The sequence below is a fragment of the Rufibacter roseus genome (assembly GCF_001647285.1).
Classification (GTDB): Bacteria; Bacteroidota; Bacteroidia; order Cytophagales; family Hymenobacteraceae; genus Nibribacter; species Nibribacter roseus.
Map to the genome: position 1 here is coordinate 1 of NZ_LRML01000018.1, position 57,671 is coordinate 57,671.

Consider the following 57,671-nt stretch of genomic DNA (forward strand, 5'->3'; position numbering starts at 1 on the left):
CTCGTTTTAGCTGTTTTCAAAAAACAGGCCTAAAACGAGGGGCTTCTGCTTAAATATACTTACTGTCTGGTGGAGTCTGGGCGCACAACCACATTTTTAGTTGTCTGAGAATTTGAGTTGTTCTCCTCTCCACGAGTTCTTGAGTTCCCAACGTTAGTCTGGGTTTTTTCAATGACATCTGCGTTAGAAGTGTCATTTTCCTGTGGATTCACAATGCCGTACTGGTTGTCAGTTTGTGAGGCATCTTCCGTTTCAACCCCCACCGTACCGGTTTTTTCGGGCTGGCAGGCGTAAAAGCTGGCGGAACCAGCTAATAGCAACATGGCCAATAACTTTTTCATAGTATATGTCTGCTTTAAGGTCTATCGTTCTATCTTAACTGTCAATTGCAGAAAAAAGTTATCGAAGGCCCATCAGCCATAACTCTATCTTTTAAATGGAGGCGGTAAAACTGAGGCAAAGCCTATGGGCATTTCTCCTTTCCTTTAAGGGAAAAACTGATTTGTTGGCATGTATGAAAAATACCTAGCTTTACCGTTGGAAGATAGTGCGGTGTAGGGAAAGGCTTTAAATTGGCTCATTCCGTTTTTCTTCCGTTTGCTTAATTGCCTTTCGTTTGTTCATGATACTATTACGCTCTACTGTAGCCGCTTGGCTTTTAATTATTTTGCTGGGTGCAGCGGCTTTCGCGCAAGCCCCCAAGAAACCTAACGCCGCAGAAATACGGCTGGAGTTGGAAAAGCTGAATGTGCTGGGCAGCGTGCTGTACATGGCAGCCCACCCCGACGATGAGAATACCCGCCTCATTGCTTATCTGGCTAACGAGCGCAAATACCGAACCGGCTATTTATCCTTGACCCGCGGAGACGGTGGGCAGAACTTAATTGGTTCTGAGATAAGAGAAGAGTTGGGTATCATTAGAACACAGGAGTTGTTGCAGGCTCGCCGCATTGACGGGGGCGAGCAGTTTTTCTCTAGAGCCAACGACTTCGGCTTTTCAAAGAACCCTGCTGAAACGTTCACCATCTGGAACCGAGAGCAGGTGTTGGCCGATGCTGTTTGGGTTATCCGGAAGTTCCGCCCAGATGTTATAATCACGCGTTTTTCGCCGGAGCCAAGCGGTACCCACGGGCACCACACCGCCTCTGCCATGATTGCCATGGAGGCCTTTGAAGCCGCTGCAGATCCTAAGCGTTTCCCAGAGCAGCTGAAGGCAGTAGAGCCCTGGCAGGTCAAGAGACTGTATTGGAATACCTCTTCCTTTTTCTACGGCCCTGGTCAAAAGTTTGAAACCTCTGATAAGTTAACCCTTGATGCCGGTGTCTATAACCCGCTGCTAGGAAAATCATACAATGAAATTTCAGCTGAGAGCCGCAGCATGCACAAAAGCCAAGGCTTTGGTAGCAGCAGCAGCCGTGGCGAAGCCATTGAGTATTTCGAATATCTGAAAGGAGACGCCGCCAAAAAAGATATCATGGAAGGCGTGAACACCTCCTGGAGCCGTGTGAAAGGGGGCGAAGCTGTGGCTAAATTAGTGCAGGAAGCTTTGAAGAAATATAATGCCACTAATCCGGCGCAGGTGGTGCCTCTTTTGCTGCAAGCCCATACAGCTATTGCCAAGTTGCCCGCTTCTTCTTGGAAGGAAGTAAAGCAACAAGAGGTAAAAGACTTGATCAGAGCGTGTCTGGGGCTGTATCTAGAAGCCTCAGCCCGTGATTTCTCTGCTACACCAGGGCAAGAAATTCAATTGCTGTTAGAAGCAGTGAATAGATCTACGGTGCCTGTTTCGCTTACCAAAGTAGAATACATTTTCAACCAGCAAGATTCGGTTTTACAGCAAAAGCTTGAACTGAACCAACCTTTGTTGCTGCGTACGGAGCAGCAGATCTCAGGGTCTACTCCTTATTCTCAACCCTACTGGCTGCGTATGCCGGGTTCTACCGGAATGTTCAGGGTAGACGACCAGCACTTAGTTGGGCTGGCTGAAAACCCAGCGGCGGCACAGGTGCGGTTTCACCTGACAATCATGGGGCAGCCGCTATCTTACACGCTGCCCGTGGTCTATAAAAGCACTGATCCGGTGGAGGGGGAAAAGTACCGTCCGTTTGAAATCACGCCACCAATTTTCGTGAACCTAACCGAGCAGGTGTATATTTTTCCTGATGGTCAGCCTAAGCCGGTAATGGTGCGGGTAAGGGCCGGAAAGGAAAATCTGGCGGGCGCTGTGACGCTAAGATTACCAACCGGATGGCGCTCGGAGCCGGCGCAGGCCAATTTCCAGTTAAATAGAAAAGGAGAGGAGCAGAGCATTACTTTTCAGGTGTATCCCAGCAGTGGCCAAACAGAAAGCTTTATTACTGCGGCGGCAACCGTGCAGGGCCGTACCTATACGCAAAGTTTAAAAACGATAGAGCACCCACACATACCGGCGCAGACTTTGTTCCCAGAAGCGGAGGCTAAGGCGGTCAGGCTGAACATACAGCGCAAAGGCCAGCGTATTGGCTACGTGATGGGCGCCGGTGATGAAATTCCGGCCAGTCTGGAACAGCTCGGTTACCACGTGGAACTGCTGAGGGTAGAAGATCTCACGGCTCATTCTTTACAGAAGTATGATGCCGTGGTCATGGGAGTGAGGGCGTATAATACCCTTGACCGTTTGAAGTTTCAGCAGCCCCAGCTTCTGGAGTATGTGAAAAATGGCGGTACGCTGGTGGTGCAGTACAATGTAAGCCGAGGTTTGGTCACTACAGAAATTGGGCCTTACCCACTGGAGCTATCAAATGAGAGAGTTACGGTAGAAGATGCGCCCGTTCGTTTCTTAAGGCCTACTCATCCTGTGCTGAATTACCCGAACAAAATCACTGAAGCAGACTTCAAAGGTTGGGTGCAGGAGCGCGGACTATACTTCCCGAATAAATGGGCACCAGAGTACGAAGCCGTTATTGCCTCTAACGACCCTGGTGAAAGCTCAAAAGAAGGAGGTTTGCTAGTAGCCAAATTTGGCAAAGGTCATTTCGTGTACACCGGTTATTCGTTCTTCAGAGAATTGCCAGCCGGGGTGCCGGGTGCTTACCGGCTATTTGTGAACCTGCTTTCGTTAGGGAAGTAACGTTTTGGCGCTGTTTTTCAGAAAACAGGGCTAAAACAGGAGTCATCGAAGCATACATACTTTGTTTTTGCCATTTCGCTTCTTTTTGGCGCTCATCCAGATTAATATTAACTTCCTCAATATAATAGGAAGAACATGCTTGAGAACAGGGATGATAGATTTTGAAAATATGCAGAAGAATGGTGAAAGGTAGTTCTCAAAAAAATAGAACGGCTAGTCCATTTATATGACTTACAACAATTAACAATCACCACCAACAATCAAAAAGATGACCAAAGGAGATATAGACCCGCCGCCGTTCTTTAAGAAATGGAGTTCTATGTACTGGTTGGTGCTGGCTGTGCTGGCAGTGCTGATTGTGGTGTTCTACCTAATAACTGTATCCTATAGATGAGTCAACTGGACTGGGCGGTACTGATAGGCACCATCGCGTTTATTGTGCTGTATGGCGTCTGGAAAACGCGAAAAACCCGCAACATGTCGGGCTATCTGAAAGCGGATAACACCGAACGTTGGTGGATGATGGGCCTCGCCATCATGGCCACGCAGGCCAGTGCCATTACCTTTCTGTCTACCCCGGGGCAGGCCTTTGAAGACGGCATGCGCTTCATTCAGTTTTACTTTGGTTTACCACTGGCCATGGTGGTGCTTTCTGCCACGGCTATTCCCATCTATTACCGTCTGAAAGTCTACACCGCTTATGAATACCTAGAGAGCAGGTTTGATTTGAAAACCCGATCCTTGGCGGCTATGTTGTTTCTCTTGCAGCGAGGGCTTTCTACGGGGATTACCATATATGCTCCGGCTATCATTCTATCCGCCATTCTAGGTTGGAATTTAACAGGCACCATTCTTTTTATTGGGGTGGTGGTGATTTTTTACACCGTTGTGGGCGGCGCCAAAGCAGTAAGTCAGACTCAGCGTTTGCAAATGGCGGTCATGCTGGGGGGTATGCTAGTGGCGGCAGTGGTGGTGGTGCGGCTGCTGCCTGAACAGGTGAGCTTTCCGGATGCCATGGTAGTCGCCGGTAAATTAGGGAAGCTGAATTTGGTAGATCTGAGCTTCAACCCCAATGACCGCTACAATTTATGGTCGGGTTTGATTGGCGGATTCTTTTTGGCGCTTTCTTACTTCGGTACTGACCAAAGCCAGGTAGGTCGTTATCTGGGTGGGGAAACCATTGCCCAAAGCCGCTTAGGCTTACTCATGAATGGTCTGGTGAAGGTGCCCATGCAGTTCCTGATTCTGATGGTGGGGGTGCTGGTGTTTGTGTTTTACCAGTTTCATCAGCCTCCGCTGTACTTTAACCAACAACAGGCGGCCAAAGTGATGGCTTCTGAGGCAGCTCCAGCTTGGCGCCAGTTAGAGCAAGAGAGCACTACCGCATTTGAGCAAAAAAGAGCTGCGGCCTTGGCTATGATTCAGGGCTACAAAGCCGGAGATGACGCAGCTGTAGAAACCGCCGCCCAACAGGCGCAGCAGGCGGAAGTAGTAAGAAAAGAGGCAAGGCTACAGGCGCAGGAGCTGGTGAAAAGCCAGAACAATGGCGTAAATTTAAAAGACACTGACTATGTGTTCCTGACCTTCGTGACGCAACAGCTGCCAACCGGTTTAGTGGGTTTGCTGTTGGCAGTGGTGCTTTGTGCGGCCATGGGCAGTACGGCCTCTGCATTTAACTCGTTGGCTTCTACCACCGTAGTAGACGTGTACAAGCGGTCACTAAGACCCAATGCGTCAGATAACCATTATGTACAGGCCTCCAGGTGGTTTACCGTTGGCTGGGGGGCAGTCTCCATTTTATTTGCCTTGTTTGCCCAGCAGTTGGAGAACCTGATTCAAGCCGTAAATATTCTGGGGTCCTTGTTCTATGGCACCATCTTAGGTGTATTTATAGCGGCATTCTATTTCAAAACCCTAAAGGGAAATGCTGTTTTCTGGGCCGCTGTCTTAACGCAGGCTATTATATTCTTGCTCTACTATTTCACACCCATAGCCTACCTCTGGTACAATCTTATAGGTTGCGCTTTGGTGGTTGGCCTTGGGTATTTGCTCCAGCCCTTACTGCCGCCAAATAATACTTCTGCGGCCTTAACGGATTAGACTCGTGCATCGTCTTTTATGATTGTGCTTGAGTTTTGCTCCGTACTCTTTGGTGCGTGGAAACTAGGCAAGCCTTTGGCAAGTCATTCACACTCAAATGATCAGACTGTAGTATTATTTCTAATTCAGTACTCATAAAAAAACAGGAGCCTCTCAAAAATTGAGAGGCTCCTGTTTTTAAGCTGTTTTCCTGAAAACAGGGCTAAAACGACTTACTTCTTGCCTTTTATTTCAGCCAACAGTTTTTCGTTAAGAGCAACATAGTCAGCATTGTTTTCTTTCTTGGCCAGCTCAATTGATTTCTGGGCAGTAGCGGCCGCGCCTTTGTAATCTTTGGCTTTTGCCTGCATTTTAGCCTGTTGGTGCAGCGTCCAGAACTTAGGGTCTTGCTCGTTCGCCTTTTTGATCCAGGTCAAGGCTTGTTTCATGTCTTTGCCATTATCTGCGTAATAGTTGGCAGCGGCGGCATATAAGGCTGGGGTTACGTTTGTGCCATTGATTACTTTTTCTGTAATCTGAGCCATAACTCTGCTGTCTACATCTGAAGTGATGGTGATAGGCACCAAGGTATTTTCCCACATGATTTGTAAGGTACCGCTGTTGTTCGTCAGGTCGCTAAACGCAATAGTAAAGGTTTCTACTTTGTCATCTAGTTTCTTAGCGTTCACTTTAAAGCGTACCAAGTCTTCAGATTGATTGAAGTCTTTGCCGCCGTCTCCCCAGTGCTTCGTATTCTTGTGTAATACCACGGTCCACTCTTTTTCTGCAGGTATGGTATACAGTGCATACTGACCAGCTGGTACCTTATTTCCTTCAATGGTTACCTCTTCGTTGAAAGTTATTTTAGTTGAAGCGTTGGCGCCTGTTCTCCATAATTTTCCGTAGGGTACCAAGTCACCAAAGATCTTACGGCCTTTTGTGCCAGGTCTGGAATAGTCTACTGAAACTTCGGCTAATCCAATAGCTTGTTTAATAGAAGCTGCCGGACTTGCCGCTGGCATTTTAATCTGAGCCTGAGTTGCCGTGCCGATAAAGAAAAGGGCAAATACAAGGGCGAAAGCTCCCTTTGCTAGCATCGTTTTTTTCATAATTCTTTTATTGAGTTATTTCTTTTTTCAAGGTGTAATATTAATAAAAAACCCTTATAGTATAATCCCTCTTTTATTCCTATCAAATTAAATATGAAGAAGAAATTCTACTGTTTTGAATTATTTTAATAACCTTATTTTACTGTTTTACGTATGGCGCCCTTTTGGTTCTATATTAGCATAAAGCTTACTCCTGAATTTTAATATTTTTAATAGTTTTTTAGTATAAAAGCAATGAATGTTTGTTAATTAAATATTTGAAAATCAGATAAATATAAATATATTTTAATTGTAGGTAAAAAAGTGGTTACCAAAAGTATAGTTAGTAATAAATAGCAAAGTTGAATATATGCGAATTATGATTTAAATTAGTTGTTTGTTCTTTCTATCATTCACTTTTTAACAAACCAATGAAGAAAATTTTACTAATGTTCTCCATGTTGCTAAGCGTGCTGAGTTTCAGTGCGATGGCGCAAAGTAGAACTGTCTCTGGGAGGGTTACCTCTGCTGCTGACGGTAGTCCCCTGCCTGGGGTAAGCGTGGTGGTGAAAGGTACTACTGCGGGTGCCAGCACTGACGTGAATGGCCGTTATGAATTATCGGTTAATGGAAACCAGACTTTGGTGTTTAGCTACCTAGGGTACAATACCAGAGAAGTGGCCGCAGGTGCTAACACTACCCTTGATGTTCAATTACAGGAATCTACCAGATCATTAGGTGAAGTAGTTGTAGTAGGGTATGGAACTCAAGAGCGCCGTGAATTAACTGGGGCTACAGCTCAGGTTAAGGCCGCTGCCATTGAAGATTTACCGGTTGCCGGTGTTGACCAGGCATTGCAAGGTCGTGCTGCTGGGGTGCAAATTTCTCAGAACTCAGGTACTCCTGGCGGTGGCGTAACGGTGCGGGTGCGTGGTGCCAGCTCACTAAACGCAAACAACCAGCCACTCTACGTAATTGACGGTGTGCCTATGACCACTGGTGACTTCACCCAGCTGGATTATGGCGGACAGTCAGTAAACGCCTTGTCAGACTTGAGCCCTACAGACATTGAGTCAATTGATATCTTGAAAGATGCCTCTGCCGCTGCTATTTATGGTTCACGTGCTTCTAATGGCGTGGTGTTGATTACGACCAAACGCGGTAAGGCCAACAAAACCACTATTAACTTGAACGCTTATACTGGTGTTCAGAACATGTGGAAGAAGCCAGGCTACCTGAACGCTGACCAATACCTCGAGATTCAGCGTGAAGCCTTTATCAACGATGGATATTTCGGCCCGGATGATCTGACCACTCCTGCTGAATTCTTAGACTGGTATTATGGTGGTGTTGATTTTGAGCCAGCCAATACCGATTGGATCGGTGAAATTACCAGAGAAAATGCCAGAATCAGCAACTATGAATTGTCTGCCAGTGGTGGTGACTTAAAAACACGTTATTATGTATCTGGTAACATGTTCGACCAGGAAGGTATCATCATTGGTAGCAGCTACAAGCGCTATACTGGCCGCCTAAACTTAGACCATACCTACTCAGATAAGCTTACTTTCTCAACTGGTGTACAGTTAAGCCGCTCTGAAAATAATCGTATAGTTAGTGATAACACCATCATCGGTCCGTTTGCCAACTCCTTGGCTGCTTCTCCGCTGTGGCCTGTTTATTATGAAGAAGGTGGCTACACGTTCCCTAACTACTACTACACTAACCCAGTGGCCGAGGGTAGGGAAAATGACAACCAGAGCGTTAACCTGAGAGCTCTAGGTAATATTTCTGCCCGCTACACAATTATTCCTAACTTGAATTTAGGACTTAAAGCAGGTGTTGACTACCTGAACATTGGTGAACGCAGCTATACCGGTGATAACTTCCCGGGCAGTGTGGCCGCCGCTACGCAAGGTTCTGCCACTAAATCTTCTATCACTGTTTCTAAAAGATTGTTAGAGGCAACATTAGATTACCGCTGGAACTTTAGTGAAAACAGCAGCTTGAGTTTATTGGCAGGTACTTCTACCGAGCAGAATGACCGTGATGTTACCTGGGTGACCGGTGAAGGTTTCCCAAGTGAGCGCTTCCGTTACATTGGTAGCGCCACCCGCGTAAACGCCGGTTCCAACACCTACACCCCTTGGGCGCTGCTTTCCTATTTCGGACGTGCTAACCTCAATATAGCAGATAGATACTTGGTGGGGGTTAACTTCCGGGCAGATGGTTCTACCCGTTTTGGGGAGAACAACCGCTTCGGTTACTTCCCATCTATCTCAGCCGGTTGGAGAGTTTTAGAAGAAAGCTTTATGCCAGAAATTGGAGCGTTAAGCGAACTGAAATTACGCGCCAGCTACGGTATAACCGGTAACGCCGAATTTGGAGATTTCAGATACCTTACTTTGTTCTCTGCCGCTAACTACGCTGCCAACCCAGGTATTGCCTACAACCAGTTAGGTAACCCTAACCTGAAATGGGAAGAAACAAACCAGCTGAACGTAGGTGTTGATTTAGGTTTGTTCAATAACAGATTGAACATAGCCGCTGATTACTACATCAAGAAGACAGAAGACCTGTTGTTCACCCGTCCAATCCCTACCCAAAACGGTTTGTCTGCTTATTCTGATAACGTTGGTAGCATTGAGAACAAAGGCTTTGAGTTAGCCATCAATACGGTGAACCTTGCGGCTACTGACCGTAATGGCTTTAACTGGACAACGGACTTCAATATCTCTTTCAACCGTAACAAGGTGACAGAGCTTTACGAAGGACAGGATATTTTCTACGGTTTTGGTGCCAACTCTTTGGTTTTGCGTGAAGGCCAGCCAATTGGTACCTTCTATGGTTTCAAGACTAATGGTATCTACGCCACTACCGAAGAGGCAGATGCCTCTGGCTTTGAAGATGTACAGGCCGGTGATGTGCGTTTTGTTGACGTGAACGGTGATGGAGCCATCACTGACAGCGATTTAACCATCATTGGTAATGCTCAGCCAGACTATGTAGGTGGCTTAACCAATAATTTTTCATACAAAGGGTTTGACCTGAACGTATTCCTTCAGTTCTCTGTAGGTAACGAGATTGCCAACCCAGCCATGCAGTACCAGCAGCACTTAGGTGCTTGGGATGATAACATGCGTGACTTGGTGTTAAACCGTTGGAGAGAAGAAGGTGACATCACCAACACTCCGCGCGCTACCTATGAGGATGTAAACAGAAACAACCGAAGCAACCAAGACCGTTTTGTGTACGATGGTTCTTATGCCCGTATCAAAAACCTAAGCCTGGGCTACACGCTGCCTACGTCTCTGATTTCTCGTGCTAAACTGCGCACCTTAAGGTTCTATGTGCAGGCTCAGAACTTAGTAACCTGGACCGATTATCCAGGATTTGACCCTGAGGCGAACTTTGCTGGAACTTCCAACACCACGCTGGGGGTTGACTTTTACACCTTCCCACAATCCAGAACCTTTACCTTCGGTGTTAACATAGGTTTATAATTTAGCAATCATGAAAAAACAGTTTTATATATTATTTCTAAGTGCGGGTTTGAGCGTCTTCTCAAGTTGTAGTGATGTGTTAGATGTAGAGCCTACCACTTCTATTGAGTTTGAGGGAGCTATTACTGACGCCCGCTCAGCAGACCGTGCGTTGCAGGGTGTGTACAGTGCCTTTCAGGTGGAAGACTACTACGGTTTGTCTTACTTGTACTACCAGGGTCTTTACGCTGATAACATTACCTTTGTGGGTACATTCACCACCCACCTTGAAGTAGCAGACCGCAGAATAAATCCTACAAACCTGCAGATAGCCAATACCTGGGCTGCCATTTACAGCGCCATTGGTCGTGCTAACGTGGTCATTCAGGCGGTAGAAGGTTTAGAGACAATAGACGGTGATGAGAAAAACCGCATTATTGGTGAGGCCAAATTCTTACGCGCCCTGGCTTACTTTGATTTGGTAAAAGTTTTTGGTGGAGTGCCTATTGTTACTACCCCTACCTTAGTAGCTTCTGAAATCAACTATGGTGAGAGAAAGTCAGTGGATGAGGTGTACAGCCAGATTGTTGGTGACTTACAAGATGCAGAGACCAGATTAACTGGTTTTGGTGATGTAAACTACCCATTCGGTGCTTCTGAGTATGCCGCTTCTGCTTTACTAGCGCGTGTATATTTACAACGTGGTATGAATGCAGAGGCTCGTAGCAAAGCAAATGATGTCATCACTAACGGACCATATGAACTGGCACCGAACTATGCCGATATCTTTACCGGAACCGGTATGTCTGCCCCAACAAATGAGTCAATATTTGAATTGGCGTTCAACCGCGATGATCCGAATGCCTTGGCCACTTCCTCTAACCCATCTACCCCGGGTCAGAAGTTCTATGTTTCAACGAACCTCTATAACGTGTTTGAAGCCTCGGGGGCGCAAGGTGATGAGCGTTTTGCCGCCAGTGTACAAATGCAAGGCACCCGCCGCCGCATTGTTAAGTACAGTGATGTAGTGCAGAGTGCAGATAACGTACCGGTTATTCGTTTAGCGGAAATGTACCTCATCAGAGCGGAAGCAAACGCCAGATTAGGTAACGCTAATTTGCCAGCCAGCCTTCAGGTAATTTCTGATATCAACGCAATCAGAGAAAGAGCAGGCTTGAATCGGATAGTAGTAGGAACTATGACCAATGCGCAGGCTTTAGCTGAAATTCTGCAGCAGCGTAGGTTAGAATTTGCGTTCGAAGGGCTGCGTTTCATGGACCTGAAGCGTTACAATGCTACCTGTCAGGCGCCTTTGAACTTCTGCGCTCCAGACAATAATTTCCGTAACTTATGGCCAATTCCGTACCAGCAGTTTGTCACAAACCCAACGCTAGGTATGCAGAACACAGGCTACAACTAAGATCATAACTACTTTACATTGAAAAAGGGAAGGCAATTTGCCTTCCCTTTTTGTTTTTGTAGATAATCAGAAGCTGTAGGAAAAGTAAAAGCGAACTATCTATACACCATCAATATCAAAGTTTACTCCTCCTCCAGCACAGTCAATTCAGCAAAGTCTTTCACCATACGAGAGGCATCACTTGTCCTGACGGGCTACCAGAACATAACCCCACGCTCTCTGTATGGCTGAGTTTGGCTGTATAGCATAAGGCTGCTCTTGTATGAGGTCTTGCAGGTGGGCAAGCCGTTCAGAGGTGAGCGGATGGGTGCTTAGCAGTGCAGGGGTTTGTGCTTCAGCTGTAGAGGAGGCTTGCAACCGCTGAAATAACTGTTGCATTCCATTAGGGTCTAATTTATTTTCCTGTAAAACCTGAAAACCAGCGGTGTCGGCTTCTTTTTCTAGTGACCTGCTGTACCTTAAAGACTCCAGTTTGTCTGCGTTTTCCAGAACAACTGCTGCCAATCCACTTACATCGTTGAAAAGCAAAGTCACCAAAAGGTAAGTAGACATACTACGGGCAAGGCCTCTGAGGGAATGCCTGTTCTGGGCGTGAGCAAACTCATGGCCCAGCAAAGCGGCCAATTCTGCAGGCGATTGCAGTGAATCTAAAAGCCCAGTATAAATCACCATGTGTCCGCCCGGGAGAGCAAAGGCATTGACTGATTCTTTACGAACCACCGTTACCTGCAAAGGGTAGTTTGATTGTAGCTCTAGTTGCTGCAAAAACTGATTTACGGCTACACTGCTAGCTGAATCTATGTCTTCGTCAGACAACAGCTGCGCATACAGTTTTTCACCAATTTTTACTTCTGCCTGCGGAGGCAGCTGGTCAATAAGCCAATCTGAGAGCAGGGGTAAAAGTAAAAAATAAGCTGCCACCAAACCACCAAGCATCAATAAAACCAGAAAGTACAGTGATCCTTTTTGTGATTTGGGGGCTGGTAAGGCATTACGGTGGAAAACTGCGTCAGGGTAGGTGGCCTTGATTAAATCGGCAAAAGTTGGAGAAACTACTTCCAGCGTTTGAGTGGGCGTAGAACCAAATGAAAGAATGGTTTGGTCACCTTTCCGGAATGCATGGGGGTGTATTTGGTGGGCAGGCCAAAAGTAAACGGTATGTTTATCTATTTGTATCTGCAAGCCTTCCGGCTCTACTAAAACTTTAACTACTTGTTCACTAGCGTCAGGTGCATTCTTATAGTTGCCTGTAAAAGAAGGTAGGTTCTCGTGCATCTTTCCAAAGTTAGCAGGTGAGACTTTTGCTAATAAAAAATATCCTGCTGTTTTGAAGCTAATTTCTGAAAAACAGCCTCAAAACAACAGGATGTTCAATTTCAATTCTTCACGCAACAGCTATTGAACCAAAAGTTAGGGCAGCAGAAGAGAACTGTCTCCGTAGCTCAAAAAGCGGTAGTTGTTGGCCACGGCATGTTTGTAGACCTTCTGCCAGCTGGAACCAATCATGGCAGAAACCAAGAGCAGTAGCGTACTCTGAGGCTGGTGAAAATTGGTGACAATTCCATTGCAAAGTCTGAATTTATAGCCAGGGGCAATGAGAATGCGCGTGTTTGCCTGCAGGTGCGATATCCGGTGGCGGTCCATGTGCTGAAGCACGCTTTCTAACGACTCTTGCGCAGACAGATTGGTTTTGACATCATAGGGAAACCACTGGGGCACATGCTGTTCTTCCTCGTCCTGCGGCAGCAGCCCCAATGATAATCCTGCTCCAAGCCAGTAAAGGCTTTCCAGGGTGCGCATGGAGGTAGTGCCAACTGGTATGATAGGGTGCTGTAGGCGGTGCAAAAGCTGCTCTACAAATGCACGGCTCACCGACATTTGCTCCCCGTGCATGTAGTGATACTCCATCAGCTCTGCTTTTACAGGTTTAAAGGTGCCGGCGCCCACGTGCAGCGTTACAAAAGCCTGCTGATGTCCTTGTTTTTGCAATTGCTCCAGCACCTGCGGGGTAAAGTGCAAACCAGCAGTGGGGGCAGCCACTGCACCTTGCTCAGAAGCATACACGGTTTGGTAACGTTCCTGATCCTCAGGCTGGGCATCACGGTTCATGTACGGGGGCAATGGCAGCAGACCTACCAATTCAAGTACCTCCGCAAATGTTTTATGGCCGGGGCTCCACGTGAAATGAATGGCAAAGCCTTCTTCAGCCGGAGCCAAGCGCTCTGCCCATAAAGTGCCGTCTTGCGGTTGGGAGCCCAAGGGTAATTCTAACCGTCCTTCGCGCCAGCGCTTGTTGTTGCCTACCAAGCACTTCCAAACCACAGACTGGGTTTGTTGCATGGCTCCCTGTAGTTCCCGTACGGGCTCTAAAGGCTCAAGGCAGAAGAGCTCAATGGTGCCACCGGTAGGCTTCTGAAACCGGAGCCTGGCCTGCACTACTTTGGTGTCATTGAACACCAACAGAGACTGCGGGGGCAGCACCGAAGGTAAATCTTTAAACTGATGGTCCGCAATGCGGCCGTTCTTGTAAAGCAGTAGCCGCGACTGATCACGTGCTTCTAGCGGATATTGGGCAATCAGCTCATCCGGTAAGTCGTAGGTGAAGTCTGAAATGGCTATTTGCCGTGGGTTGTGGTTTGTCATGTAGGTTTAAAACGAAAGAAAAGCAAAGGTAGAAATCAGAAATAAGCCAATACTACCTGCTTCTCAGATATTTAATTGATACAGGCTCAGGTAATCGGTTTTTCGCCTATTTCTTCTTGTTCCAGGTCGCTTAACTCCAGTTCCAGTGCTTTAACAGATATCTGAATTTCCCACAGTGAAAGCACCATAGACACCATGAGCAGCACAAGCGCCAGACCAAAAATGATTTTACCGGCTGTTTGCCACCCCTGATATAAGGTGAACATGCAAAAGGCGCAGCAAAACATACTGGCAATGCCAAAGGCCTGCATGTTCCGGATAAGGTTTAGCCGGATGCGTAGGTTTTGAATTTGCCCAAAAATGAGGTGGTTGTGCGTAGATTTGTAAATGTTCTTTAAGTTCCGAATTAGACTGGCCAAAGCCATGAAACGGTTCGTGAAGGCAAGCAACAGCAGAGAAAGAGCAGGGAATAAAAGGGCAGGGGTGTTGATTGTGATATCCATAAGCCGGGCAGCGAAAAAGGGCTTGGCGCTAGAGATTACTCTTCTGAGTCTTCATCTTGCGAAGGAAATTCAAGGTTTTGTGCCAGTTCAAAGCCGCTGGCTATAATACTGTCCGCCTCTTCTTTAGAGGAAGCGCCTAAGGTAGACTCAAACAAAGCCAGTACTTCTTCTGCCTCAGTGTTCACGTACAAGTCAGTATACAGCTCTTCAAAGAGAAAACTTTTCTTTTGAATAGTGGCATCAATTTCTGCTACGTTTTGAGCAGCAAGAGCATCTTCCAATAAATCACGAACCATAGCGCTGTCTTCATCACCGCCCAAATCAGTGAGGAGTTGCATGAGGGAGATACCTATCCCCAGACGTAACCGCTCAAATCTGAAACTCACTTCCTCCTGACTTTTACGACCTGGTCTGGCTTCTGTGAGGGCTTTCTCCAGGTCTTTGTACAAAGGAGTTATTTTTTGAAGAACAGTGTCTTGCTCGGCAACAAATGCCTGCTGTATAAAGCCTTGATAAGTAGATGCACTCATGTATAAGGTATTAGGCGTGTGTATAAGCTCGGGTAATTGTAGAATACGAACTTAAGCGCTGCAAGGTACGCAGCATCTCAAGATAGAAAAAGAGCAACAGTGTTTTTAGCTTGTTTTTGCAAAAACAGGTAAAAAAACAGGCCTAGCGCACTTAGTGAGAATGAGCTAGGCCTGTAAGAATGTTTTGGCTGCCAATACTGGTTTTATCTTGCCGATGCCCCACTGATGATTTGCCCAAAGAACAAGCTGTTCAGGAAGAGCTTGTTGGTGCCGTACCAGAACGCCCGGAAGTTAGGGTTGTCTACAATGCCAATGACTCTGCCACTGCCAATAGCGGATACTCCAATGGCTGCCGAGCTTTTCAGGTTGGCGTAGTTATGATTACTAATGTAACCAGCCTGTAACGGATCTGCCGTGTACATTAACGGATTGGCATACGGGTTCTGGCTCCGCTCCAGAAACAAAGTAGAGTTACGGAAGATGGGCAGCTGCGATTTGGTGTAGCCGTACCCCAGCGGGTGGCTAAGGTCCAGTCTGGTGTCAAAGATGGCTCCGCCAATCTGCTGCGCTCCACGTGCGTTTTCAAGATCTGCATACAATCCCTGAACAGTTTTTGCACCTGTGCCAGTGGTGGTTCTGAAGTTGAATTCACCTAAATTATTACTGGCTAGCCATCTTAAAGAGTTGCCAGTGGCTACTAGGGTGCCGCCGCCTTGAACCCAACTCCGTAATTTCTCTCTGCCAGAAGTGCTGATGTCGTTGAAAGAGCCATCGGGCAGAATGATGGTGTTGTAGCGGCTAAGGTTGGCGCGGTTAAGTCTGTCTTGGGTCAGCAAAGTAACCTGCATGCCAAAACGGTCGTCCAGCAAATGCCAGATTTCGCCGGCATCTAAATAACTTACTCCACCCTCTACCACCATGACCACTTTCGGCTGCTTCAGATTCAACATGGTTGGGCTGCCCAAAGAAACACCTTCGCTGTTAAGACCGGTGCTAAGGCTATAAATGGTAATTCCGTTGCTTTGAGCAATGTTTTGCAAGTGGGTGTACAAGGAATCTGGGGGAAGTGATTGGCCAGTTACCGGAATTAGAATGGAGCCGTAATCGAAAGATTGACCATTAACCGTACTGAAGCGGTTTGTAGCCACTCTTGTTTGAATGCCTAACTCCTGCAGTTGGTACAGGGCCCGAGGTGCATAATAGCCATGCCACTCAAAAGCGTATGCATAGTGGTTTTGCCCTCCTTCAAGAGTGCCAGTGGGCTTTACAATTTGATCAAGACGTGGTCCGGCGTCTTTCGTGTTTTTAAGGGTGGCACAGTCTAGGTTAAACGCCAGCGGAAAGGTCCAGGCAGAAATATCATAAAAGAGGCTGTCCTGAAACTTGGTTCTCTTTTCAAACATGGCCTCAATGAGGCGGTACTGTGGTTGGGCCAGAGGCACAATGTAGGCGTTCTCTGGCGTATAAGTCATGTTGCCCACCGTAATATTTTGTTTTGGTCGATGCAGCTGAATCTGGTGCTGCTGCATGATCTCCGCTAAATGATAAGCACGCATGGCGTCTTTCTCTGTTCCGAATATATAGGCCGCCGCCCCAGCCTTGGCGCCTTCCTTCACCGATTGCTGATAGAACGTTCTCTGGTGCTCCAGCATTTCCTGCCGCATGTTCTGCACAGCCTCTAAAGAAGAAAGGGTAGTAGTGAATTGGTTCCGGATGGTAAACGGGAAGGTAAGTACACCGTTCACGCTTTCCTGCGCGTGCCCTCTTGAACTAGCCTGCTCAAAAAGAATACCAACTGCCCCGTTCACATCTGGATAGGTAGAGCCTTTGCCGTAGTAAAAATCATCGTAGCTTTCTTCTGTGTAATAAAAAGAACCAATCTTGTCTAGCGCTTTAGCGTGGTAGGTGCTAATTTTTTTAGTGATTTCAAACGCCTTCGCCGGAGAAAGTGGGTGGTTGCGGCTAGGTATGCCCGGCTGGAAAAAGAAGGTGGAGTTGGTGCCCATCTCGTGGTGGTCGGTGAGCAGGTTAGGCTTCCACTCGTGGAACTTAGCAAGTCTACCCCTTGACTCGGGGTGCTGTAGCGGTAGCCAGTCGCGGTTCAGGTCAAACCAGTAATGGTTGGTGCGGCCGCCAGGCCAGGTTTCAGAGAATTCCCGGTTATTAGGGTCAGTCACCAAATTCTTGCCTCGGTTCGAATTTACCCAGGTAGAAAATCTATGTAAGCCATCTGGATTGATGCTGGGGTCTACCAGAATCACCGTTTCCCGCAGCAGTCTCTCTATTTCGGGACCTTGGGCTGCGGCTAAATGATACACGGCCAGCAAAGATGCGTTTGAGCCACTCGGTTCATTGCCATGCACGCTATAGCCCATCCAGATAACGGCGGGCATGTTGCTGATGTCTAATTTACCTGACACATTTGGATCTGTGAGTTGCTGGTGCTTTTGTTTGATGCCTTCTATCTGCCGGTGGTTATCTGGGCTACTGATGGTGAGCAGCAGCAAGGGGCGGTTTTCATGGGTGCGGGCGTACTCTACCAGGGTAATGCGGTCAGATGCGGCATCCATGGCCTTCATATAACTCACCAGTTGGTCATGCGATACGTGCCAGTCACCTATCTCATATCCTAGCAGTTCCTTGGGCGTGGGTATGCTTTCGTTGTAGGTAACGTGGGCGGGCAGGTAATATGACAAAGATGTTTGGGCAAGGCTCATATAGGTTGGTAAACCCAAAAGAAAACAGAGTAGAAATAAACGCATAGGGTGTGGTTAGAGGGCACTGATACAGAAGCTACTTAGTTGCAATATGTCCTTTATTTACCCTTTTTGCAAGCTGGTTTCCCCTGCTGCTTAATGGCAACATAGTCAGTTACTTTTATCTGATTTATTACTTATCTTACTAAGAAAAACCGGAGGCAGAATACCCATCTCTACTACTTCACATGGCAAAGGTCAGGTCATTATTCTGGGGGATATTCATTTGCAGTAGCCTGGTAATAGCTACTGCCGCCGGACAATCTTTGCGGGTAGAGTCAGGGGCGTTTCAATTTCCTAATGGCAAGAACCGAGTTCGTGTTCCGTTTAAATTCATCCATAACCTGGTGATCATACCAGTTCAAATAAATAATTCAAAACCATTCCATTTTGTATTAGATACTGGGGTAGACCGCACGCTGTTGGTAGAAGTAGGTTTGTATGATTCAATTGCGCTGCATGATGTGGAATACCTATACCTGAGAGGCCTAGGTAAAGGTGCGGGCATAGAGGCTATACTCTCAAACGGAAACACTTTGAAGGTGGCAGGGGTAGAGGCGCGGCAGCAACAGTTATTGGTACTAGAGCAGAATATTTTCAATATATCGGCAAAGGTGGGTATGGAAGTGAACGGTATAATTGGGTACCCTCTGTTCAAAGAGTTTGTGGTGGAAATAGATTATGCCAACAAGATGCTGAGTCTATACAAACCGGGCTTTTACCCAATGAAAAGAGCTCAAAAAGCAGTGAAAGTACCCCTTACAATTGAAGATAAGAAGCCTTACCTGAAGGCCAGAGCAGTTGCGGAAGATGGCAAGGCAACAGACGTGAAATTGATAGTAGACAGTGGCATGAGCTCTACCATGCTGCTATACCCTACTACCTTGCCACCGTCTTTTGTTCCTCATAAAACCATTGAGTCTTTTTTAGGGAATGGTCTGAACGGAGAGATTCATGGTGAGATTGGTAGAATAAAAGCAATCAGCATTGGGGGCTTTGAATTAGAAAATCCAACGGCTTCTTTCCCTGATTCGCTTTCGGTGAGGCATGCGTTAACACTGAACAACCGCAACGGAAACCTGGGAGCGGACATTTTACACCGGTTTAGGGTGGTGTTTGATTATGCCAATTCTCAAATGCTGTTAACTCCTAACTACTATTTTAAAAAGCCCTTTTACTTTAACCTTTCAGGTATGGAAGTAATGTGTCCACTTCCGGGGCACAACTTTTATGCAATTGCGAATGTGTTTCCAGATTCACCGGCAGATAAGGCCGGTTTAAAAAAAGGAGACAATATTGTAAGTATCAACGGGGAAAAGTGTTTTGAAAAATCTTTTACCGAAGTGTTGGACGCCTTAAAGAGCAGACCCGGCCGTAAAATCAAATTGAAAATAACCCGTGATTTAAAAGTTATTGAAACCATTCTGCATTTGGAAGATGTGATTTAATATTACTCTGTTTAAGCAGCGGAGCCTGTTTTGGGGCTGTTTTTACGAAAACAGCCCCAAAACAGGCTCCGCCTAGTATTTCAGTAGGTTATTCTATTTTGAGTTTTTAGGATTAATAAACTCATATACCGCAGAGAAGTCTTGCTCCGATAAGCCTGCAGTTTTGGCCATGGCGAAGAGTTCTTTTGCCGCCTGAAGCGCCGGTAAAGCAACTTCTTTTTCATAAGCCGTTACACTGGCCAGATGCAGGTCTTTGTGCATCCACTCCAGCGGGAATTCAGGGGAGAAGTCGCGGGTGAGCAGCTTTTGTTCTTTCACTTTCAGGAATGGGGCACCACCGGGGCTGTTCATTAGGGTCTGGCACAGCGTTTCTTCTGAAATCCCCAAAGAGGTACCCAAACGTAGGGCTTCGGCAAACGCCACCATTACCTGGCCAAATAACATGTTGTTTACCATTTTCATGCTGGCACCTTGCCCGTGCGGTCCCACGTGATTTACTGCTTTACCCATGGCATCTAAAAAAGGACGTACTTCATCTACGTCTTTTGCTTCGCCGCCAATTAAAAAGATGAGTTCACCGTTTTGGGCAGGCTTAAGAGAGCCAGAAACAGGGGCGTCTAAAAAGCGATGCCCCATTTTAAGGGCCACCTGCGCCATGCGTTGACTAAACGAAGGATTTACGGTACTGCAATCTACCCATAGCGAGTTGCCGGGCAGTTCTTTCAAAAAACCATCTCGCCCAAGAGCCACTTCTTCCACAGCCTCAGGGGTAGAGAGCATGGTAAAGACTACCCGGCACTGTTTTCCAACTTCTTCAGGTGAGTTGGCTAACGTAGCTCCTCCTTTTACTAATTCTTCCGCCTTTTCCTTGGTGCGGTTGTACACCACTAAATCAAAACCTGCCTTTTGCAAGTTGGCTGCCATACGGCTGCCCATTATTCCTAAACCTATGAATCCTGCTTTCATGTTGCTGTTTTAAGTGAACCACGAAGTAAGGGTTTACGGGGCGGGTCTGCAAATAGCTGCGGTTAATGGTATTTATGACAGAACAGCAGCACCTAGAATTAACGTTGTTTAGGGAATTGAAAGCAAAAGGTGGTGCCTTGCCCTTCAGTGGACTTAACGGTAAGATGAATACCATGAAAACGGGCAATGGTCTGCACAATGGGCAAGCCTAAGCCGTGGCTCTCGCCATCAGCGGCATGCAGGCGCTTAAAGCGGCTGAAGATGTGGGGCAATTGGTCCTCTGGTATGCCCACGCCGGTGTCAGTTATGCACAACTCATAGCCTTTTGCTAAAGGTTTACCGGCTAATAAAATAGAGCCTTCTGGTTTGTTATATTTGATGGCATTGTTCACCACGTTAAACAACATGGTGAAAAGAAGGGAGTGATTTACGTGAGTTAAATGATATACACCAGATAAATCCGTTTGAATTTCCACCTGCTTTACCTCTGCCCGTTCTTTTATTTCCTCTACCACTTCGTTTACCAGCGCCGGTAATTCCACCGAATCATTCTTAATATACTGCTCATTTTCAATGCGGGAGATAAGCAAGAGGGCCTGAATAATGCTTTTAAGCCGGTGCAGGGTACGTAAATTGTCTACCAACTTTTCAAGAAGTGGTTCAGGCGTGTCTGGGTCTGAAAGAAGGTTCTCTAGCCGGGTCTGCAGTATGGAAATAGGAGTGAGCAACTCATGAGACACATTGCCAATAAACTCTTTCTCTTGCTGGAAGACATCCTGAATCTGGCCCATCATGTGGTTGATGGTGTTGTTCAGGTACAGGAAATCATCCGTAGAGGTGTTGAGTGGCTTAGGGGTGAACGTGCTGGGGTGCTCTATTTTTTGCAGTCTTTTTACAATAAGGGTAAGCGGGCGCAGTAAAATCTTACTGAAAGCCAAATCAACAAAAACCGTCAGCAGCACCACTGCCACCAAAAAGAGAAGGGCATAACGCTGCAGGGTTTGGCTGTTGTCTCCAATGGTAGCTAGTGAACGGCCAATTTCTAAGAGGTACCGTTTGTCGCCCAAATCAAAAGTAGAGGACAAAACGCGGTACTCTACCACTTCACCGTCTACTTTGCGCAGGCTGTTTTCTATGGAATTGATAACCCGCCCAGAAGATATTTCCTCCAGTGAGATAAAATCTTCTTTCAACAGGTTATAGGAACCATAGGCATTACCGGTTTCTTCAGTAATGAATGATTCTATCCCCTCTTCCTCTATAATATCATACATCCGCACTTCCTTCTCCATCAGGCGAACATCGGCGTTATGGAGCGCGACTGTATTCACCAGTGTAGGCAGTACAAGAATGAGTACCAGCAGAATAATTATTTTAGAAACCGCACTAAAGAGGGTTAGCTTAGATTGAAGCCGCATAACGGATGATAAGGTGGAGTGATACTAATGTAGTCAACAGGTACAAAAGCAACGGGTGCTTTCATCAAGGCAGCTATCCTGTTTTTTTAATTGGAGCTTTGTTTCCTATGCACATAAAAAGAACACTGTACAGGTCCAATAAATTAAGCTGTCAGTCTATAACCTACGCCCCGCACTGTCTCAATCCAGTCGGTGGGACCATAAGCAGAGAGTTTTTTGCGGAGGTTTTTGATATGGACATCAATATAATTTGAGTCATAATCATCTTCAAGCACGTTGCCCCAGATATGTTCTGTCAACTGCAGACGCGTGAGAATCCGGTTTTTGTGCAGCACCAGGTAATGCAGTAAATCGAACTCTTTTTTGGTGAGCATGATTTCATTGCCTTCATATTGCACTCGCCGGGTGTTGGTGTCTAGGTCATAGCCATTGAACGAAACCGTAGACGACTTTAATTTAAATTTGCGGCGTAAAACGGCCTGCATGCGGGCCTGCAGTTCTAGCAATGAAAATGGCTTGGGTAAATAGTCATCGGCACCTAAGCCCAAACCTTTAATACGGTCTTCCAGTGAGCCGCGAGCGGTGAGCACAATGACAGCGGGGTCATGCTCCAGCGCCCTGGTTTCGGCTAAGAGATCTAGGCCGTCATAATCGGGCAGACCCAGATCCAACAAAATAAAATCATACAGGTTGACGGCTATTTTTTCTGAGGCTTCTCGCCCGTCAGAGGCCCAGTCGCACTTGTAATGCTCTTTAGAAAGAAAGTGCACCAGCTCATTGGCCAAACTGGCCTCGTCTTCCACTATCAATACGTGCATAACTGTTTTTATAAAGTGTGATTTAGAAAGTGTAGCTAACGTTGAAGGTATAGAAAGACTGCGCTTTAGATTCGTCACCTTCCAGTTTATTAACCGGAATAGAATAGCGGTAGGTAGGCTCAAAATCGAAATTCCCCAGACTGAATACCACCGGTACACTTAAAGAGTAGTTGATGACCTTAAACCTCCGCTTGGTTGTGGTAGTGGTAGTGGTGGTAGTGTTATTGTTCCCGTTTCCGTTGTTTCCGCCAATGGGTAGTGGGTCTAAAACACTGCCCAGACCATTGTTCTTCTTGTTTTCTGTTACTTGTGTGTAAGTCTCGGAAAACTGCTGTGTACCAGCAATGATACTGATTTTAGGGTCAAGGCCAACGGCGTTTTTGCCTTTCCAGAGTGGCTCTAAAGGAATGTAACGAGAGTTGTCCAGCACTGTGAAGAAATCATTGCTGCCACCAAATGTGTAGCTGGCAGAAAGCCCGGAATAAAGAATTTTCCAGTCATACATTCCCGAAGCTGAAACAGCGTTAGAGGTAACAGACTGAATTAACGGGGTGTTGGGGCCGAAGAAAAATCTGGTGTAGCTCAGGGTGCCGTCAAATCTTTCGCCAACATTAAAGCTGTAGCCCGCCGAAACATCTGTTTCGTCTATCTCATCCTGGGTATTGAACAAGTGGTAAGACATAGCAGACAACCATAAGCCAGAGCGGTGGGTGTAGGTAAGAGACCCAGCCACATATGGATATTGGGTGGCAGTGTTGCGGCCGTAGAAAGAAGCGTTATTGGCTGTTTCCAAGCCAATGGTCCACCAGCCTTTTTTTGTTTCAGTTACTGTGTCTGCTGCATCAGTTTGCGCAAGCGCTGGCAAAGTAGCCAGGCTGCTCATTAGCAAACAGAATCCAATTATCTTTTTCATCTGCATAGATTAAAATGAAATGGAGAAAAATCCCTCCGCTTCTTATAATGAAGAAGCGGAGGGAGAATGGGGGAAGGTTATTAGTTTTTGCCTACTTTGATAACAGCGCCTCCGCCAACAGTTCCACCAACTTTAACTGGTTTCACTACTTTATTCACGGTATTACCAGTGGTTTTAGTGACAGTAGTTACTGTTCCTTTGGCGGTACGGGCAGCACCTCTGCCTGGTCTGGCAGCAGATTTGGGTGCTTTGGCAGAGGCATCTACCTCTACATTAGCTGAGGCTTCCACTTTTTCAGGCTTGGCTTGGCGTTTAGCTGTAGCAACCTCTTTCACTACCTGTCCTTTTTCAGCTCCGGCTTCTACTGTTTCTTTAGCAGTTGTGCTTACAGTGCTGCCGTGGTTCTCAATCTCTTTTTTAGCTTTCTCCTTTTTGTCGTCTTTTTCCTGGCGGGCAGGTTTGTCTTTCTGCTCTTTCTCAGTTTTGTCTTTCTGGCCTTTCTTAGGTTTGTCTTGGAAGGCAGGTAATTCAACTTCAGGAGTTTCTGCCTGTGCATAGGCGGCTCCGGTTAAAGCTGCTTCTGTCACCAGGTTGGCCTGCTCATTGGCAGTTTCCTGAGCTACGCGTCCATTTGCTTTTACATTGGCAGATGCTTGTGCTTCAGTGTCTTCTACTGTGTTCACCAGTGCTTTGCCTTGGGCTTTAGCGGCATCTTTCTTTTGGCGAAGCGCTTCTTTCTGCTCTTTTTTCAGCTGTTTGGCTTGCTCTTTCTTTTCTTTGGCCAAAGCTTTGGTAGCTTCTTTGGTTTGGTTAGCTTCTTCTTTTTTCTCTCTGGCAACCTCGCGCACATATTCACCATTGCTTTCTGCATCTACATTGGCGGTGGTAGAAGATTGGGCCGTGGCACTAACCTTTTTGCCGTGTTGGCTGGCGGTGGCACCGTTGTTTGAGGTGGTGTTAGAAGTAACTGATGTTTGGGCGAAAGAAGTAGCGGCGGCGAAAAGTGCGGCGGCTACAAGGGTTAATTTTTTCATGTCAGTAATTGGTTATTGATTGATTACTGTGCCAAAACTATAATGTCAAGATGAAGAGAAGATGAAGAAACGATTTCAATGAAAATTTTTGCAAATTTTTTTCTGAGGTGGGTGGAAATCGTGCGTTTTCGGCCTTGTTTCCTGAAAACAGCTGGAAAACGTGATAAGGTTCCAATTGGTTGTGCCTCTTTAGGTGAGGGGAAAATGTGAAAGATGAAGAGAGGTTTTGGCTAGGGTTGATGGCGCAAGTGTCCGCTTGTGTGAGAACGCATTGCAAAAGAGTAGAGACTGCACCAGCTTTGTCCTCCGCCGTTGTAGTGTGTTCTCACCAACAACTAAAACTGCGGTTACCTAAACAAGAGTAGCTTCAAAGTTTTAATTTCAGATCAGCGTGCGGACACAAGCAGACGCTTGCGCCAGCGGTAGTCTTAGAAAAAGAACTGGCTGTTCCTCTTTTAGACGTCTTTTCAGAAAAACAGCCCTAAAACAGAAAAGCCGCTCATCAATTATAAGCGGCTTTTCTGTGGATGAATACTTATTTACAGCACCTTCACTTTTATGTATGATGGCTGCTGCGGTGAAAAATACACCCGGTGCGTAGCCTTTTGGAAGTCTTCGGGCTTGGCTTCGAAAATATTAGGCACATATTTCTGCGGGTTGCGGTCTACCAGCGGGAACCACGTGCTCTGTACCTGCACCATGATGCGGTGGCCTTTTTTAAATGTATGCAGCACGTCCTGAAGGGGCACATTCACGGCCGTCACCTGATTTGGTGTAAAGGGCTCTGGGGTTGAATAGTTGTTCCGGAACCTCCCTCTCAATACCTCACTTCGTACCATTTGCTGGTAGCCACCCATTTTCACTGAGGCCGGGTTGTGTGGGTTTTGGGCGGCGGTGTCTGGGTAAACATCAATTAGTTTCACTACCCAATCTGCATCAGAACCGGTAGTGGAAACCTGAAGCGCCGATAGCAGCGGACCCGCCAAGGTGATGTCCTCGGTGAGCACATCGGTTTGGTACACCAACACGTCAGGTCTTCGGCTGGCGAAGCGCTGGTCATCGGTCATGTACTCGCGGGTCATGCCTACGGTAATTTCCTCAGAAAACGGTACTGGCTTGGCTGGGTCACTGATGAACTCGTCAAAGGCCTGACCTCCAGCCGATGGTTTCTCGAAACTTAATTTCCCGTTGGCATTAAAGTAAAGCAGACGTTCCTGCGTAGCTTTTGGCGGCCAGGCGGCAAATTCACGCCACTGGTTGGCGCCGGTGTTATACATATAGGCTTCAGGAAGGTTAGGCGTTCCTTTGGCATTTTCTTTCAGGTAATGACGGAAAAACTTGGCCTCAATGTTTGGCCGGTAAAATTCAGAAGTCTTCTGGCTGAAGGAAACGTTGCCAAGGGTTTGGCCGCTTGAACGTGACCAGCCCCCGTGAAACCACGGTCCCATCACAACAGTGTTGTACGTCTTCGGGTTGTTCTTCTCAATGGTTTTGTAGGTTTCCAAGGCCCCGAAAAGGTTTTCAGCATCAAACCATCCGCCTACGGTCATTACCGCGGGCTTAATGTTGTTCAGGTGGGGCCTTATGTTCATGGCTTGCCAGAAAGAGTCATAGTTGGGGTGCTCGGTCATCTGGTTCCAGAACGCTACGTTGTTGTGTAGGTACAACTTATTGGCATTGCTCAGCGGACCCATGCGCAGGAAGAACTCATATCCGTCTGGCGTGCCGTGGTTGAAACGTGGAGCGCCGGTAGGGGAGGGCTGGGGGCGTGGCTGCCCAAAGCTGGCCAGAAAGTTAAACGCGTGCGGTAAAAAGAAAGCGCCATGGTGGTGGAAATCGTCCCAGAACCAATCGGTGACCGGAGCTTGGGGCGAGGAAGCTTTCAGAGCAGGATGATTGCTTAATAAGCCAACGGTGGTGTAGTAGCCCGGATAGGAGATGCCCCACTGCCCGACACGGCCGTTGTTGTTGGGCACATTTTTCACGAGCCATGCAATGGCATCATACGTATCAGTGCTTTCGTCAATGTCTTTTTTACCTTTCTTGGCTATTTGCGGGCGCATGTTCACAAATTCTCCTTCGCTCATGTACTTCCCGCGCACATCTTGGTAGGCAAAAATGTAGCCTTCGCGCATCATGTCTGAAGATGGTCCAAGGCTGGTTTTGTATTTCCCTTCGCCGTAAGGCCCTACCGAGTAAGGGGTGCGGCTAAGCATGATGGGGTATTTCTGGCTTTTATCTTTAGGCGCATACACCACCGTGAAGAGTTTCACCCCGTCGCGCATGGTAATCTGGTGCTCACTCTTAGTATAATTCTGCCTAATGTATGCTGAGTCAGACAATGTTTGGGCAGAGGCTGCAAGCGAAGGCCATAGAATAACCAGCAAGAGCCATTGCCAGAGGTTTGTTTTCATAAGTGTTAGTATGGTGAGATTGGAACGGGAAATTATAAAATTCCCGCCCAGAGGCCAAATCTACAGGTGAAGGAGAGAAGATCGCTGTTTTACCTTGCGCTGTATTGTTCAGTTGAAAGTAAAGGTAAAACAGAACTGGCGTTCTTTTTGGGAGCCAGGCCAAAAGGCGTGCGTAGCCAATTTACCGGCATGATCACATATTGAACAATTATAAAACATAGCAGAAATGTACCAGTGGAGATTATGCCGAATTTTGCTGAAATACTCCAATCCTCATTTCTGAGGTAAAAGCCCAGCATTACAATCACGGTTTGGTGCAAGATGTAAAACGGGTATACCATTTCATTAGCCCGCCTTAAGTACTTGCTTTTGATGTTGAGATGCTTCATGGCTAAACCAAGAATAGCTAAAAGCCATAACCAGCGATTAATTGATTTGAGAAGATAATACACCGCTTGTTGACCTTGCATCAACTCTTGATATTCTCTGCCTTTCATAAAAAAGGTTAGAGCAGTAAAAGTAAGGGCAGCCAGTCCCAAACTATAATAGCGTACCTGCCTTATCTTTTGCTGTAATGCAGGCATTTTCATCAGCAGAAATCCGAAGAGAAATACGCTGATGTACAGGAAGTGATTGGCCCAGTCATCCACCAAAGCATTGGTTGCCGGAAACTGGTGGTTAAGAAAAACTGCTCCCACTCCAAGCCACAGGGCGGGTGCCACTATAAGCATACAGGTTGTAAAGGCATTTTCCTTGATCTGCAAATGACGCAGATAGATCAACAAAGGCAGCAGCAGGAGACTGTAGCAGAAAATGTAGGTCAAGTACCAGAGGTGGTGCCAGCTAAAGTTTCCTTTAGGATAAGGTTCCATAGCAAAAATGGAGGGATAAAACTGAAAGTAGTTGCCCTGAAAGCCTTGGATTAGCCTTTCAATATAAATTTGTGGCGGCACTACTAAGAGCATTCCAATGAACAATGGCAACAGAATTCTTTTGAGGCGATCTTTGGCAAACGTACCGGCAGTGCGGTACCCCAGCGCATAATAAACACCAACCCCAGATACCAAAAAGATAAGTGACATACGCCATTGGCTCAGAAACTGCATGGGCAGCAGAATAGCGTCGCTGAGGAGATTATTCTTGAGGTGCCACTCCCAAGGCACGAAAAACATTCCTGTATGGTAGAAAATCAGCAGGCCAAACGCGAGTACCCGTAGCCAGTCAAATTCATAGCGTCTTGATTTTATTTGGTTTTCCATGGTCATTGTTTTTGTACAAAGGTGACCAGGAAAGGCACCCAATGAAGAATTTGCCTATAAGTACGGAGTGCTTCTTTATAAAGTAGTACTCAAAGGCTGCTCGTTTTTACGGTATTGACCTGGCGTTTGACCGGTGGTTTTCTTAAAAGCAGCAGTAAACGCAGATTTAGATAAATAGCCACTTAATTCGGCCACTTCTTCTACTTTAAGGTTGGGCTGTTGTATAAGAATAGCCTTAGCTTCTTCCACGCGTAGCTCAGCCAGATATTCAAAAAAGCTTTTGCCCAGGCACTCATTCAGAAGTTGGGAAAGATAGTGTGGGGAAGTATGCAGTTGTTTGGCCAGTGTTGGCAGTGATGCCGAAGGTTGGGTGTGAAATTTCTGTGTTTCAATTAGCTTTAATTTGGTAAGCAAAGCGTTTTTGGTTTCCTGCGTCATGCTGGACTTTTCATACTTCACCAGCGGCAAGGCTTTTTCTGGTACTGCAGGCTGAAAGAAAGCAGAGCCGCTCAGCAGCTTATAAGTGAAAAAGAAGAGCTGTGCTGATATGAAAACAGCCATGAAATGGTCTCCTAAATCTTCTTGGAACACGAGTTTGACCAATAAAAAGAGTGCCGTTATGGCAACATAGAAGTAGAGGAGGAGCTTTGCCCATGTCTCATAAGCAGAAAAAGCCTGCCTTTGCCGCCGCATGTACAAAACAGAAAGTGCTACATATAGTGCAATATGTGCCAATGTGAGCTCATTTACCCATTCTGTCAGGTAAAGTGGATCAGTATTGAAGGTGGTATGGTATTGGGTAATTTGTGAAGATTGAGGAAAGTAAGCATGCAGGTACGCCTGGTATTTTACAGTGTCTGGCTGCAGCAGAAATGGAATATGGTATACAAAGTAAAAGGCGAAAGGAGCCAGGTGCCACCACTGTCGCTTGCTCCAGGAACAACCTGAAAAACTTCTGAGAAGCAAATAAGTGAGGGGGCCTAAAGCAAAATTACAAGGTTCAGCAAAGTCTACCAGCGCCAAAGAGTGAAACATAAGGCCAGTGTAGCACAGAAAAATTTCTAACAAGGCACAAGACAGCACAAAAGACCAGGCAGAAAGTAGTACCTGCAGGTAAGGTTGCCGGTGCGGCTTTTTAGAAAGGAAAAAAAAGGACAAAAAGAAGCCTTGCACGGTACCAGCCAGCAGGAGCGCCGCGTACAAATCAAAGCGTATAAACTCGTTTGCCATGGCTAAAAGTAATAAATGTACCCATGGCATTCAACTGCTAAGATCACAGGCAATAATCATGAAGAAAGTTATGAAGAAAAGTATTAGGTCAATGTTTCAAAGCAATTTAGAGCTTTTACTCTGGTACCTAAAAGATGTGAACTAATGTGAATGGGCGGAGTATATTTTTTTATGGAATCAGGACATACCCAACCCGGTGACCAGGTGGGGGGAGTGTAAGAGTGCCGTAGTTAATCTTTGTGTTCTTCGTCTAGGTCGCCCCAGCTAAAATATAAACCGCCTGTGGATTAGCCTAGTAATTGGAAACCGGCTAAAATGCCAATATACAGGTGCCAACGGCGAATTTGGTAGTGAAAGGTAGGCGCATTAAAAATTAAATAATGCACATACACAAAGCAGAAATTTCCTGAACTGCCAGATATGACGGATTTTGTTGAACAAAAAAAAGCCCGCTTACAAGCGGGCTTTTTTCAGTAGGTGGGAATGTCTTATTTACAGGAGTAGGTTATGTTAGATACAGAAGCGCTACCACTTTTAGTAGTTTCAGTGGCTTTGGTAGGCAAGCCAGAAGCATTGTACACGTAGGCTACAGAGTAAGAAAGGGTTTCGTCTTCCTCTCCATCGGCATATTTATGAGAGGCAGTTTTAACGTTGTTAGGGGTACTGTAACCGGTAAGTAGTATTTCTGCCTTGGCACCAGGGTTAGGTGCGTTATCATAGGTGTAGTCAACTGTATAGCTTAAGGTAGCTTCTTCTTCTGTCTCTCCTTCATAGACGCTCTTTTTGGTGATGTTACCCTTGGCATCATAGGTGAAGGTGGTGTATTGGCTGAAGATTTCCATAGGTTCTTCTTCACCATCTAGGTTGAAGTAAGAGTATTCAACAGCTTTGCCTATTTTGTTCTGGGCATTATACTCAAAGGTCGTTTCAAGTTTTAAACTCATTACTGCTATTTCAGTGGTGAGCTTAGTTAGCCTATTTTGGGTATCATAGTCATACGTAAAGCTACCAAAAGTAAAACTTCCGCTTTTAAGGTCAGCGCTGGTGGGCAAGTTGTTGGTGTACTGAACAAACACATCGCCTTCCATTTCACCACCAGACAAGCTAGCTTTTGTGATTCTGCCTTGGGCATCATAGGTTAAGGTTGATTCTTCGGTTTCGCCGTCGGTGGTATTAACTATTTTGGTTGGGAGGCAGTTAGCCGCATCTGGGGTTGGGTCTTGGTCGTCATCAGAGCACGACGCTAACAAAAGAAGGCCCATCAGGTACGGAAGTAATTTGTAAGATTTCATTTAATTTTTGAATTTAAAAGGTTTAAGATTTCTGTTATCATTGACACAGAGAAAGCTTTTTACCCCCATTACGTTTTTAATAATTTTTCAAAAGATTTGTAGAACGCTGACAATCAAATGATTTAAAGACTGAATTCTTTTGTGTGTACATTATAGCTTTAATACTAGGTTTCTGTTTTTGACCTCTTTTATAAAAAAGTAGTTTTAAAATAAACTAAGCCAGATGGAGAAGCTTGGTTGGTTTTATTCCTACACTGGCGCATGGAAGCGTATGGCTTTCAGCGTAATATTCTATAAAAGAAGGTGCTTCCTATTTGGAACAATCAGCAGGTGCTTCAAATAGTATTACTTTAGGCTACTTCCTTATTTATTCAAGTGCATATTTGAATTATAGGTCATTCCTGCGCATTTTGCTTTGTATTTTCATTTTATAACTTCTTCACCTTGAAAAATATTTTCTTCACTCTGTTGCTGCTCCTTTGCTTTGCAATGAGCCGAGCCACTTGGGCACAGCAGCAACCGGTTCAGACGCCCTCTCAATTCTTAGGCTATCAGTTAGGTGACCAGTTTACTTATCATGCTCGTTTAGTGGATTATGTGCAGTATCTGGCGGCCCAGAATCCTGCTAAAATGAAGCTACAGACTTACGGGCACACCTATGAGGGCAGACCATTATTGTTAGCCACCATTTCTTCCCCTGAGAATTTACAACGCCTGGAGGAAATCAGATCCAATAACTTAAAGAATGCCGGGCTATTGAGCGGCCAGACCACGGGCGGGAAACAGCCTGCCATCGTGTGGCTGAGCTATAACATTCACGGGAATGAATCGGTGAGTTCTGAGGCAGTGCTACAGGTGCTGTATGACCTGTTAGACCCCACCAATGCCCAAACTCAGAAATGGCTGGAGAATACGGTGGTATTGATTGACCCCTGTGTGAATCCGGATGGCCGTGAGCGCTATACCCAGTGGTACAACCGCGTACGTAACCGGCAACCAAACGCCTCACCGTGGGCATGGGAGCACCATGAACCTTGGCCAGGCGGACGTCCTAACCATTATTATTTTGACCTGAACCGCGATTGGGCTTGGCAGACGCAGATTGAATCTAAACAGCGCGCGGTGGTGTACAACCAGTGGCTCCCTCAGTTGCACGCCGATTTCCATGAGCAGGCTGTTGACAACCCCTATTACTTCGCACCTTCGGCTAAGCCGTACCATGATGCCATCACGCCATGGCAGCGCGAGGCTCAGAATTTCATTGGCGAATACAACCGCAAATACTTTGACAAAAACAATTGGCTCTACTTCACCCGTGAGAGCTTTGACCTTTTTTACCCCAGCTACGGCGACACCTGGCCTACTTATCAAGGCGCCATTGCCATGACATACGAGCAGGGAGGCTCGGGACGGGCCGGTATAGTCATTGAGAAAGCCGACGGGGACAGCCTGACTTTAAGCCAGCGCATAGCCCACCACCATGCCGCCAGTTTGGCTACCGTAGAAGCCATGGCAGACAAGCATGAGCAAGTGGTAAGAGAGTTCAAAAAGTTCTACTCTGATGCGCAAACCAAACCATTTGGAACCTACCGTAGCTATGTATTTAATGTGCAGGGCGATGAGGGCAAAATAAACGACCTGACTAACTATTTAGACCGTCAGCAGATTAAGTATGGCTACGCCAACAGCGGTGGCAGCGCCAAAGGCTTTAACTACCAGACCGGCAAAACTGAAAGTGTGCGGTACAACCGCGGAGATTTGGTCATTAGCTCTTACCAACCCAAGTCTACGCTGCTCAATGTACTTTTTGAGCCAAACGCTCGACTGGAAGACTCAGTAACGTATGACATTACCGCATGGTCTTTGCCATATGCCTATGATTTGCGGGGCGCTGCTTTTACCTCACGAGTGGCAATGACTGAAAAAGCAGCAGCCCCTACTAAAGAAGTAGGTTCTTCTGCGGTAAAAAGTTATTCAGTTGCTTCTTCTGCAGCAACGAATACCTATGCTTATATCGCCAAATGGAATGGAGTGCAAGATCTTCGGTTTATGGCGGCTTTGCTAAAAGCCAAGGTACGGGTGCGTTATTCAGAGGTGCCGTTTGAACAAGTTAAGCAGAAGTTTTCTCCGGGCACGCTCATCATTACCCGCACGGGCAACGAAAGCCTGGGAGCCAAGTTTGACGAAATAGTTACCCGTGCCGCAGATTCTTTAGGAATTGAGTTGACAACCTCTTCCACCGGTTTCGTGACCACCGGCTCTGATTTCGGTTCAAGAAACGTACGGTATGTGAAAGCGCCCAAAGTAGCCGTTTTGACGGGCGAGGGTGTTTCTCCGTACGGGTTTGGCGAAATTTGGCATTACTTTGAGCAGCAGATTGGCTATCCGGTTACGGTGTTGGGCTCTGATTATTTCTCCAGAGTGCCTTTGGCTGAGTTTGATGTATTGATTTTGCCAACCGGTTCTTATGGTAGTATTTTAAATGAAAAGACTCTGAGCAAAGTAAAAGACTGGGTTAGGGCTGGAGGTCGTTTAGTTGCGTTAGAAAATGCGGTTACTTTTCTTTCAGATAAGCCAGACTTTGCCGTTAAAAAGAAATTAGTAGACAGCACCAGCACTAAGAAATCAAGCCCTGCTACTGCCGCTGACCTAAAACGCTATGCTGACCGTGAACGCACTTCTATTTCAGAAGAAGTACAAGGCAGTGTGTTCAGAGTAACATTAGACAACAGCCACCCTTTGGCCTTCGGTTACGGAAATACCTACGCCGCCCTTATTAGGACCAGCACGTTGCCGCAGTTCCTGAAAGATGGCTGGAATGTGGGTGTCGTGAAGAACGAAGGACCAGCCACCGGGTTTGTGGGAGCCAAAGTAGGGGACAAACTACAAAATGGTTTGGTGCTGGGCGTTCAGGAAATGGGCCTCGGACAAGTGGTTTATCTGGTTGATAACCCGCTGTTCAGAGGTTTCTGGCAAGGCGGAAAGCTATTGTTCGGTAATGCCGTATTTATGGTAGGACAGTAAGTTGAATGAATGATTGAAGGGCTGAATGAGTGGATGAGTGATTTTTTTGCTCATCCACTTTGTTTTTAGGCGATCACTATCTTGCCCAGCTTGGTTCTGTATACCTATAGGTTATCTAAGGTAGTGGCGCTTACTGTGAAATCAAATCCTCACCTAGGAGGAGCGGTTTTTTTATATGCTGAACTAATTGAAGTGGAACGGAGTGAAATTACTGGCTTAGCTTCCGCAAGTCAGTAAAACGTACTTCCTCTATAACATTGCTGTGAGATAAAACAGCTATCTAAAAAGAGAAGCTGAAGTGGCGTTTTCAAGCAGTTTTACTAAAAATATGTCTAAAACATACAACGTACACTTCAGTACTGATTACAGAACGCGAAGCACAAAGATCCTATACTAGGGTGCGGCGCTGGGCTTGTGATATCTTATGAGGTGCTTTTTCAGTAATATGCAGAAGCAAACGAAAATTACGCTATGGTGAAGTTTAAACAAATAACAGCTGCCCTACTTTTTTCTGCCATGGGTCTTTACAGCTGCATTAATTCCAACGGATCTAAAACTGCCCCCGTTGTGGCAGACGAGGAGGTGCTTTCTGAGGAAGAGGCAGCCATTGCTAAAAACAACTACATTAACTACTGCGGTGGGTGTCATGGGCGGGAGCTGCAGACTTTCATTAACCGCAACTGGCAGCACGGGAGCTCCAGAGAAAACTTATTTGAAGGCATCAAACACGGATATCCTAACCAGGGCATGCCGGCTTTCGCCAGCACCCTTTCTGATAAGGAAATAATTCAGCTGGTAACGTATATTCGCCAGGGCATTAAAAACCAAGAGAACAATGGCGCAGGCCAAGAGCAAAACAGTGGCAAAGTTTACCAGTCAGATGAGCTAAGCTTTAGGCTAGACACTGTAGTGACAGGCCTAAATATTGTTTGGGGAATGGCTTTCTTGCCTAACGGAGACATGCTGCTGACCGAGAAAAGTGGAAAACTGTACCGCTTCACCCAAAACAAGCAACTACAGCAAATAGAAGGCGCACCCGAAGTGCTGGACCAAGGACAGGGCGGAATGTTAGATGTAGAGTTACATCCAGCATTTGCACAAAACAATGTGATTTACTTGTCTTATTCAGCAGTGAAAAGAGATGGAGGAACAACTCTTTCTACCACGGCCGTTATGCGGGCGCGGCTGGAGGGAAATGCGCTGAAAGATCAAAAAGTAATCTTCGAAGGGCAGCCGTGGGAACGTACCCGACACCACTACGGCAGCCGCTTAGAATTTGGCCCAGATGGATTTCTTTACGTGACCATGGGTGATAGAGGAGGCACCAAAACGAATCCACAGAACTTGGGCGTGTCAGCTGGTAAGGTTCACCGTATCAAAGAAGACGGAAGCATTCCGGCAGACAATCCGTTTGTAAATCAGAGAGATGCCTTACCATCTATTTTTACCTATGGCAACCGCAATCCGCAGGGAATGGCCCTGAACCCTGACACGAAAGAAATCTGGATAAACGAACACGGGCCTAAAGGGGGCGACGAAATCAATATTATCCAGAAAGGGCATAATTACGGGTGGGCTATTGTGACCCATGGCATAGACTACAATGGTTCTATCATTTCTGATCTAAAGCAGAAAGAAGGCGTAACCGATCCTGTAAAAATCTGGACACCGTCCATAGCTCCCTCCGGAACGGCGTTTGTGACAGGTAACCGCTACAAGGGCTGGCAAGGAGACGCGTTGGTGGGCTCCTTAAGCTTCAGGTTTCTGAGCCGGGTAAAAGTAGACGGAAACAAAGTGACAGGGGAGGAAAGGCTGTTGCAAGACATAGGCCGTGTCCGTGACGTCAAAATGAGCCCTGATGGCTATATCTACATCTCCGTAGAAAAAGTAGGCGTGCTGCGGCTGGTACCAGTTAATTAATGAGTAATGATCAATGAGTAATGATTAATAACAAATACTTTAATCATTGTTCATTACTCATTGGTCATTAAAAAGAGTCCGTCTTCTCTGGCTTCTAGGGGGTAGCGTTGGAGGGGCTTAGTTCTACCTTGGCATTCTTCACCGGTGGCTAAATGGAAACGGTAGCTGTGCCAGGGGCAAACAATTTCGTTCAGGTAATTGGTGGTGCCGCGGCTCAGGGAATCACCTAAATGCGGACAGGCATTTTTTACGGCAAAGAGACCGGCGCTGGTGTGCGCAATACATATTTCCTGCCCGTTTACAACTAGGGCTGTTGCCTTGGTAAGAGGAATCTGCTGCTTGGCTGCCGCTTCACTTTCAAAAATCTTGATCCACCCCATAGTTTGGTCTGTTTTAGCTTCAATTTCTGAAAAACAGCGCTAAAACGGAAACTCTTATAAATGAAAAAGCCCGGAATCTTCCGGGCCCCTTACACCAAACTAACAAACAAAATTTTTATTAAACCTAAATTCTATGAAGAGCCGGTTTACCAGGCCAGCTAATCTGTCTTCAGGGAACAATCGCTCGAAGAGGGATTCGGGCGGCTGCTGTCCTGATTGCGATACAAAGATGCAGGCCTTTCTTCCGGAAGCCAACAACAATAAGATTAAGCAGGCCTTTTTCTGACTGAACTGAGAAAAAGCCGGAGTGAACCGGTACACCAAGTACCTTAACTTTACTTTTACGCGACCGAATCGGGTTATGATGTACTGGTGCTCGTCTCTTCAGACATAAACTCTTTTGGTATGCATTGTTCTACAGTAGGTACAGAGCAATGCCTACCAATTCAAAAAGTAAGTAAGGTTCAAAGCGGTTGAGGGAAGTACAGAAAAGACTGAAAATGAAAAAGCCCGGAATCTTCCGGGCCCCTTACACCAAACTAACAAACAAAACTTTTATTAAACCTTAATGAAGTGCTGGGTTACCAAGCCAGCATTTCTGCTTTTACAGCAATCGCTCAAAGAGTGATTCAGGCGGCTGCCGTTGTAATTGCGATACAAAGATGCAGGCATTCTTTTCTAGGCTCAACCTGATTAAGACTAAGCAGGCCTTTTTCTGACTGAAGTGAGATTTTGAGGGAGTGAAGCGGATTGTAAATACCTGTGTTGCCTTATTTATGGCTGAAGTAGGTAAGGACGATCATCAGCTCAACAGGCAAAAAAATAGCTTAAAAGTAATCAGATGCCAGAGCGCAAGCGGATAGCTAAGATTACTTTTAAGCTTAAGTAGAGTGTGAATGTTTCTGTTTTTACGGGGGTAAAACCCTAAGGTTTAAGCTTCTCCGAAAAAAAATCAAAAAATTAGTTTTTGGCAACTGAGGGCTCTAAAACTACAATTTTGAATGTTTTGTCACCGGTGTTCCAGTTTTTGAAATGGGTAAGGTCCATCCAAAGTCTGTCGCCGGTTTTCACACTCACTTCTTTCACGCTACCGTCCGGAGTTACCATTTTCAAGGTTCCGTCAGAGGCGGCGTAGGCTTCTTGCTCTGGGTTAGAGTGGTAATCCAAGAATTCACCTGGGGCTAACTCTAAAGACAGAATACGCACATTTTCAGTTTTCACAACCTGATGAAATACTTTGGTAGTGCGGGTGGTTGGTCCGTTTGCTGCACCGTTAGAAGCAAAAGAGGGGGCCACGTTCAACATGAAACAGATGGCAACTAAAGCGGAGGTAAAACGAGTTTTCATAGTAATGTATAGTATGTTTTAATTTTTGATTTTAGAAGCCTGACTCACACCGTTGGAGTAGCGCTTTTGATTATATAGATGCAAATGTCGGGAAAACGTTGCTTTCCAAATAGTTAAAAAAAAGTTAACGGCCTTAATTGAGGATGAAGCCGTACAAAGTGATGATGAGACGGACTTTTTTAAGGATGAAGAGGACACTGTTTTTCTGCTGTTTTTCAGAAAACAGGCCCAAACCACAAAAAGGCAGAGCGAAAGAGGTGATTCTTTGAAAATGAGAAACTTACTCAGGCAAGGGTGGAAGTATAGGCATGTTGGGCAAAGACGGTCGTAGGGACAGGTCGTGACCTATTCGTTATGGTTGCCAACGGTAATAAAATAAATCGTAGATCGGCTAGCGGAACCATTCCTTTTCATCCCATGGAAGGAGTTTGTCTTTTGCGAGAAATAGGATGCACAGAGGCTAGCTGCTTTCCTCTGGCTTCAGATTGAGGAAGAAGCAAGTAAGTCATGAAAGCCTAAGATTTCAGAACTGAAAGGTTTATTGAAATGAGCGTACATAAACAAGCTAAGTTTACGCTGGGTCAACATCAATGGCTACGCGCAGGTTCTTGAAATCTTTGCTTTGGAGGAGATGGAATACGGCTTCCTGTATCTGATTTTTTGAGAAGCGAAGGCGGCCTCCGTCTCGGTCAAGTTTTACGTGTACTTCCTGCAGGAAAAGATTCCTGATTTTGAAAATATGCGGCGGTTCGGGGCCAAGAATACCAGTGCGGCCCAGGCGGTCGGTTAGGTCTTTGGCTAAGGCAATGGCGGCTGCCTCACAAGGCTTGGCCTCTGGGTGCTTAACTGTAATTTTAATGATGCGCACAAACGGAGGGTAACGGAACTTCTGCCGTTCAGCAATTTCCTGCTCGTACAGCCCCAGATAGTTATTCTCTATCACGCGCTCAAAAATAGTTTGGTTAGGGTTGGCAGTCTGTATAATTACTTTGCCCGGCTTTCCTTTTCGGCCGGCCCGGCCACTGACTTGTACAAACAGCTGGTACGCCCGCTCATGGGCCCTGTAGTCCGGGAAGTGAATAATGCTGTCGGCGCTTAAGATGCCTACCAGACTCACATGTTCAAAATCAAGTCCTTTGGTCACCATTTGGGTACCCACCAAAATATTAGTGCGCTGTTGCTCAAAGTCCTCAATAATCTGCTGATGGCTGTTCTTGCGTTTAGTGGTGTCCAGATCCATGCGCTGTATGCGGGCCTCCGGCAAGAGCAGTTTTAATTCATCTTCAATTTTTTCAGTGCCGAAGCCCACCGTTTTAAGCATGGTAGAACCACAGGCAGGGCATTCATTGGGCTTGCGCTCATGGTAGCCGCAATAGTGACACCTTAATTCATTAGAGAACTTGTGGTAAGAAAGGCTCACGGCACAGTTACGGCACTTAGGAATCCAGGCGCAGTCGTTGCAGTCAATAAAAGGGGAGTAGCCACGGCGGTTCTGGAACAGAATGACCTGTTCTTTGCGGTGCAGGGTGTCTTCCATGTCATGCACCAGTTTCTGCGAGAAGTGGCTGAGCATGTTTTTGCGGAGGCTTTCGCGGCGTATGTCTACCAGTTCAATTTCAGGCAAAACAGCTTCTCCGTAGCGCACGTGCAAATTAACCAGACCCCATCGGCCGGTTTGGCAGTGGTAATATGTCTCTACTGAGGGCGTGGCGGAACCTAATAGTGTTTTTGCCCCATGAAAATGAGCCATCATGAGCGCAACTTCTCGGGCGTTGTAGCGGGGGGCGGGCTCGTGTTGCTTGTAAGAGGGCTCGTGTTCTTCGTCTACTACAAGAAGGGAGAGCGAATGAAATGGCAGAAACACGGAAGAGCGCACCCCAACGATCACCTGAAACCTACCAGATAGAATCCCATTCCAGACTTCTACCCGCTCATTGTCGGAGAATTTGGAGTGGTATACCCCCAAACGGTCTTGGAAAACCCGTTTCAGGCGGGTCACTATTTGAGCGGTAAGGGCAATTTCTGGCAAAAGGTACAATACCTGACCACCTGCGTCTACAGCTTTCTGAATTAGGTCAATATACACCTCTGTTTTACCGCTGCCGGTAATACCGTGCAACAGCACCGTGTCTTTGCTGTTAAAGTGATCTAAAACTTCATCTCGGGCGCTTGCCTGGTCAGGTGAAAGTTCCGAGGCAAGATAGGGGCCACGGCCTTCCGCTACCGGAAAGCGGCTCACCACCACATCAAACTGCTCCAGTACGCCGTTTTTGATAAGCGTATTAATGGCCGAAAGTGACAGGTGGGGGTTAGAGGTGAGCAGGTTCTTTTCTACGCCATGCTCGTTCAACGCCATATCTTGCAGCAAGGGGTTTAGCTGCACGTATTTCAGGAGTACATCTAACTGCTTGGCTTTAGTGGCCAGTTGATTAAACAATTCCTCTAGAGTCGCTTCGTCGGTGGTGAAGGCAGGGGCTAAGCGCACCTTCTTCACTACTTTAGGGGCATATTTCTCTGCTATTTCCTCATATATAATGATAACTTCCTTGAGGAGTAGGGATTTGATGATTTTATGGAAGCTGGTGAGCTGCAGCAGCTGACCAGCTTCGGTAAATGTTAGGTGGGGCTTTTGCCGCAGCGCGAACAGAATCTTCTCCTCGTGAGCGGTAAGTGGCCACTCATTCGTTTCTTCGCTAAACTGAGGGTGGAGCTGAATTTTAGACTCGCTGCTGAGCTTTAAGGCGGCAGGCAGGGCAGCGTTAATCACCTCGCCCAAGGTGCACATATAGTACTCGGCTATCCAACTGAATAGTTTTAGCTGAGGTCCGGTGACAACGGGTTTCTCATCTATTACCTCCAGAATGTATTTCGCTTGGTAATCAGTAGGCGCTTGCTCGTGTACACGCGCCACCACACAACTCAATACTTTCTTCGTTCCGAACTGTACCAGTACCCGAGCCCCTACCAGTACGTCGTCGCTCATTTCAAGCGGAATGCGGTACGTGAAAAGCTTGGGTAGGGGCAAAGGCAAAATGACGTCCGCGAACAGGGTTACCCGTTCAGGGACGTCATCAGCGGGGATATGAAATTCTAGTTCGGGTGTCAAAGCGGGTAGTTTAGGCCAAAGTTCGGAAAAACAGGCCGTAAACGGAAGCTTTGCTTAGTCCACTTTGAAATCTTCTACCAGAAGGGCCTTCTTGGCTTTGTCTTGTTGTGTTGGAGTTTGAAGCACCGTGGTGTAAAGCAATACAGGCTCATTTTTGCGAAGCTCTAACTGAAGCTGCTCAATAAGGTCTGTCTGCACCGGTAACCAAAACTCCTGGCTGTTGTATTTAAACAGAAGCTCATATTTATAAGCTTTCAAATCTTTCTTCTCCATTCCTATAGCTTGCATCAGCTCCAGGTTTTCAGAGGATAGCTTACGGAACTGGCCATCATAGACCATTGATAACCGGAAGCCTTCGGCGCTAGGGGCAGAGGGCGTAGCGTTTACAATTGATTCAACGGTAGTTACGGGGTGAGTTTTGTCTAAACGTTCCCAATAGTTACTTCCGTTCTGAGCGAAGCTGGTTGCAGCAAAGGCTAACCATACTACACTTGCCAAAAAAATCTTTTTCACTTTCTAAAGGGTTTAGTTGATATGTTTAACAGGTAAAGCCGCTTTTCTAGCGAGTAGTTCCTATTATTCGTCGAATATCCGAACTATAATTTTAAAGTGCAATAGCTTAATTTTGAGCTTTTTTTATAAAACCCTTTATATAAGCGTTTAGTAAGGATTCTTTTTTAAAAGTGATATCAGATTCTTTTTATAATTATAAACTTTTTTTTTACAAGTTCTGTAGCTGAGCTATCGCCTCTGAAACAGAATGCACCGGAAGCTGACAGGTTTTATTCTGACAAACATAAATAGTGGTTTGTCCGGCGGTGGTAGAACGCTCTTCTAACAAAGGAATAACAGGGTCTTCAGGTGATTCTTTGCTACCAGCTAACAAGACGTTAGGTAGGTAGTGCTGCTGTAACAGTTCTCTAAACTCATGCACCCGCGGACCAACTATCACCACTTCAGCAGAAGACTTTAGTTTCAGGTAGTAAAGTGAAGCCCAGTTGCCTAAATGAGAAGGTTGCTGCACCACCAGATCTCTTACCTTTGAAAGCATTTTCTCTGACAGCTGGGTGTAGTCCGCTTTGTCGAAATACAAGCCTAGGTAATGCAGGTTGTGGGCCATGACAGAATTAGAAGCTGGCAGCACGTTATCCAGGATTTCCTTTTTGCGGGTTATGAGCTGCTCACCGCGGGCACTGGTGAAGAAGAAAAGATCCTCGGCAGGGTCAAAGAAATGTTGGAGCGTATGGTGTGTCAGTCTCTTAGCCACCGTAAGCCATTTCTCATCAAAGTTGGCTTGGTACATGCCAATGAAAGCTTGTATGAGCAAGGCATAATCTTCCAGAAAAGCGTCAATGGTTGCTTTGCCCTCTTTAAAATTGCGGTACAGCTGATCATTGACGTAAAGGTTCTTCAGCAAGAACTCAGCATTGGTGCAGGCCAGCTTCAGTAAATTAGGATCTCCGAAAGCACTGTAGGCGTCAGTAAGTCCCTTTAACAGAAGGGCATTCCAGGACGTAAGGATTTTGTCGTCTAAACCAGGACGGTTACGTTGGCCTCGGGCTAAAAGTAAGGTGTCTTTCCAGTTTTGCACGTGCTCCTGTAGCTCTTCTAAGCTAAGTCCTTGGTCAGCGGCAAAAGCTATGTCTGTCTGGCGGCGGTGCAAAATGTTTAAGCCATGCTCCCAGTTTCCCTCTGTTGAGGTGTTGTAATACTTACTGGCCAAACTAGCTTCTTTGCCTAAGTGCTGCTCTATTTCAGCTTGGGTCCAAACGTAAAATTTGCCTTCTACACCTTCACTATCTGCGTCTAGGGCAGAATAGAAGCCACCTTCGGGGCTGGTGAGTTCACGCTCTACAAAAGCTACAGTTTCCAGCACCACTTGCTTGTACAGCTCATTGCGAGTGACTTGGTAGGCTTCAGAGTACAGGCTGATCAGTTGACCGTTGTCATACAGCATCTTCTCAAAGTGGGGCACAAGCCAAGCTTCATCAGTTGAGTAGCGGGCAAAGCCTCCGCCTACCTGGTCATAAATGCCGCCCAAAGCCATTTCTTGCAGGGTAAGATTCAGTTGTTCTAGTGCCGATGGTTTTTGGCTGTGGTGGTAATATTTGAGCAGAAAAGACCAGATGCTGGGCATGGGGAACTTTGGAGCATGGGCTGTGCCGCCGCGTTCAGTGTCAAATTTCGTTTGCAGGGCTTGAAACATCTGCTCAAAAGCCACTGAGTTAAAATCTGCATTGGCTTGCGTTAGACCATATTTAGCCAATTCGCTCTGGTTGAGGTGCGCCAGGAATTGGTCAGCAGATTGATCTAGCTCCTGCCGGTTGGTTTGGTATGCGTTGGCAATGCTTTGCAGTAGTTGAATCCAGTTTTGAGGCGGGAAGTACGTGCCACCATAAAATGGTTTGGCGTCAGAATTCAGAAAAACATTAAGTGGCCACCCGCCTTGCAAACCCATGGCATGGAGGGCATCCATGTAAATCTGATCTACATCGGGCCGCTCTTCACGGTCTACCTTGATGCAGACAAAGTGCTCATTCATTATCTGGGCAATCTCTTCCTGTTCAAAACACTGATGCTCCATTACGTGGCACCAATGGCAGGCCGCATACCCAATGCTTACCAGAATAGGCTTCTGTTCTTGCTTTGCCTTTTGCAGCGCCTCTTGCCCCCACGGATACCAATCTACCGGGTTGTAGGCATGTTGCAACAGATAAGGACTAGACTCTTGCAGTAAGCGGTTGGGCTTTTTTTCCATGTTTTGTTTAGTAAGGCGGTAGCGGTGTTTTGGGCCTGTTTTTTAGAAATTAGCCTGAAAACGAGCTTCAGGTGTGCAGTTGACGTTGTACCATGGCAATCTCTTCCTGTACATCTGCTTCTAGCGCCATTTGTTGGAGACGCTCCAGGAGCTTGCGAAGAAAGCTTTGGTGGGAGGCGCTGTCAGGGTTAAACGGATGGTGATTTAAATCACGCTGTACTTCACTCCAGCGTTGCAGAAATGAGGCAAAGGCTTTGTCTGCGTATGCGCCTATAAATTTCTCCCAGATATACTGTTCCGCCATTTCCGACGGATGAATCAAATCTGAACCATAGTACCGGTAGTCCCTTAAATCATCTAACAGCAATTCATACGCCGGGAAATAGGATATCATGGGGTGAAACTCCTGAGCCAGATGGGCAGCCACCCGTAAAATGCTCTTACTTACGCTGTTCAGGGGTAGGGTGTCTTTGATATGCCGCACCGGGCTCACCGTAAGAATTATCTGTAGAGTTGGGCAGTGGCTGCGTAACAATTCAAGGGTCTGTCTGGTGTCTTCAGATATTTCTTCTATTGTCAGCAGCCGCTTGGTGAAAGATTTTTGGGGCACCTTATGGCAATTGGCTACAAATGCACCCGTATCAATTCTTTCGTACAAAAATGCGGTGCCCCAGGTCAGCATGATAGCTTGTGCATGCATCAGAAATTCATGTGCCTGCTGTATCGTTTCCCTCAGTTGCTCAATTAGTTTTTCAGGTTGTGCATGGTGGAAAGAGGAATGGAAGTCATAGTGAAACCATAAGTCCTGCCTTTGCACTAAGCCTTCTTCTAATTGCGAGGTGTCATTTAAGACCACTGTTCTTATAAGCTTATTCGCCGATAAAGGATTGAATATAGTGCCGAAGGGGTTTACCAACGTGTTTGCTTTCACGCTCTGCAATTTGCGGCCCACCACCTCTGCAAAGCAGGAGCCAATGGTGATAATACCTTTAGTGCGGGAGAAGCGGGTACCAGAGTTAGGAATGTTGATTTCGGTTCTAAACTGCATGCGCAAAAAGTTCTGTTGGCTAAGATACGTAAAACAGGTCTATTAGGCGGAATTCAATAGCTGGCTTAGTTCGGAGAGGCTATGAATAGTATGAGTGGGCGCAGCGGCTAAGCATAAATCAATTGCCCCATAGCCAAAAACTGCCCAACAGGAGGGTATACCAGCGTTGTTGGCAAACTGTAGGTCAGCGTGAGTATCACCAATCATTAGGAACTGGTTAAGGCTAAACTGAGGGTAGCGGGGTAAAATAACCTGCTGGAAAGCCACTGGGTCAGGCTTCTTAGCCATCGGAAGATTCGGATTGTCTCCAATGACCAGATCAAAATATTTGTTCAAGTTAAAATGCTCCAGAGCCTGTTCTATGGCTTGCTGACCTTTGTTACTAATGACTACACAGCTAAGCCCCTGTTGCTGAATTTGCTCAAAAAGAGCTTCGGCTCCGTCAAATAAGGTGGTGAGGGCACCGCCCTCTGTATGGTAAAGCTGGCGGTATTTCAGCACCCATTCCTGGAGCAGTTGACCAGAAGAGTCATCTGACAGCGCAGGATGCAGAAAAGGCAGCATGGTGTTCAAATTGCCGCCGGTACTTATGCCTTCTTTTACTTTTTCATCTGAAGGAGGGGTAGTCCCTTCCTGCTCAAAAGTTCTTCGAAATGTGTGTAAGATAGCTTCTTCAGTTGCGCACAGAGTGCCATCAAAGTCAAATATAAGAACGCGGTAGGGAGACATGCTTAAATAAAAGGTTAATGCAAATAGGTGAAAGACCAACGGTAATATCCGTTTTGAACCTGGTTTAAGAAAAGCAGGGCTAAAACACCCTTTTGTGCTGTAGTAAATAACCGGCAAATAGGGGGTTTTGTTACGCTTGCTGAAGATAAGAGAAGTTGCCTGAAAAGTCAGGTTGCCGATCCTGCTTTTAAGAAGAAGGAGCAAGTATGGGCTTTATTTGAAATAGTTAAAGGTGCTTTAGAGCTCTTTTTCTAAAATCAGCCCAAAAACAGGAAGATGTACAATTCCTGCTGTATTACAAAAATTAAAAGGGTCTAAAACAAAAACATCCTGCCGTACTCCGGCAGGATGTTTCTAATATTTGAGTAAGCTTATTGACTACTCACCAACTACGTTAAAGCGAACTTGGTGCTTCACTTCTTTGTGCAGGTTAAGTGTAGCAGTGTACTCGCCAAGGGTTTTCACCTCCTGGTCAAAGTCAACACGCTTACGGTCTACATCATAACCAAGAGCCTTAAGGGCCTCAGAAATCTGCAGTGTAGTTACGGCTCCAAAAATTTTGCCGCTCTCGCCTGCCTTAGCCGGAATAGTTAATACAGTGTCACCAATACGGTCAGCTATATCTTGAGCGTCTTTTTGTACTTTCTCTGCTTTGTGGGCAGCTTGGCGAACGTTCTCAGCCACTACTTTTTTAGCAGAAGGAGTAGCCATTTCAGCTAAGCCTTGCGGGATCAAATAGTTACGGCCAAAACCTGGCTTTACTTCAACGATATCGTTTTTATAGCCAACGCCTTTTACGTCGTCTTTCAGAATTACTTCCATCGTGCTTTACCTCCTTATTTTAAAGAATCCGTTACGTAAGGCAAAATAGCCAAGTGGCGAGCTCTGGCAACAGCCTGAGCCACGCGGCGCTGGAATTTCAGGCTGGTTCCAGTTAAACGACGAGGCAACAGTTTGCCTTGCTCGTTCACGAACTTCAATAAGAAGTTACCATCTTTGTAATCGATGTACTGGATTCCGTTTTTCTTGAAACGGCAGTATTTCTTGCGCGTGTCTTGCTTGTGGATTTTTTCGTTTACTAAACTCATGATGCTTGTGCCTCCTTCTCTTTTTTACCTGATTTGAACTCACCGTTTCTGCGACGCTCGTTGTAAGCAACGGCGTGCTTATCAAGGGCAGTGGTTAAGAAACGGATGATTTTCTCATCTCTGCGGAAAGCAAGTTCCAATGCGTCTACCACAGTAGATGGACCTTGGAACTCGATGAGGTGATAGAAGCCTGTGTTCTTCTTCTGAATTGGGTAAGCCAGTTTTTTTAAGCCCCAGTTCTCCTCATGAATAATGTCGGCGCTATTTTCCTTAAGCACCTGTCTGAACTTCTCGACCGTCTCTTGCATCTGCACCTCGTTCAGCAACGGGGTCATAATGAAGAGAACTTCGTAATTTTTTAAAGTCATTTGTGTTTAAATGATTTTTTGGTTCGAAGGGGCAAAGGTACGGTAGATTCTGACATAAAACAATAAAGTGAATAAAATATAACTAATTGAAATGGAGGGTCAAAATACACTATATATAATAGGAGTTACTTGATCTAAAAGCTGGCTCTTAAAAGGAAGGTTATATAGGACGAAGTGGAATAATGTAGAGTTATATAAAATAGAGTAGATGCTACAGATGGGAAGAGAGAAGATCAAATAGGGAGGAAGTGGTAAAGGAAATGGAAATAAGGTAAGCAACAGAAGCAAAAATATGGCGGAGGCACTTAACACAATTGGAGCCCAAAGGTTAAAACGGTAGATAAGAACTGTATAAAATAAAACCAATATGCAATATAATAAATCTAAGTTAGGTAAGAAATAGACTTAATAAAGGGCTTGATATAAACACCTAAAAAAAAAGAGCACTTATAGTAAAACAATAAAAAGTGAAATTATGAAGGTTAAAAGCATCGGGGCAAAAGGGGGTACAGGGGTTCTGAGGAGTAATTTATAAAAATTCTAAATAATAGTTAAATGGGCTGTATAGAAGGATTTAAGGCTAATTTTTGATATAAATACGGAGCCTTCAGACCCCTCAAAAATAAGTTATATTGTGTTTGATTAATGATGATCGGGTAGTAGATTTGTGCCCATAATGTACTTTCACTATTCTTAACACTACATTTAAGCTATGATTAGCTGTAAAAAGAGAGCAAAATACGCCTTCCTACTCCCTTTTGTCTTTGCCTTCTTGTTTGTTACCAGTGCTTTTGCTCAGGAACAGGCAAACGTGAGCGAGACAGGGGTAACATCCGGCGCTGAAGCTCCAGCTGCTGCTGGTGCCGGTGGGGCAGACGCAGGTGTGATTGACGCTGGAGCAACCCTATTCAAAAACAACTGTGTGCAATGCCACTCGGTAGGTACAGATGTAGTTGTAGGGCCAGGTCTGCAGGATGTTCATAAGAGAAGATCAGAAGGCTGGTTGATTAAATGGATCAGAAACTCAAGTGCTCTGATCCAGAGTGGAGATAAGGATGCTGTAGCGGTGTATGAGCAGTACTCAAAGCAGCAAATGCCGTCTTTTGCGTTGTCTGATGATGAGCTAAAGGCAATCATTGCTTATATAAAGGATGCAAGTGAAGCTCCTACTACTGGCCCTGCCCCAGACGGAAACCCAGGGCAAGCAGGTCAAAACGTAGGAACTGATGCCATTGGTGCCGTTTCAGGTTACATGGATCTGTTGTTAATAGCCCTTGTGTTGGTACTGATTGTGTTGGTGATTACCCTGTTAATCATTGCTTCAGTACTGAAAGGTTACCTGAAGAACAAAGGTGATTTAACCGGATCAGAGCAAGAGATTCTGGAGCAACGTACCAATTTTGCCAATATTTATAAGTCTAAAGCAGTAAGAGTTATAGTAGGGCTGATCTTTGTAGTGGTATTGGTAGACCTTACCATTGACAAAGTAATGGGGATTGGTATTCAGCAGGGATATGCCCCAAGACAACCAATCGCTTTCTCTCACAAGTTGCACGCTGGTGACCACCAGATCAACTGTAACTACTGCCACACTTCTGTATATAAGAGTGAAAAGGCTAATATACCTTCCGCTAACATCTGTATGAATTGCCATAGCCAGATACAGAAGGAGTCTCCTGAAATCAAGAAAATTTACCGTGCAATTGAGAAAAACCAACCTATTGAATGGGTTCGGGTGCACAACCTGCCTGAATTGGCTTATTTCAACCACTCTCAGCACACTAAAGTAGGAGGCGTAGAATGCCAGACATGCCACGGTCCTATAGAGACCATGGAAGTGGTGGCCCAGTACTCTCCTTTAACTATGGGCTGGTGTATTGACTGCCATAGAAATACTCCATTGAACACACAAGGCAATGAGTACTATGACAACTTGGTGAAGTTGCATGAGAAGCAGTCAAAAGGCGCCTTTGTGGTAGCGTCAAATGGTGGTACCGAGTGTTCAAAGTGCCACTTTTAATCAATTCCATATCCTGAATTTGAGTTTTTGAGATATATGCAAGAAACAATTAAGTACTGGAGAGGAGTAGAGGAGTTGAACAATACTCCGGAATTCCAGAAGCATGCTCATAATGAGTTTCCTGAGTTCCTGCCAGTAAGTGAAGCCCACGGAGAAGATAAATCTTCAACCGTGGCTCCAAGACGTGATTTCTTAAAGCTATTGGGCTTTGGAGTGGCAGCAGCAACGTTGGCCTCTTGTGAGTCTCCGGTACGCAAAGCAATCCCTTACCTGCACAAGCCGGAAGAAGTAGAGCCAGGTGTTCCTAACTGGTATGCCTCTACGTATTACATGGGCGATTTTTACAATTCAGTTCTTGTAAAAACACGCGAAGGCCGTCCGATCAAGATAGAGGGTAACACCCTTTCTCCGATCACAAAAGGCGGTACTCACGCTCGTTCGCAAGCCTCATTATTAAACTTATATGATAACAGCCGCCTGAAAACACCGGTTGTTAGAGATAAGGATAATAAATTTGCAGACACTACCTGGGATAAGATTGACCAGGAGGTGCGCACTCGTTTGACTGGTGTTCAGGGTAAGGTAGTGTTGGTTTCTAACACCATCATTAGCCCAAGCACTAAAACTGTTATCCGTGATTTCGGTGCACAGTTTCCATCTTTTGAGCATGTAACCTATGACCCTAAGTCAGCCTATGCTTTATTAAGAGCAAACGGTGGCGTAGTGCCAGGGTATGACTTTAGCAAAGCGAAGGTAATTGTATCTATCGGTGCCGATTTCTTAGGCTCATGGATTTCACCTGTTGAGTATTCAGCACAATATGTGATCAACCGTAAGGTTACTGCTGAAAATCCAATTATGTCTCGTCACTTCCAGTTTGAGACTTTCTTGACAATGACTGGTGCAAACGCAGACGTAAGGGTTCCGATCAAACCTTCTGAATATGCTGCCGTTGCGGCCGCTCTGTATAATGGAGTTGCTGGCGGAACTGGCGGAACGGCCATTCAGGCGCCAAATGCAGCTGCTGCAAAACAAGTTGAAGCTGCTGCAAAAGAACTGTTGAGCAACAGAGGAGCTGCGTTAGTAGTATCAGATTCCAATGATCCTGCGGTACAAGCCTTGGTTACTGCCATGAACAGTGCTTTAGGTGCAGAAGGATCAACCATTAATTCAGGTGCTCCTTCTTTTGTACGTCAAGGAGATGATGCCAGAATGTTGCGTTTCATCCAAGAGATGAATAGTGGTGCAGTAGGCGCAGTTATCTTCTATGGCGCTAACCCAGTGTACGATCATCCGCAAAGCCAGCAAGTAGTAAACGGCTTGAAAAAAGTAGGGGTGAAAATCTCATTCTCTGACAGAGTGGATGAGACCGCTGCTTTGGTTGATTATGTATGCCCAGATAGCCACTTCTTAGAGTCTTGGAACGATTATGAACCAAAAAGAGGGTATTTGAGCTTAGCTCAGCCTGCTATCTCACCTATTTTCCAGACAAGACAGGCGCAGGATACCTTATTGAAATGGACTGGTTCCACTTCAGATTATTACACTGTTATTCAACGTAACTGGGCTGGTATTGTAGGTACTGCCGAAGGATGGGATAAAGCGGTACATGATGGTGTGGCTTCTGGCACAACAGGAGTTCATCAACCTGTATCAGTAACCCCAATCACATTGGCTGCTGCAGGCGTAAGCGTGAATAAAGCGCGTCCGGCTGCCGGAAACAATGCTGTTGAATTAGTTATTTATGAAAAAGTAGCCATTGGTACTGGTCAGCACACCAACAACCCATGGTTACAGGAAATGTCTGACCCTACTACAAAAGCAGTTTGGGATAACTACGTAACCATATCAAGCGCTTTAGCCAAAGAATTGGAAATTGAGCAGAATGATGTGGTGAGAGTAGAGGCCAAAGGTACTTCTTTAGAGTTGCCAGCCCTAATCCAGCCAGGTCAGACATATAAGACAATTGGTATTGCTGTTGGTTACGGACGTACTAACGCAGGACAGGCTGCCAATAATATTGGTGCCAATGTGTACCCTTTTGTAACAGTATCTGACAATGCGTTGCAATACAACAATGTTGTGACTATTACTAAGGTTGGAGCTGAAAAACCAATTGCACAAACACAGACGCACCATACCGTAATGGGACGTATTGTAGTGCAGGAGTCAACCCTTGCCAAATACAAGCAAGATCCGAAAAGTGTAACAGAGTACATTAAAATTGCTACACCAGATGGACCAAAGAACCCACAGAGCGTATCGCTTTGGCAAGATTACGAGTACAAGAACCACCACTGGGGTATGGTCATTGACTTGAACTCATGTATTGGTTGTGGTACTTGTACTATCAGCTGCCAGGTTGAGAACAACGTGCCAGTGGTAGGAAAGCAAGAGGTGTTGAACCGTCGTGAAATGCACTGGTTGCGTATTGACCGCTACTATAGCAGTGATGCTACCCGTGAAGACGGAGGGTTTGAGAAAATGGAGAATCCAGCAGATAACCCTGCGGTTATTTTCCAGCCAATGCTATGCCAGCATTGTAACCATGCTCCGTGTGAGACAGTTTGTCCGGTAGCTGCTACCATGCACAGTACAGAAGGACTTAACCAAATGGTTTATAACCGTTGTGTAGGTACCCGTTACTGCGCAAACAACTGTCCGTACAAAGTACGCCGCTTTAACTGGTTCAACTACGCGAACAACGAGAAGTTCGATTACAACATGAACGATGATTTAGGTAAGATGGTGTTAAACCCAGATGTTACCGTTCGTTCACGTGGTGTAATGGAGAAATGCAGTTTCTGCGTTCAGCGTATCCAGCAAGGTAAGTTAGAGGCTAAAAAAGAAAGCCGCCGCCCAGTAGACGGAGAAATTGTAACTGCTTGTGCTCAATCTTGTCCAACCAACGCGATAATCTTTGGTGACATGCTAGATCCAAACAGCCAGATTTCACAAGTTTTGCAGCGTGAAAAAGGTGAACGTGCATTCCACGTGTTAGAAGAATTGAACACGCAGCCAAACGTGACTTACTTAACTAAAATCAGAAATCAAGCTTAATTTAACTCATAAAGATATATGCAGCACGTATCTCCGATAAGAGAGCCTCTAGTAACTGGGGGTAAAACTTATGCAGACATTACGGAGGACGTTTGTCGGCAGGTGGAAGCCAAGCCGAACGTCCGCTGGATGATTGCGATGGGAGTTTCTTTGGTCTTCCTTGGTATCTTCCTTTATTCAGTATACCGCACCTTGTGGTTTGGTATAGGTGAGTGGGGCTTGAATAAAACAGTTGGTTGGGCATGGGATATCACCAACTTCGTATGGTGGGTAGGTATTGGTCACGCCGGTACTCTAATATCAGCCATCTTGTTGTTGTTCCGTCAGAAATGGAGAACATCTATCAACCGTGCGGCTGAGGCGATGACGATTTTCGCAGTAATCTGTGCGGCTATGTTCCCTGTATTGCACATGGGCCGTCCGTGGTTAGCTTACTGGGTGTTGCCTTTACCAAATACATTTGGTTCTCTTTGGGTGAACTTCAACTCACCACTTCTTTGGGACGTATTCGCGATCAGTACCTATTTCTCAGTTTCACTTGTATTCTGGTACATAGGTCTGATTCCAGACTTCGCTACTATCAGAGATAGAGCCACTGGACCCATTGCCCGCAGAGCTTACGCTCTGTTGAGCATGAACTGGACAGGTTCTGCGAAGCACTGGTCACGCTATGAGACTGTTTCATTGATTTTAGCTGGTTTAGCAACTCCTCTGGTACTTTCAGTTCACACTATTGTATCAATGGACTTTGCAACCTCGGTTATTCCAGGTTGGCACACGACTATCTTCCCTCCATACTTTGTGGCTGGTGCAATATTCTCAGGTTTTGCAATGGTATTAACCCTAATGATTATTACCAGAAAAGTTTTCAAACTGGAAGATTACATCACGCTGGAGCACGTAGAGTCCATGAACAAGGTAATTACCTTAACCGGATCTATTGTAGGGGTGGCATATATCACAGAATTCTTTATTGCCTGGTATTCAGGTGTGGAATATGAGCAGTATGCGTTTATTAACCGTGCTACCGGACCTTACTGGTGGGCTTACTGGTCAATGATGACTTGTAACGTAATTACGCCTCAGCTTTTCTGGTTCCGTGGAATTCGCCGCAGCTTAACTGCCACGTTCATTATTTCAATTTTTGTGAACATTGGTATGTGGTTTGAGCGCTTTGTAATTATCGTGACGTCATTGCACCGCGACTTCTTACCATCTAGCTGGGTAATGTTCTCTCCAACTGCCATTGATGTTGGGGTATATGTAGGTACTATGGGCTTGTTCTTTACCCTGTTCCTGCTGTTCGCTAAATTCTTCCCAGTAGTAAACATGGCTGAGGTTAAATCAATTTTGAAATCGTCTTCTGGAATCAGCCACACTACGCACCCAGGAGCATCAATGCATGGCACAGCACCTAACAACTCTCACAAACATGACTAGTAAGAAATATATACTCGGTGTATTTGACGACGAGGATGTGCTGCTGAACGCCATTGAAAAGACACGCGCGGCAGGCACTAAAATTTATGATGTGTTTTCTCCGTACCCTATTCACGGAATAGATGATGTACTGGGGATACAGCGTTCAAGATTGCCTATCGTTGCTTTCTTCTGCGGACTTTGCGGTACTTCATTTGCCCTTTGGATGCAGATATGGATGCTAGGTTTTGACTGGCCAATGATCATTGGTGGTAAACCACACGTAGCGTTGCCAGCTTTCATTCCGGTAACGTTTGAATTAACTGTACTTTGTGCAGCTTTTGGTATGGTGATCACCTTCTTTGTCATTAGTGGTCTTCGCCCAACCTTAAAGGTGCCGGTGATGGATCTTCGTTCAACAGATGACAAATACGTAATGGCCATTGAACTGAAAGAAGGCATCGATATCCAAAAATTAAATGATCTTCTCCGTTCTAACGGGGCTATTGAAGTTAACGAGAAGGAGGTAGTTAAATAATGAACAGTTTGATGAAAATAGGAGCTAAAGCCTCCTTTGTACTTCTCTCTTCAGCATTCCTTTTCTCTTGCGGAAATGATCCGCAAGATCCAGGATTGGAATATGCTCCAGACATGTACAATCACGTTGGGTATGAGCCTTTGAAGCAGATAGAAGGAAATAAAAACGCCATCAATCCACACGGAATGAACATGCGTGTTCCTGCTTCAAACACCATAGCCAGAGGAAATTTAGGATTCTACACGCATATTTCTAAAGATAGTGCGGAAGTAGCAGGCCGGGAATTGAAGAATCCATTGGCAGCCAATTCGGCTAACCTTGGAGAAGGCAAAGTTTTATTCCAGCGTTTTTGCTCTCCTTGCCATGGACAAGAAGGAGCGGGAGACGGACTAGTCGGAGCAAAATTCAAAGGCGTTCCTAACTTTACCCAAGGCCGCTACGCTTCTTTACCAGACGGACACATCTATCACGTGATCCAGAACGGAAGAGGTAGAATGATGCCACACGGCACACAAGTAAACCCTGAAGAGCGCTGGAAAATAGCCATGTATGTGCGCCAGTTGCAAAAAGGAATAGTTGATGTGGCGGAGGATGAGGCAACTGAAAAGCAAGGCTCATTAGTGACAGATGCACCAGCAGGCGCAAGCACTAATTCTCAGGCAGACGGTTCCAATCCTGTTACTGGTACTCTAACCCATCCTACAAAGGATATTCGTGATTAACCTTAAAAGGTAATTTAAATGATAACTGAAGAAAGATTTAGTATTTCTAAAAGAAGCACCAACAGGTTCTTCTTCATGATAGCTATTGGGTTGGTACTGTTAGTAGCCGGTCTCATTATTGCTGCTACCTCTGGCGGTGGTCATGGAGAAGAACACGGTGCCGAAGCTGGACATCATGCGGCAGGATGGGGACAGCGTTTGCTTGCTAACCTTTGGATGAACAATGTTTATTTTACAGGTATAGCAGTTGTAGGTGTTTTGTTTATCGCTATTCAATATGTGGCATATGCAGGTTGGTCTGTAGCAATAAAAAGGGTACCTGAAGCGATAGGTGCTTATTTACCTGTAGGCGGTATCATCATGGTGTTGGTGTTTTTACTTCCAATCATCTTTACCGGGCATAACACCTTGTTTCACTGGACTGACCATGCCGTTACAGATCCCACTAATGATCAATATGACCCTGTTATAGCAGGCAAATCAGGATACTTGAACGTAATTTTCTACACCATTAGAATGGTAGCCTATTTTGTTCTGTGGTTCCTGTTTTACAAGTGGTTGAGAAGAGAATCATTGGCTGAAGATTTGAATGGTGGTTTAAATCATTATAACAAAAGCATTACTCTAGGTGCTGCTTTCCTTGTAATATTTGGAGTAACTTCTTCAATGGCAGCCTGGGATTGGGTAATGTCTATCGATACACACTGGTTTAGTACCATGTTTGGTTGGTATGTATTTGCTAGTTGGTGGGTTTCTGGCTTAGCAGCTATTACATTAACCATTATCTTCTTAAAGCAGATGGGTTACCTTAAAATGGTAACATCTAATCACCTGCATGACTTAGGAAAATTCCTGTTCGGGTTCAGTATTTTCTGGACATATATCTGGTTCTCTCAATTCATGCTTTATTGGTATGCTAACATACCGGAAGAAGCTATCTATTTTATAGAGCGTTTAGGGGGTAACAATAACCACTATACCTGGATATTCTTTTTCAACCTGCTCATAAACTTTGCTTTCCCTTTCCTTGTTCTAATGACAAGAGATGCGAAGCGTCAGATGCTTATGCTGAAGATAGTTTGTATCGCTATCTTGATCGGTCACTGGTTTGACTTTTATATGATGATTATGCCAGGAGCCATGCGCGAAGAGGGAGGATTTGGTTTGATAGAATTAGGTACAGCTTTGACTTTCTTAGGACTATTCTTGTGGAGATATACCTCAGAATTGACAAAGGCTAATTTGGTTCCTCTGAACCACCCTTTCCTGGATGAAAGTGTTCATCACCACGTTTAAGATTTCATTTAAAAGACTCGGATAATGATTACGATTGCTGTAGCACTATCAATCATCCTTTTATTAGTCATCCTCTATCTTTTGTTTAGAATCCAGGTATTGGCTTCTATTTTCAAAGGAAGTTACCGGCGTGACGTTGGCAAGAGCAACAAGGTAAATGCCATTCTTTTGCTCGCTTTCTTTATAGTAATGGGTGGCCTGTTTGTATGGTCATTTGTAGCTGCTAAAGAAGATATGATTTTGCCTTTGGCTTCGGCCCATGGTGATGAACTGGATAGTATGTTCTGGTTAACCATGGCGGTTATTGGAATTGTGTTTGTTATTACCCATATACTTTTGTTCGTGTATTCTTACAAATACCAACATCAGGATGGCAAAAGAGCTTACTATTACCCACATAACAACAAGATTGAAATTATCTGGACGGTAATTCCGGCTGTTGTAATGGCGCTATTGGTATTCTCTGGATGGAAAACCTGGGCCAAAATTACTAGCCCAGCCCCAGCTGAGTCTGTGATGGTTGAGGTGATGGGTAAGCAGTTTAACTGGATGGTGCGTTACCCAGGTAATGATAACAAGTTAGGCTTGGTAAAGCACACCCTGATTAATGCAAACAATGAGTTTGGTATAGATTACTCTGATCAAAACGCACAGGATGACTTTATGGCTGATCCTACTGCCTTCAGAGTACCAAAGGGTAAACCAGTATTATTGAAGATTAGATCACGTGATGTAATTCACAGTGTTTTCCTTCCTCACTTCAGAGTGAAAATGGATGCGGTGCCAGGTATGCCTACTACTTTCTGGTTTATCCCAACCAAAACTACAGCAGAAATGCAGACGGAAACAGGTAACCCTAATTTCCAATATGAATTAGCCTGTACTGAGGTCTGTGGTAGAGGACACTTCGCTATGAAGATGATCATGGTGGTAGAAGAGCCTGAAGACTACGATGCTTGGATTGCTGAACAAAGCAAGAAAACCTTTGTATCACAACAGGCAGCTCCTGCTGCAGGTGAGGAACAGGCAGTAGCCACGAATGGGGCAGGTTCAACCGAACCAGCTCAATAAGAATAGTTATAATCTTTTAAAAGTATTGTATGTCTAGCACGGATATTTCATTACATAATGATGTGCACTCAGGGCACGATGAGCATCATGATGACCATCATGACCAAAGCTTTATCGAGAAGTACATCTTTAGTCAAGACCATAAGGTAATTGCGAAGCAATTCTTATTTGCTGGTATTTTCTGGGCTATTATCGGAGGTACTCTATCAAGTTTGTTCCGTATGCAGCTCGGTTTTCCTGAGGCAACCTTTACTTTTCTGGAGCCTCTCTTAGGTAAGTGGGTTGAAGGAGGAAAGCTTGATCCGAACTTTTACCTTGCCTTAGTAACTATGCACGGTACCATCATGGTATTCTTTGTGTTGACGGCTGGGTTGAGTGGTACCTTCAGTAACTTTTTGATTCCATTACAATTAGGAGCCCGTGATATGGCTTCTGGTTTTATGAACATGTTATCTTTCTGGTTTTTCTTTATTGCCAGCATTATCATGTTCTACTCTCTATTCTTAGAAACAGGACCAGCTGCGGGTGGTTGGACTGTTTACCCACCATTGAGTGCTTTGCCACAGGCTATACCAGGTTCTGGCGCGGGTATGACTTTGTGGTTGGTGAGCATGGCCATTTTCATTGTGTCACAGTTATTGGGTGGTGTCAACTATATTACAACTGTAATCAACCTGCGGACGCGTGGTATGTCAATGGCTAAAATGCCCCTTACTATCTGGGCGTTTTTCTTGACTGCAGTACTTGGACTTTTAGCTTTCCCTGTTCTGTTTTCTGCTGCTTTGTTGTTGATATTTGACCGTAGCTTTGGCACTAGTTTCTTCTTGTCAGATATTTATGTAGCTGGTGAAGCTCTTACCCACACAGGTGGTAGCCCCATCTTGTTCCAGCACTTATTCTGGTTCCTTGGTCACCCCGAGGTATACATCGTTATTCTACCAACCTTTGGTATTGTATCAGAAGTAATCTCTACCTGTGCTCGTAAGCCAATTTTCGGTTACCGTGCTATGATCGGTTCAATGTTGGGTATCGCCTTACTTTCCTTCGTAGTATGGGCTCACCACATGTTCGTTTCAGGTATGAATCCTTTCCTTGGGTCTGTGTTCATGTTCCTGACCTTGATTATTGCTGTGCCATCAGCTGTGAAAGTGTTTAACTGGATCGCTACTATCTGGAGAGGTAATATCAACTTCACTCCAGCTATGTTGTATTCCATAGCATTCGTTTCACTCTTCATTTCTGGTGGTGTAACTGGTATTATCTTAGGTAACTCTGCGTTAGATATTCAGTTACATGATACCTACTTCGTAGTAGCTCACTTCCACTTGGTTATGGGTAGTGCGGCTTTCTTCGGAATGTTTGCAGGTGTTTATCA

The 57,671-nt window shown here is 45.6% G+C and carries 42 protein-coding genes (1 of these 42 running past the window's edge); 16 read left to right on the plus strand and 26 right to left on the minus strand.

What is annotated here, in order from left to right:
- Nucleotides 1-59: 59 nt before the first annotated feature.
- Nucleotides 60-341 carry a hypothetical protein gene (locus A8O23_RS18890; protein ID WP_066624917.1) on the minus strand — a complete coding sequence of 94 codons (282 nt, stop codon included), beginning with the start codon at nt 339-341 and terminating at the stop codon, nt 60-62.
- A 281-nt stretch (nt 342-622) separates the two neighbouring features.
- Here A8O23_RS18890 and A8O23_RS18895 point away from each other — a divergent pair, with 281 nt between their 5' ends.
- From A8O23_RS18895 to A8O23_RS18900, 3 genes are all read left to right on the plus strand, one after another.
- Complete coding sequence (locus A8O23_RS18895) at nt 623-3,109, plus strand: PIG-L family deacetylase (RefSeq protein WP_066624919.1); 2,487 nt, start codon at nt 623-625, stop codon at nt 3,107-3,109.
- A gap of 268 nt (nt 3,110-3,377) precedes the next feature.
- Complete coding sequence (locus A8O23_RS22015; protein ID WP_262506468.1) at nt 3,378-3,503, plus strand: hypothetical protein; 126 nt, start codon at nt 3,378-3,380, stop codon at nt 3,501-3,503.
- A complete protein-coding gene (locus A8O23_RS18900) occupies nt 3,500-5,209 on the plus strand; it encodes a sodium:solute symporter (protein ID WP_066624921.1) in 1,710 nt (569 codons plus the stop codon). Before A8O23_RS22015 ends, A8O23_RS18900 begins: the two co-directional genes overlap by 4 nt.
- Nucleotides 5,210-5,421: 212 nt before the next feature.
- Here the strand turns inward: A8O23_RS18900 and A8O23_RS18905 are convergent, their stop codons facing one another.
- Nucleotides 5,422-6,297 carry a DUF2911 domain-containing protein gene (locus A8O23_RS18905; RefSeq protein ID WP_082883164.1) on the minus strand — a complete coding sequence of 292 codons (876 nt, stop codon included), beginning with the start codon at nt 6,295-6,297 and terminating at the stop codon, nt 5,422-5,424.
- A gap of 410 nt (nt 6,298-6,707) precedes the next feature.
- Here A8O23_RS18905 and A8O23_RS18910 point away from each other — a divergent pair, with 410 nt between their 5' ends.
- Complete coding sequence (locus tag A8O23_RS18910; RefSeq protein WP_066624929.1) at nt 6,708-9,779, plus strand: SusC/RagA family TonB-linked outer membrane protein; 3,072 nt, start codon at nt 6,708-6,710, stop codon at nt 9,777-9,779.
- A gap of 10 nt (nt 9,780-9,789) precedes the next feature.
- Nucleotides 9,790-11,178: a RagB/SusD family nutrient uptake outer membrane protein gene (locus A8O23_RS18915; RefSeq protein ID WP_082883165.1), complete on the plus strand. Its 1,389-nt coding sequence runs from the start codon at nt 9,790-9,792 to the stop codon at nt 11,176-11,178.
- Between the two features lie 177 nt (nt 11,179-11,355).
- Here the strand turns inward: A8O23_RS18915 and A8O23_RS18920 are convergent, their stop codons facing one another.
- From A8O23_RS18920 to A8O23_RS18940, 5 genes are all read right to left on the minus strand, one after another.
- Nucleotides 11,356-12,453, minus strand: a complete 1,098-nt coding sequence (locus tag A8O23_RS18920; protein ID WP_066624935.1) for a M48 family metallopeptidase — start codon at nt 12,451-12,453, stop codon at nt 11,356-11,358.
- 135 nt (nt 12,454-12,588) lie between these two features.
- Nucleotides 12,589-13,821, minus strand: coding sequence for an S-adenosylmethionine:tRNA ribosyltransferase-isomerase (locus A8O23_RS18925; RefSeq protein WP_066624937.1), 1,233 nt, complete (start codon nt 13,819-13,821; stop codon nt 12,589-12,591).
- 86 nt (nt 13,822-13,907) lie between these two features.
- Nucleotides 13,908-14,324, minus strand: a complete 417-nt coding sequence (locus tag A8O23_RS18930; protein ID WP_066624939.1) for a DUF2721 domain-containing protein — start codon at nt 14,322-14,324, stop codon at nt 13,908-13,910.
- A gap of 35 nt (nt 14,325-14,359) precedes the next feature.
- A complete protein-coding gene (locus A8O23_RS18935; RefSeq protein ID WP_066624942.1) occupies nt 14,360-14,854 on the minus strand; it encodes a hypothetical protein in 495 nt (164 codons plus the stop codon).
- 203 nt (nt 14,855-15,057) lie between these two features.
- Nucleotides 15,058-17,571, minus strand: a complete 2,514-nt coding sequence (locus A8O23_RS18940; RefSeq protein WP_239693453.1) for a M14 family metallopeptidase — start codon at nt 17,569-17,571, stop codon at nt 15,058-15,060.
- Between the two features lie 227 nt (nt 17,572-17,798).
- On the opposite strand from A8O23_RS18940, the gene A8O23_RS18945 reads away from it, so the two are divergent.
- Nucleotides 17,799-19,058 carry a PDZ domain-containing protein gene (locus A8O23_RS18945; protein ID WP_066624945.1) on the plus strand — a complete coding sequence of 420 codons (1,260 nt, stop codon included), beginning with the start codon at nt 17,799-17,801 and terminating at the stop codon, nt 19,056-19,058.
- Nucleotides 19,059-19,151: 93 nt separating this feature from the next.
- On the opposite strand, the gene A8O23_RS18950 is transcribed toward A8O23_RS18945, so the two are convergent.
- The 9 genes from A8O23_RS18950 to A8O23_RS18990 all read right to left on the minus strand — a co-directional run bounded on the left by A8O23_RS18950 (nt 19,152) and on the right by A8O23_RS18990 (nt 30,402).
- A complete protein-coding gene (locus A8O23_RS18950; protein WP_066624951.1) occupies nt 19,152-20,024 on the minus strand; it encodes an NAD(P)-dependent oxidoreductase in 873 nt (290 codons plus the stop codon).
- Between the two features lie 98 nt (nt 20,025-20,122).
- Complete coding sequence (locus A8O23_RS18955; protein WP_066624954.1) at nt 20,123-21,442, minus strand: sensor histidine kinase; 1,320 nt, start codon at nt 21,440-21,442, stop codon at nt 20,123-20,125.
- A gap of 143 nt (nt 21,443-21,585) precedes the next feature.
- Nucleotides 21,586-22,260 carry a response regulator transcription factor gene (locus tag A8O23_RS18960; protein ID WP_066624956.1) on the minus strand — a complete coding sequence of 225 codons (675 nt, stop codon included), beginning with the start codon at nt 22,258-22,260 and terminating at the stop codon, nt 21,586-21,588.
- 22 nt (nt 22,261-22,282) lie between these two features.
- Nucleotides 22,283-23,173, minus strand: coding sequence for a TorF family putative porin (locus A8O23_RS18965; protein ID WP_153042288.1), 891 nt, complete (start codon nt 23,171-23,173; stop codon nt 22,283-22,285).
- Between the two features lie 80 nt (nt 23,174-23,253).
- Complete coding sequence (locus A8O23_RS18970) at nt 23,254-24,207, minus strand: hypothetical protein (protein ID WP_066624961.1); 954 nt, start codon at nt 24,205-24,207, stop codon at nt 23,254-23,256.
- Nucleotides 24,208-24,746: 539 nt separating this feature from the next.
- Nucleotides 24,747-26,621, minus strand: coding sequence for a CocE/NonD family hydrolase (locus tag A8O23_RS18975; RefSeq protein WP_066624962.1), 1,875 nt, complete (start codon nt 26,619-26,621; stop codon nt 24,747-24,749).
- 89 nt (nt 26,622-26,710) lie between these two features.
- Nucleotides 26,711-27,880 (minus strand): acyltransferase family protein, encoded by a 1,170-nt coding sequence (locus tag A8O23_RS18980; RefSeq protein ID WP_066625072.1) that lies wholly within the window; start codon nt 27,878-27,880, stop codon nt 26,711-26,713.
- A gap of 75 nt (nt 27,881-27,955) precedes the next feature.
- A complete protein-coding gene (locus tag A8O23_RS18985) occupies nt 27,956-29,110 on the minus strand; it encodes an AraC family transcriptional regulator (protein ID WP_066624963.1) in 1,155 nt (384 codons plus the stop codon).
- Between the two features lie 488 nt (nt 29,111-29,598).
- Nucleotides 29,599-30,402: a hypothetical protein gene (locus tag A8O23_RS18990; RefSeq protein ID WP_066624964.1), complete on the minus strand. Its 804-nt coding sequence runs from the start codon at nt 30,400-30,402 to the stop codon at nt 29,599-29,601.
- Nucleotides 30,403-30,846: 444 nt separating this feature from the next.
- Here A8O23_RS18990 and A8O23_RS18995 point away from each other — a divergent pair, with 444 nt between their 5' ends.
- Nucleotides 30,847-33,426: a M14 family metallopeptidase gene (locus A8O23_RS18995; RefSeq protein ID WP_074988439.1), complete on the plus strand. Its 2,580-nt coding sequence runs from the start codon at nt 30,847-30,849 to the stop codon at nt 33,424-33,426.
- A gap of 471 nt (nt 33,427-33,897) precedes the next feature.
- Complete coding sequence (locus tag A8O23_RS19000; RefSeq protein WP_074988440.1) at nt 33,898-35,346, plus strand: PQQ-dependent sugar dehydrogenase; 1,449 nt, start codon at nt 33,898-33,900, stop codon at nt 35,344-35,346.
- Nucleotides 35,347-35,399: 53 nt separating this feature from the next.
- Here the strand turns inward: A8O23_RS19000 and A8O23_RS19005 are convergent, their stop codons facing one another.
- The 10 genes from A8O23_RS19005 to rpsF all read right to left on the minus strand — a co-directional run bounded on the left by A8O23_RS19005 (nt 35,400) and on the right by rpsF (nt 46,170).
- Nucleotides 35,400-35,726: a Rieske (2Fe-2S) protein gene (locus A8O23_RS19005; RefSeq protein ID WP_066624972.1), complete on the minus strand. Its 327-nt coding sequence runs from the start codon at nt 35,724-35,726 to the stop codon at nt 35,400-35,402.
- 960 nt (nt 35,727-36,686) lie between these two features.
- Entirely contained in the window at nt 36,687-37,073 is a 387-nt protein-coding gene (locus A8O23_RS19010) for a hypothetical protein (RefSeq protein WP_153042289.1), read from the minus strand.
- 571 nt (nt 37,074-37,644) lie between these two features.
- Complete coding sequence (gene priA, locus A8O23_RS19015) at nt 37,645-40,179, minus strand: replication restart helicase PriA (RefSeq protein ID WP_066624974.1); 2,535 nt, start codon at nt 40,177-40,179, stop codon at nt 37,645-37,647.
- Between the two features lie 54 nt (nt 40,180-40,233).
- On the minus strand, nt 40,234-40,692 hold the full coding sequence (locus A8O23_RS19020) for a hypothetical protein (RefSeq protein WP_066624975.1): 459 nt from the start codon (nt 40,690-40,692) through the stop codon (nt 40,234-40,236).
- Nucleotides 40,693-40,900: 208 nt separating this feature from the next.
- Nucleotides 40,901-42,937, minus strand: a complete 2,037-nt coding sequence (locus tag A8O23_RS19025; protein ID WP_066624977.1) for a thioredoxin domain-containing protein — start codon at nt 42,935-42,937, stop codon at nt 40,901-40,903.
- 67 nt (nt 42,938-43,004) lie between these two features.
- Nucleotides 43,005-43,985, minus strand: a complete 981-nt coding sequence (locus A8O23_RS19030; protein WP_066624979.1) for a GSCFA domain-containing protein — start codon at nt 43,983-43,985, stop codon at nt 43,005-43,007.
- Nucleotides 43,986-44,027: 42 nt separating this feature from the next.
- Nucleotides 44,028-44,714: an HAD family hydrolase gene (locus A8O23_RS19035; protein WP_066624981.1), complete on the minus strand. Its 687-nt coding sequence runs from the start codon at nt 44,712-44,714 to the stop codon at nt 44,028-44,030.
- 378 nt (nt 44,715-45,092) lie between these two features.
- Nucleotides 45,093-45,536, minus strand: coding sequence for a 50S ribosomal protein L9 (rplI, locus tag A8O23_RS19040; protein WP_066624982.1), 444 nt, complete (start codon nt 45,534-45,536; stop codon nt 45,093-45,095).
- Between the two features lie 14 nt (nt 45,537-45,550).
- The gene (gene rpsR, locus A8O23_RS19045) at nt 45,551-45,802 is read right to left on the minus strand and encodes a 30S ribosomal protein S18 (protein WP_066624984.1); all 252 of its coding nucleotides are present in this window, start codon (nt 45,800-45,802) and stop codon (nt 45,551-45,553) included.
- Nucleotides 45,799-46,170 (minus strand): 30S ribosomal protein S6, encoded by a 372-nt coding sequence (rpsF, locus tag A8O23_RS19050; RefSeq protein ID WP_066624986.1) that lies wholly within the window; start codon nt 46,168-46,170, stop codon nt 45,799-45,801. The genes rpsR and rpsF overlap by 4 nt, the downstream gene beginning before the upstream one ends.
- 712 nt (nt 46,171-46,882) lie before the next feature.
- Here rpsF and A8O23_RS19055 point away from each other — a divergent pair.
- The 8 genes in view from A8O23_RS19055 to A8O23_RS19090 are tightly spaced (at most 36 nt apart) and all read left to right on the plus strand, a layout consistent with a single transcriptional unit that may run on beyond the window.
- Nucleotides 46,883-48,190, plus strand: coding sequence for a c-type cytochrome (locus A8O23_RS19055; RefSeq protein WP_082883167.1), 1,308 nt, complete (start codon nt 46,883-46,885; stop codon nt 48,188-48,190).
- A gap of 36 nt (nt 48,191-48,226) precedes the next feature.
- Nucleotides 48,227-51,250: a TAT-variant-translocated molybdopterin oxidoreductase gene (locus A8O23_RS19060; protein ID WP_066624992.1), complete on the plus strand. Its 3,024-nt coding sequence runs from the start codon at nt 48,227-48,229 to the stop codon at nt 51,248-51,250.
- A gap of 18 nt (nt 51,251-51,268) precedes the next feature.
- Nucleotides 51,269-52,690, plus strand: a complete 1,422-nt coding sequence (gene nrfD / locus A8O23_RS19065) for an NrfD/PsrC family molybdoenzyme membrane anchor subunit (RefSeq protein ID WP_066624995.1) — start codon at nt 51,269-51,271, stop codon at nt 52,688-52,690.
- Nucleotides 52,683-53,207 (plus strand): DUF3341 domain-containing protein, encoded by a 525-nt coding sequence (locus A8O23_RS19070; RefSeq protein ID WP_066624997.1) that lies wholly within the window; start codon nt 52,683-52,685, stop codon nt 53,205-53,207. Before nrfD ends, A8O23_RS19070 begins: the two co-directional genes overlap by 8 nt.
- A complete protein-coding gene (locus A8O23_RS19075) occupies nt 53,207-53,929 on the plus strand; it encodes a c-type cytochrome (protein WP_066625000.1) in 723 nt (240 codons plus the stop codon). The genes A8O23_RS19070 and A8O23_RS19075 overlap by 1 nt, the downstream gene beginning before the upstream one ends.
- Before the next feature lie 18 nt (nt 53,930-53,947).
- A complete protein-coding gene (locus tag A8O23_RS19080; protein ID WP_239693454.1) occupies nt 53,948-55,225 on the plus strand; it encodes a quinol:cytochrome C oxidoreductase in 1,278 nt (425 codons plus the stop codon).
- A gap of 24 nt (nt 55,226-55,249) precedes the next feature.
- Nucleotides 55,250-56,296: a cytochrome c oxidase subunit II gene (locus A8O23_RS19085; RefSeq protein ID WP_066625003.1), complete on the plus strand. Its 1,047-nt coding sequence runs from the start codon at nt 55,250-55,252 to the stop codon at nt 56,294-56,296.
- Between the two features lie 29 nt (nt 56,297-56,325).
- Nucleotides 56,326-57,671: the 5' portion of a cytochrome c oxidase subunit I gene (locus A8O23_RS19090; RefSeq protein ID WP_066625006.1), read on the plus strand. The gene runs 484 nt beyond the window's last position; the window shows 1,346 of its 1,830 coding nt (coding positions 1-1,346); its start codon is at nt 56,326-56,328; its stop codon lies off the right edge, out of view.

Excerpts from the sequence above, each read along its gene's own strand:
- A8O23_RS18935 (WP_066624942.1), bottom strand. The coding sequence starts at position 14,854 with ATGAGTGCATCTACTTATCAAGGCTTTATACAGCAGGCATTTGTTGCC.
- rplI (WP_066624982.1), bottom strand. The coding sequence starts at position 45,536 with ATGGAAGTAATTCTGAAAGACGACGTAAAAGGCGTTGGCTATAAAAAC.
- A8O23_RS18970 (WP_066624961.1), bottom strand. The coding sequence starts at position 24,207 with ATGAAAAAATTAACCCTTGTAGCCGCCGCACTTTTCGCCGCCGCTACT.
- A8O23_RS18980 (WP_066625072.1), bottom strand. The coding sequence starts at position 27,880 with ATGGAAAACCAAATAAAATCAAGACGCTATGAATTTGACTGGCTACGG.
- A8O23_RS18895 (WP_066624919.1), top strand. The coding sequence starts at position 623 with ATGATACTATTACGCTCTACTGTAGCCGCTTGGCTTTTAATTATTTTG.
- A8O23_RS18955 (WP_066624954.1), bottom strand. The coding sequence starts at position 21,442 with ATGCGGCTTCAATCTAAGCTAACCCTCTTTAGTGCGGTTTCTAAAATA.
- A8O23_RS19025 (WP_066624977.1), bottom strand. The coding sequence starts at position 42,937 with ATGGAAAAAAAGCCCAACCGCTTACTGCAAGAGTCTAGTCCTTATCTG.
- A8O23_RS19070 (WP_066624997.1), top strand. The coding sequence starts at position 52,683 with ATGACTAGTAAGAAATATATACTCGGTGTATTTGACGACGAGGATGTG.
- A8O23_RS18900 (WP_066624921.1), top strand. The coding sequence starts at position 3,500 with ATGAGTCAACTGGACTGGGCGGTACTGATAGGCACCATCGCGTTTATT.
- A8O23_RS18990 (WP_066624964.1), bottom strand. The coding sequence starts at position 30,402 with ATGAAATCTTACAAATTACTTCCGTACCTGATGGGCCTTCTTTTGTTA.
- A8O23_RS18930 (WP_066624939.1), bottom strand. The coding sequence starts at position 14,324 with ATGGATATCACAATCAACACCCCTGCCCTTTTATTCCCTGCTCTTTCT.
- A8O23_RS18940 (WP_239693453.1), bottom strand. The coding sequence starts at position 17,571 with ATGAGCCTTGCCCAAACATCTTTGTCATATTACCTGCCCGCCCACGTT.
- A8O23_RS19060 (WP_066624992.1), top strand. The coding sequence starts at position 48,227 with ATGCAAGAAACAATTAAGTACTGGAGAGGAGTAGAGGAGTTGAACAAT.
- A8O23_RS19075 (WP_066625000.1), top strand. The coding sequence starts at position 53,207 with ATGAACAGTTTGATGAAAATAGGAGCTAAAGCCTCCTTTGTACTTCTC.
- rpsR (WP_066624984.1), bottom strand. The coding sequence starts at position 45,802 with ATGAGTTTAGTAAACGAAAAAATCCACAAGCAAGACACGCGCAAGAAA.
- A8O23_RS19030 (WP_066624979.1), bottom strand. The coding sequence starts at position 43,985 with ATGCAGTTTAGAACCGAAATCAACATTCCTAACTCTGGTACCCGCTTC.
- A8O23_RS19010 (WP_153042289.1), bottom strand. The coding sequence starts at position 37,073 with ATGAAAACTCGTTTTACCTCCGCTTTAGTTGCCATCTGTTTCATGTTG.
- A8O23_RS19005 (WP_066624972.1), bottom strand. The coding sequence starts at position 35,726 with ATGGGGTGGATCAAGATTTTTGAAAGTGAAGCGGCAGCCAAGCAGCAG.
- A8O23_RS18920 (WP_066624935.1), bottom strand. The coding sequence starts at position 12,453 with ATGCACGAGAACCTACCTTCTTTTACAGGCAACTATAAGAATGCACCT.
- A8O23_RS19000 (WP_074988440.1), top strand. The coding sequence starts at position 33,898 with ATGGTGAAGTTTAAACAAATAACAGCTGCCCTACTTTTTTCTGCCATG.
- A8O23_RS18890 (WP_066624917.1), bottom strand. The coding sequence starts at position 341 with ATGAAAAAGTTATTGGCCATGTTGCTATTAGCTGGTTCCGCCAGCTTT.
- A8O23_RS18960 (WP_066624956.1), bottom strand. The coding sequence starts at position 22,260 with ATGCACGTATTGATAGTGGAAGACGAGGCCAGTTTGGCCAATGAGCTG.
- A8O23_RS18975 (WP_066624962.1), bottom strand. The coding sequence starts at position 26,621 with ATGAAAACAAACCTCTGGCAATGGCTCTTGCTGGTTATTCTATGGCCT.
- A8O23_RS18915 (WP_082883165.1), top strand. The coding sequence starts at position 9,790 with ATGAAAAAACAGTTTTATATATTATTTCTAAGTGCGGGTTTGAGCGTC.
- A8O23_RS19055 (WP_082883167.1), top strand. The coding sequence starts at position 46,883 with ATGATTAGCTGTAAAAAGAGAGCAAAATACGCCTTCCTACTCCCTTTT.
- A8O23_RS18985 (WP_066624963.1), bottom strand. The coding sequence starts at position 29,110 with ATGGCAAACGAGTTTATACGCTTTGATTTGTACGCGGCGCTCCTGCTG.
- A8O23_RS18910 (WP_066624929.1), top strand. The coding sequence starts at position 6,708 with ATGAAGAAAATTTTACTAATGTTCTCCATGTTGCTAAGCGTGCTGAGT.
- rpsF (WP_066624986.1), bottom strand. The coding sequence starts at position 46,170 with ATGACTTTAAAAAATTACGAAGTTCTCTTCATTATGACCCCGTTGCTG.
- A8O23_RS18945 (WP_066624945.1), top strand. The coding sequence starts at position 17,799 with ATGGCAAAGGTCAGGTCATTATTCTGGGGGATATTCATTTGCAGTAGC.
- A8O23_RS19085 (WP_066625003.1), top strand. The coding sequence starts at position 55,250 with ATGATTACGATTGCTGTAGCACTATCAATCATCCTTTTATTAGTCATC.
- A8O23_RS18950 (WP_066624951.1), bottom strand. The coding sequence starts at position 20,024 with ATGAAAGCAGGATTCATAGGTTTAGGAATAATGGGCAGCCGTATGGCA.
- A8O23_RS19080 (WP_239693454.1), top strand. The coding sequence starts at position 53,948 with ATGATAACTGAAGAAAGATTTAGTATTTCTAAAAGAAGCACCAACAGG.
- A8O23_RS18905 (WP_082883164.1), bottom strand. The coding sequence starts at position 6,297 with ATGAAAAAAACGATGCTAGCAAAGGGAGCTTTCGCCCTTGTATTTGCC.
- nrfD (WP_066624995.1), top strand. The coding sequence starts at position 51,269 with ATGCAGCACGTATCTCCGATAAGAGAGCCTCTAGTAACTGGGGGTAAA.
- A8O23_RS22015 (WP_262506468.1), top strand. The coding sequence starts at position 3,378 with ATGACCAAAGGAGATATAGACCCGCCGCCGTTCTTTAAGAAATGGAGT.
- A8O23_RS19035 (WP_066624981.1), bottom strand. The coding sequence starts at position 44,714 with ATGTCTCCCTACCGCGTTCTTATATTTGACTTTGATGGCACTCTGTGC.
- A8O23_RS18965 (WP_153042288.1), bottom strand. The coding sequence starts at position 23,173 with ATGAAAAAGATAATTGGATTCTGTTTGCTAATGAGCAGCCTGGCTACT.
- A8O23_RS18925 (WP_066624937.1), bottom strand. The coding sequence starts at position 13,821 with ATGACAAACCACAACCCACGGCAAATAGCCATTTCAGACTTCACCTAC.